General features: G+C 41.1%; 49 protein-coding genes, 6 tRNA genes, 3 rRNA genes and 15 pseudogenes (2 of these 73 running past the window's edge). 35 read left to right on the top strand and 38 right to left on the bottom strand.

Annotated features, from left to right (window positions below; translation table 11 throughout):
- The 4 genes from AC4MDD_RS03520 to AC4MDD_RS03505 all read left to right on the top strand — a co-directional run.
- Positions 1–708, top strand: the 3' portion of a protein-coding gene (locus AC4MDD_RS03520) for an AraC family transcriptional regulator (protein WP_004695134.1). 303 nt of this gene lie to the left of the window's left edge; only the last 708 of its 1011 coding nucleotides appear in the window; the start codon falls outside the window, past its left edge; the stop codon is at positions 706–708.
- Between the two features lie 190 nt (positions 709–898).
- The gene (locus tag AC4MDD_RS03515) at positions 899–2104 is read left to right on the top strand and encodes an acetyl-CoA C-acetyltransferase (RefSeq protein WP_126037860.1); all 1206 of its coding nucleotides are present in this window, start codon (positions 899–901) and stop codon (positions 2102–2104) included.
- 283 nt (positions 2105–2387) lie between these two features.
- Positions 2388–4520: a 3-hydroxyacyl-CoA dehydrogenase NAD-binding domain-containing protein gene (locus AC4MDD_RS03510; RefSeq protein WP_491882284.1), complete on the top strand. Its 2133-nt coding sequence runs from the start codon at positions 2388–2390 to the stop codon at positions 4518–4520.
- A 188-nt stretch (positions 4521–4708) separates the two neighbouring features.
- Positions 4709–5050: a hypothetical protein gene (locus tag AC4MDD_RS03505; protein ID WP_491882283.1), complete on the top strand. Its 342-nt coding sequence runs from the start codon at positions 4709–4711 to the stop codon at positions 5048–5050.
- Positions 5051–5082: 32 nt separating this feature from the next.
- On the opposite strand, the gene AC4MDD_RS03500 is transcribed toward AC4MDD_RS03505, so the two are convergent.
- Together AC4MDD_RS03500 and AC4MDD_RS03495 are read right to left on the bottom strand one after the other, a co-directional pair.
- Complete coding sequence (locus AC4MDD_RS03500; protein WP_201952393.1) at positions 5083–5517, bottom strand: GNAT family N-acetyltransferase; 435 nt, start codon at positions 5515–5517, stop codon at positions 5083–5085.
- A 59-nt stretch (positions 5518–5576) separates the two neighbouring features.
- Positions 5577–6791 (bottom strand): class I SAM-dependent methyltransferase, encoded by a 1215-nt coding sequence (locus tag AC4MDD_RS03495; RefSeq protein WP_201952395.1) that lies wholly within the window; start codon positions 6789–6791, stop codon positions 5577–5579.
- A 106-nt stretch (positions 6792–6897) separates the two neighbouring features.
- On the opposite strand from AC4MDD_RS03495, the gene trhA reads away from it, so the two are divergent.
- Together trhA and AC4MDD_RS03485 are read left to right on the top strand one after the other, a co-directional pair.
- A complete protein-coding gene (trhA, locus tag AC4MDD_RS03490) occupies positions 6898–7539 on the top strand; it encodes a PAQR family membrane homeostasis protein TrhA (protein WP_004695126.1) in 642 nt (213 codons plus the stop codon).
- Between the two features lie 143 nt (positions 7540–7682).
- A pseudogene (locus AC4MDD_RS03485) lies at positions 7683–8468 on the top strand (MFS transporter); the annotation flags it as partial.
- Between the two features lie 63 nt (positions 8469–8531).
- Here AC4MDD_RS03485 and AC4MDD_RS03480 read toward each other — a convergent pair.
- Positions 8532–9676, bottom strand: a protein-coding gene (locus tag AC4MDD_RS03480; protein ID WP_126624276.1) for an IS3 family transposase whose coding sequence is annotated in 2 segments (ribosomal slippage) — positions 8532–9412 and positions 9412–9676 — 1146 coding nt in all. Because the reading frame shifts where the segments join, the coding sequence is not laid out codon by codon here.
- 74 nt (positions 9677–9750) lie between these two features.
- Here AC4MDD_RS03480 and AC4MDD_RS03475 point away from each other — a divergent pair.
- Both AC4MDD_RS03475 and AC4MDD_RS03470 read left to right on the top strand, forming a co-directional pair.
- A pseudogene (locus tag AC4MDD_RS03475) lies at positions 9751–10284 on the top strand (MFS transporter); the annotation flags it as partial.
- A 142-nt stretch (positions 10285–10426) separates the two neighbouring features.
- Positions 10427–10849, top strand: a complete 423-nt coding sequence (locus tag AC4MDD_RS03470) for a hypothetical protein (RefSeq protein WP_114837564.1) — start codon at positions 10427–10429, stop codon at positions 10847–10849.
- A gap of 7 nt (positions 10850–10856) precedes the next feature.
- Here the strand turns inward: AC4MDD_RS03470 and AC4MDD_RS03465 are convergent, their stop codons facing one another.
- Entirely contained in the window at positions 10857–11867 is a 1011-nt protein-coding gene (locus tag AC4MDD_RS03465) for a metallophosphoesterase (protein WP_114837563.1), read from the bottom strand.
- A 101-nt stretch (positions 11868–11968) separates the two neighbouring features.
- On the opposite strand from AC4MDD_RS03465, the gene AC4MDD_RS03460 reads away from it, so the two are divergent.
- A complete protein-coding gene (locus AC4MDD_RS03460) occupies positions 11969–13597 on the top strand; it encodes a phospholipase D family protein (RefSeq protein ID WP_080543909.1) in 1629 nt (542 codons plus the stop codon).
- 4 nt (positions 13598–13601) lie between these two features.
- Here the strand turns inward: AC4MDD_RS03460 and AC4MDD_RS03455 are convergent, their stop codons facing one another.
- Positions 13602–14426 carry a lysophospholipid acyltransferase family protein gene (locus AC4MDD_RS03455; RefSeq protein ID WP_026056514.1) on the bottom strand — a complete coding sequence of 275 codons (825 nt, stop codon included), beginning with the start codon at positions 14424–14426 and terminating at the stop codon, positions 13602–13604.
- A gap of 387 nt (positions 14427–14813) precedes the next feature.
- Here AC4MDD_RS03455 and hflX point away from each other — a divergent pair, with 387 nt between their 5' ends.
- From hflX to AC4MDD_RS03430, 5 genes are all read left to right on the top strand, one after another.
- Positions 14814–16145, top strand: coding sequence for a ribosome rescue GTPase HflX (gene hflX / locus AC4MDD_RS03450; protein WP_114837562.1), 1332 nt, complete (start codon positions 14814–14816; stop codon positions 16143–16145).
- A 43-nt stretch (positions 16146–16188) separates the two neighbouring features.
- Positions 16189–16560, top strand: coding sequence for a hypothetical protein (locus AC4MDD_RS03445; protein ID WP_004695106.1), 372 nt, complete (start codon positions 16189–16191; stop codon positions 16558–16560).
- A gap of 10 nt (positions 16561–16570) precedes the next feature.
- A complete protein-coding gene (locus AC4MDD_RS03440; protein WP_114837561.1) occupies positions 16571–17245 on the top strand; it encodes an LrgB family protein in 675 nt (224 codons plus the stop codon).
- Positions 17246–17332: 87 nt separating this feature from the next.
- Positions 17333–17776: a DUF2147 domain-containing protein gene (locus AC4MDD_RS03435; protein WP_114837560.1), complete on the top strand. Its 444-nt coding sequence runs from the start codon at positions 17333–17335 to the stop codon at positions 17774–17776.
- 277 nt (positions 17777–18053) lie between these two features.
- On the top strand, positions 18054–18503 hold the full coding sequence (locus tag AC4MDD_RS03430) for a DUF2147 domain-containing protein (RefSeq protein WP_004695101.1): 450 nt from the start codon (positions 18054–18056) through the stop codon (positions 18501–18503).
- Between the two features lie 43 nt (positions 18504–18546).
- On the opposite strand, the gene AC4MDD_RS03425 is transcribed toward AC4MDD_RS03430, so the two are convergent.
- The 4 genes and pseudogenes from AC4MDD_RS03425 to AC4MDD_RS03410 form a co-directional block, all read right to left on the bottom strand.
- Positions 18547–19395: a symmetrical bis(5'-nucleosyl)-tetraphosphatase gene (locus AC4MDD_RS03425; RefSeq protein ID WP_114837559.1), complete on the bottom strand. Its 849-nt coding sequence runs from the start codon at positions 19393–19395 to the stop codon at positions 18547–18549.
- Position 19396: 1 nt separating this feature from the next.
- Positions 19397–20209, bottom strand: coding sequence for a 16S rRNA (adenine(1518)-N(6)/adenine(1519)-N(6))-dimethyltransferase RsmA (gene rsmA, locus AC4MDD_RS03420; RefSeq protein WP_114837558.1), 813 nt, complete (start codon positions 20207–20209; stop codon positions 19397–19399).
- A 32-nt stretch (positions 20210–20241) separates the two neighbouring features.
- A pseudogene (locus AC4MDD_RS03415) lies at positions 20242–20460 on the bottom strand (4-hydroxythreonine-4-phosphate dehydrogenase PdxA); the annotation flags it as partial.
- A 108-nt stretch (positions 20461–20568) separates the two neighbouring features.
- On the bottom strand, positions 20569–21102 hold the full coding sequence (locus AC4MDD_RS03410; RefSeq protein ID WP_114837557.1) for a hypothetical protein: 534 nt from the start codon (positions 21100–21102) through the stop codon (positions 20569–20571).
- A 160-nt stretch (positions 21103–21262) separates the two neighbouring features.
- Between AC4MDD_RS03410 and AC4MDD_RS03405 the strand changes: the two are divergent.
- From AC4MDD_RS03405 to AC4MDD_RS03385, 5 genes and pseudogenes are all read left to right on the top strand, one after another.
- Positions 21263–21502: pseudogene (locus AC4MDD_RS03405) on the top strand (helix-turn-helix domain-containing protein); the annotation flags it as partial.
- Between the two features lie 33 nt (positions 21503–21535).
- On the top strand, positions 21536–21841 hold the full coding sequence (locus AC4MDD_RS03400) for an IS630 transposase-related protein (RefSeq protein ID WP_000122230.1): 306 nt from the start codon (positions 21536–21538) through the stop codon (positions 21839–21841).
- 47 nt (positions 21842–21888) lie between these two features.
- Positions 21889–22338 carry an IS630 family transposase gene (locus AC4MDD_RS03395; RefSeq protein WP_491882282.1) on the top strand — a complete coding sequence of 150 codons (450 nt, stop codon included), beginning with the start codon at positions 21889–21891 and terminating at the stop codon, positions 22336–22338.
- A 38-nt stretch (positions 22339–22376) separates the two neighbouring features.
- Positions 22377–23467 (top strand): IS4-like element ISAba33 family transposase gene (locus AC4MDD_RS03390; RefSeq protein WP_326942947.1). Its coding sequence is split into 2 segments (ribosomal slippage): positions 22377–22917 and positions 22917–23467, totalling 1092 coding nucleotides; the frame shifts between segments, so codons are not numbered across the junction.
- Between the two features lie 100 nt (positions 23468–23567).
- Positions 23568–24302: pseudogene (locus tag AC4MDD_RS03385) on the top strand (IS30-like element IS18 family transposase); the annotation flags it as partial.
- Here the strand turns inward: AC4MDD_RS03385 and AC4MDD_RS03380 are convergent.
- The 8 genes and pseudogenes from AC4MDD_RS03380 to pdxA form a co-directional block, all read right to left on the bottom strand.
- Positions 24278–24571, bottom strand: coding sequence for a hypothetical protein (locus AC4MDD_RS03380; RefSeq protein ID WP_491882281.1), 294 nt, complete (start codon positions 24569–24571; stop codon positions 24278–24280). The pseudogene AC4MDD_RS03385 and the gene AC4MDD_RS03380 overlap by 25 nt on opposite strands.
- A gap of 167 nt (positions 24572–24738) precedes the next feature.
- Positions 24739–25215 (bottom strand): annotated as a pseudogene (locus AC4MDD_RS03375) (IS3 family transposase); the annotation flags it as partial.
- A gap of 64 nt (positions 25216–25279) precedes the next feature.
- A pseudogene (ltrA, locus tag AC4MDD_RS03370) lies at positions 25280–26522 on the bottom strand (group II intron reverse transcriptase/maturase).
- A gap of 513 nt (positions 26523–27035) precedes the next feature.
- Positions 27036–27703, bottom strand: a pseudogene (locus tag AC4MDD_RS03365) (IS3-like element ISAcsp5 family transposase); the annotation flags it as partial.
- A gap of 74 nt (positions 27704–27777) precedes the next feature.
- Positions 27778–28870: pseudogene (locus AC4MDD_RS03360) on the bottom strand (transposase).
- Between the two features lie 43 nt (positions 28871–28913).
- Positions 28914–29306 (bottom strand): annotated as a pseudogene (locus tag AC4MDD_RS03355) (transposase family protein); the annotation flags it as partial.
- 37 nt (positions 29307–29343) lie between these two features.
- On the bottom strand, positions 29344–29667 hold the full coding sequence (locus AC4MDD_RS03350) for a helix-turn-helix domain-containing protein (RefSeq protein WP_326942925.1): 324 nt from the start codon (positions 29665–29667) through the stop codon (positions 29344–29346).
- Between the two features lie 231 nt (positions 29668–29898).
- Complete coding sequence (gene pdxA, locus AC4MDD_RS03345; protein WP_114837877.1) at positions 29899–30867, bottom strand: 4-hydroxythreonine-4-phosphate dehydrogenase PdxA; 969 nt, start codon at positions 30865–30867, stop codon at positions 29899–29901.
- Between the two features lie 490 nt (positions 30868–31357).
- On the opposite strand from pdxA, the gene rplM reads away from it, so the two are divergent.
- Complete coding sequence (gene rplM / locus AC4MDD_RS03340) at positions 31358–31786, top strand: 50S ribosomal protein L13 (RefSeq protein ID WP_004695096.1); 429 nt, start codon at positions 31358–31360, stop codon at positions 31784–31786.
- A 12-nt stretch (positions 31787–31798) separates the two neighbouring features.
- Complete coding sequence (gene rpsI / locus AC4MDD_RS03335) at positions 31799–32185, top strand: 30S ribosomal protein S9 (protein ID WP_004695095.1); 387 nt, start codon at positions 31799–31801, stop codon at positions 32183–32185.
- Between the two features lie 220 nt (positions 32186–32405).
- Here the strand turns inward: rpsI and AC4MDD_RS03330 are convergent.
- Positions 32406–32756: pseudogene (locus AC4MDD_RS03330) on the bottom strand (hypothetical protein).
- A 102-nt stretch (positions 32757–32858) separates the two neighbouring features.
- On the opposite strand from AC4MDD_RS03330, the gene AC4MDD_RS03325 reads away from it, so the two are divergent.
- The 3 genes from AC4MDD_RS03325 to AC4MDD_RS03315 are packed head-to-tail and all read left to right on the top strand — an operon-like array spanning position 32859 to position 34629.
- Positions 32859–33512: a glutathione S-transferase N-terminal domain-containing protein gene (locus AC4MDD_RS03325; protein ID WP_114837878.1), complete on the top strand. Its 654-nt coding sequence runs from the start codon at positions 32859–32861 to the stop codon at positions 33510–33512.
- An 8-nt stretch (positions 33513–33520) separates the two neighbouring features.
- On the top strand, positions 33521–33952 hold the full coding sequence (locus AC4MDD_RS03320; protein ID WP_114837879.1) for a ClpXP protease specificity-enhancing factor: 432 nt from the start codon (positions 33521–33523) through the stop codon (positions 33950–33952).
- 17 nt (positions 33953–33969) lie between these two features.
- On the top strand, positions 33970–34629 hold the full coding sequence (locus AC4MDD_RS03315) for a hypothetical protein (protein WP_114837880.1): 660 nt from the start codon (positions 33970–33972) through the stop codon (positions 34627–34629).
- Positions 34630–34987: 358 nt separating this feature from the next.
- Here the strand turns inward: AC4MDD_RS03315 and AC4MDD_RS03310 are convergent, their stop codons facing one another.
- The 7 genes from AC4MDD_RS03310 to AC4MDD_RS03280 all read right to left on the bottom strand — a co-directional run bounded on the left by AC4MDD_RS03310 (position 34988) and on the right by AC4MDD_RS03280 (position 41410).
- Positions 34988–35482 (bottom strand): IS630 family transposase, encoded by a 495-nt coding sequence (locus AC4MDD_RS03310; RefSeq protein ID WP_490792200.1) that lies wholly within the window; start codon positions 35480–35482, stop codon positions 34988–34990.
- A 47-nt stretch (positions 35483–35529) separates the two neighbouring features.
- Positions 35530–35835, bottom strand: a complete 306-nt coding sequence (locus AC4MDD_RS03305) for an IS630 transposase-related protein (RefSeq protein ID WP_000122230.1) — start codon at positions 35833–35835, stop codon at positions 35530–35532.
- A gap of 137 nt (positions 35836–35972) precedes the next feature.
- A 5S ribosomal RNA gene (rrf, locus tag AC4MDD_RS03300) occupies positions 35973–36087 on the bottom strand.
- Positions 36088–36262: 175 nt separating this feature from the next.
- Positions 36263–39156: ribosomal RNA gene (locus tag AC4MDD_RS03295) — 23S ribosomal RNA — on the bottom strand.
- A 435-nt stretch (positions 39157–39591) separates the two neighbouring features.
- Positions 39592–39667, bottom strand: a tRNA-Ala gene (locus AC4MDD_RS03290).
- A 67-nt stretch (positions 39668–39734) separates the two neighbouring features.
- Positions 39735–39811 (bottom strand) — tRNA-Ile (locus AC4MDD_RS03285).
- Positions 39812–39872: 61 nt separating this feature from the next.
- Positions 39873–41410: ribosomal RNA gene (locus AC4MDD_RS03280) — 16S ribosomal RNA — on the bottom strand.
- The 16S, 23S and 5S rRNA genes sit together here with 2 tRNA genes alongside, the layout of an rRNA operon.
- Before the next feature lie 507 nt (positions 41411–41917).
- Here AC4MDD_RS03280 and yfiR point away from each other — a divergent pair.
- From yfiR to AC4MDD_RS03245, 7 genes and pseudogenes are all read left to right on the top strand, one after another.
- Positions 41918–42415, top strand: a complete 498-nt coding sequence (gene yfiR / locus AC4MDD_RS03275; protein WP_114837936.1) for a regulatory sequestration protein YfiR — start codon at positions 41918–41920, stop codon at positions 42413–42415.
- Between the two features lie 4 nt (positions 42416–42419).
- Positions 42420–43286, top strand: coding sequence for a CHASE sensor domain-containing protein (locus AC4MDD_RS03270; protein ID WP_228254641.1), 867 nt, complete (start codon positions 42420–42422; stop codon positions 43284–43286).
- Between the two features lie 39 nt (positions 43287–43325).
- A complete protein-coding gene (locus AC4MDD_RS03265) occupies positions 43326–44354 on the top strand; it encodes an IS701 family transposase (protein ID WP_491881663.1) in 1029 nt (342 codons plus the stop codon).
- A 20-nt stretch (positions 44355–44374) separates the two neighbouring features.
- Positions 44375–44764 (top strand): annotated as a pseudogene (locus AC4MDD_RS03260) (GGDEF domain-containing protein); the annotation flags it as partial.
- Positions 44765–44969: 205 nt separating this feature from the next.
- Positions 44970–45363: pseudogene (locus AC4MDD_RS03255) on the top strand (IS630 transposase-related protein).
- A gap of 17 nt (positions 45364–45380) precedes the next feature.
- Positions 45381–45854, top strand: a pseudogene (locus AC4MDD_RS03250) (IS630 family transposase); the annotation flags it as partial.
- 46 nt (positions 45855–45900) lie between these two features.
- Positions 45901–46158, top strand: a pseudogene (locus tag AC4MDD_RS03245) (OmpA family protein); the annotation flags it as partial.
- Positions 46159–46212: 54 nt separating this feature from the next.
- On the opposite strand, the gene tnpC reads toward AC4MDD_RS03245, so the two are convergent.
- Positions 46213–47817, bottom strand: coding sequence for an IS66 family transposase (tnpC, locus tag AC4MDD_RS03240; RefSeq protein ID WP_205667426.1), 1605 nt, complete (start codon positions 47815–47817; stop codon positions 46213–46215).
- Between the two features lie 89 nt (positions 47818–47906).
- Between tnpC and AC4MDD_RS03235 the strand changes: the two genes are divergently transcribed.
- Positions 47907–48212 carry an IS630 transposase-related protein gene (locus AC4MDD_RS03235; protein ID WP_000122230.1) on the top strand — a complete coding sequence of 102 codons (306 nt, stop codon included), beginning with the start codon at positions 47907–47909 and terminating at the stop codon, positions 48210–48212.
- Positions 48213–48259: 47 nt separating this feature from the next.
- Positions 48260–48754, top strand: a complete 495-nt coding sequence (locus tag AC4MDD_RS03230) for an IS630 family transposase (RefSeq protein WP_005402037.1) — start codon at positions 48260–48262, stop codon at positions 48752–48754.
- Positions 48755–48779: 25 nt separating this feature from the next.
- Here the strand turns inward: AC4MDD_RS03230 and tnpB are convergent, their stop codons facing one another.
- From tnpB to argJ, 8 genes are all read right to left on the bottom strand, one after another.
- Positions 48780–49115: an IS66 family insertion sequence element accessory protein TnpB gene (gene tnpB, locus AC4MDD_RS03225; RefSeq protein ID WP_004642106.1), complete on the bottom strand. Its 336-nt coding sequence runs from the start codon at positions 49113–49115 to the stop codon at positions 48780–48782.
- Positions 49112–49495, bottom strand: a complete 384-nt coding sequence (locus AC4MDD_RS03220; RefSeq protein WP_490738207.1) for a transposase — start codon at positions 49493–49495, stop codon at positions 49112–49114. Before AC4MDD_RS03220 ends, tnpB begins: the two co-directional genes overlap by 4 nt.
- A 186-nt stretch (positions 49496–49681) precedes the next feature.
- Positions 49682–49758, bottom strand: a tRNA-Pro gene (locus AC4MDD_RS03215).
- Positions 49759–49776: 18 nt separating this feature from the next.
- Positions 49777–49852, bottom strand: a tRNA-His gene (locus tag AC4MDD_RS03210).
- Positions 49853–49887: 35 nt separating this feature from the next.
- Positions 49888–49964: transfer RNA gene (locus AC4MDD_RS03205), tRNA-Arg, on the bottom strand.
- A gap of 46 nt (positions 49965–50010) precedes the next feature.
- Positions 50011–50087: transfer RNA gene (locus AC4MDD_RS03200), tRNA-Pro, on the bottom strand.
- A 153-nt stretch (positions 50088–50240) separates the two neighbouring features.
- On the bottom strand, positions 50241–51308 hold the full coding sequence (gene nadA, locus AC4MDD_RS03195) for a quinolinate synthase NadA (protein WP_114837920.1): 1068 nt from the start codon (positions 51306–51308) through the stop codon (positions 50241–50243).
- A 145-nt stretch (positions 51309–51453) separates the two neighbouring features.
- Positions 51454–52674 (bottom strand): bifunctional glutamate N-acetyltransferase/amino-acid acetyltransferase ArgJ, encoded by a 1221-nt coding sequence (gene argJ, locus AC4MDD_RS03190; RefSeq protein WP_114837919.1) that lies wholly within the window; start codon positions 52672–52674, stop codon positions 51454–51456.
- A gap of 256 nt (positions 52675–52930) precedes the next feature.
- On the opposite strand from argJ, the gene AC4MDD_RS03185 reads away from it, so the two are divergent.
- Positions 52931–54205: a transposase gene (locus AC4MDD_RS03185; protein ID WP_491882280.1), complete on the top strand. Its 1275-nt coding sequence runs from the start codon at positions 52931–52933 to the stop codon at positions 54203–54205.
- Here AC4MDD_RS03185 and AC4MDD_RS03180 read toward each other — a convergent pair.
- Positions 54179–55237, bottom strand: coding sequence for an RNA-guided endonuclease InsQ/TnpB family protein (locus tag AC4MDD_RS03180; RefSeq protein WP_058951462.1), 1059 nt, complete (start codon positions 55235–55237; stop codon positions 54179–54181). The two genes, AC4MDD_RS03185 and AC4MDD_RS03180, sit on opposite strands and share 27 nt — an antisense overlap.
- A gap of 20 nt (positions 55238–55257) precedes the next feature.
- Here AC4MDD_RS03180 and tnpA point away from each other — a divergent pair, with 20 nt between their 5' ends.
- Positions 55258–55671 (top strand): IS200/IS605 family transposase, encoded by a 414-nt coding sequence (gene tnpA, locus AC4MDD_RS03175; protein WP_005402021.1) that lies wholly within the window; start codon positions 55258–55260, stop codon positions 55669–55671.
- Between the two features lie 130 nt (positions 55672–55801).
- Here the strand turns inward: tnpA and AC4MDD_RS03170 are convergent, their stop codons facing one another.
- The 3 genes from AC4MDD_RS03170 to secA form a co-directional block, all read right to left on the bottom strand.
- Entirely contained in the window at positions 55802–56866 is a 1065-nt protein-coding gene (locus AC4MDD_RS03170; RefSeq protein WP_490747410.1) for a transposase, read from the bottom strand.
- Positions 56867–57062: 196 nt separating this feature from the next.
- A complete protein-coding gene (locus tag AC4MDD_RS03165) occupies positions 57063–57410 on the bottom strand; it encodes a hypothetical protein (RefSeq protein WP_114837871.1) in 348 nt (115 codons plus the stop codon).
- Positions 57411–57602: 192 nt separating this feature from the next.
- Positions 57603–57671: the 3' portion of a preprotein translocase subunit SecA gene (gene secA / locus AC4MDD_RS03160; protein WP_114837870.1), read on the bottom strand. 2655 nt of this gene lie beyond the right edge of the window; 69 of the gene's 2724 nt are visible here — the last part of the coding sequence; the start codon falls outside the window, past its right edge; it ends in the stop codon at positions 57603–57605.

Raw genomic sequence — 57671 nt, 5'->3', positions numbered from 1 at the left:
TTTTATAAATTGTTTGGTGATGAGTGGTCGGTGACATTAGAGCGCGACAAGCATGAAGCTCGTCTTGTTCCTCAGATTCCGAAATCGATGGACCCAGATCACTTCATTACCGAAAGTATGCTGATGATTTGGCATGGTCTCGCGTCTTGGTTGATTGAACGTCGTTTACCGCTGGAACGTGTGCACTTTGGTTATGAACGTCCGACTCATGCAGATGAGTACGATGCCCTGTTCTTCGCACCTGTGATGCAGTTCGACATGCCGCGTACCGAAATCACTTTTGCGGCAGATTATTTGGACTTACCAATTCGTCAGAATGAAGAAACATTAGAAGAGTTCTTAAAAGCCGCGCCTGCACAGTTGTTGGTGAAATTTAAAAACACCAACTCACTCACTTCACGTATTCGTGATGTATTGAAGAGCCAAATTGGTGAGGAAATGCCAACTCTGAATGATGTGGCTTCTATGCTGTATTTATCTCCACAAACGTTGCGTCGCCGCTTAGCCGCTGAAGGTAAAAGTTACCAAGGCGTGAAAGATGCATTACGTCGTGATGCCGCGATCCACCTACTATTGAACCCAGGTTTGACTTTAGAAGATGTGGCACAACAAGTGGGCTTTAGTGAAACCAGTACCTTCCACCGTGCATTTAAAAAGTGGACTGGGGTCACACCCGGTTTATATCGCCAACTACACGGCTATCACTAATTTTCTAGTTTAACGACGGTTCGGCACATTGCTAAACCCAAGATTTCGATCTTGGGTTTTTTTATGCTCAACTCTTCAGTCTATTGGCAAAAAGACTCATCTGACCTGACCCGTTCTAGTCATTGCAACACAGCCATTAATTTGTACACTCAAATGCATAACAACTTAAAAGTCATAAAAAGGAACAGCTATGAGCGAGGCTTATATCATTGACGCCATTCGCACACCACGCGGAAAAGGAAAGAAAGATGGTTCACTGCATGAAGTGAAACCGATTACGCTATTGACCACATTGTTGAATGAATTGAAAGATCGTCACCATTTAGATACTTCTAAAGTAGATGATATTGTCTTGGGTTGTGTCACGCCTATTGCAGACCAAGGTGGTGATATTGCTAAAACTGCGGCAATCGCAGCGGGTTGGGACAACGATGTTGCCGGTGTGCAAATCAACCGTTTCTGTGCTTCAGGTCTTGAAGCTGTCAATATGGCTGCACAAAAAGTACGTTCAGGTTGGGAAGATGTGGTTGTTGCAGGTGGTGTCGAGTCGATGTCACGTATTGCAATGGGTTCAGATGGTGGGCCATGGGCATTAGACCCTGAAACAAATTTAAAATCACACTTTGTTCCGCAAGGGATTGGCGCAGATTTAATTGCAACATTGGATGGTTATACACGTTCAGATGTCGACGCATTTGCAGCAAATTCGCAACGCAAAGCAGCAGCTGCACAAGCTGCGGGTTATTTCAATCAATCAGTGGTTGCTATTAAAGACAAAGCCGGCGTGACCATTTTAGATCAAGATGAATTTATCAAACCGTCAACAACAGCAGATGGTTTAGCAAAACTCAATCCAAGTTTTGAAATGATGGGTGCAATGGGTTTTGATGCGATTGCATTACAACAATATCCAGAAGCACAAAAAATTAACCATGTACATCATGCCGGAAACTCATCGGGTATTGTCGATGGTGCAGCACTTGTATTACTTGCTTCCGAGAAAGCGGTCAAAGAACAAGGTTTAAAACCGCGTGCCAAAGTATTGGCGACCGCTTTGGTGGGTTCAGATCCAACCATTATGCTGACAGGGCCTGCACCTGCTGCTCGTAAAGCATTGGCAAAAGCTGGTTTAACGATTGACGATATTGATCTATTTGAAGTCAATGAGGCTTTTGCATCTGTGGTGATGCGTTTTATGACGGAATTAAAAGTACCTGCTGAGAAAGTTAATGTAAATGGTGGTGCAATTGCGATGGGACATCCATTGGGTGCGACGGGTGCAATGATTCTTGGAACATTACTGGATGAATTAGAGCGTCAAGGCAAAAAGCGTGGTTTGGCAACATTATGTGTGGGTGGTGGCATGGGTATTGCGACCATTATTGAGTTGGTATAACCACCTAAATTTTATTGAGCATTTGATACACAAATCAGTCATACGCAACCTACCCATTTTTTGAATCTAATGTTTTTGCAATCCTTTCGATAGGAATAGTAATTAAAACAGGTTTTGCGTATGACAATGGTTTTGCCTACTTTTGCCGAAACAAAAGTAGGTCGAACCGAAGGTTAAACCCGAAATTAAAATAAATTTGGAATGACTCTGCGATGCTGAAAATTCATACAACTATGCAGAAGTATACATTTCAAGTTCAAAAAATCATTTGGATAAAAACTTTATGAGCGCAATTCAATATTTAAAAAATGACGATGGCATTATTATTCTAACTTTAGATTCTCCAAACCAATCTGCAAATACTATGAATGCAGATTTCCGTGTAGCTTTGGAAAATATTGTTTCTAAACTGAAATCTGAAACTTCTATTACAGGGATTATTTTTCGTTCAGCGAAAAAAACTTTCTTTGCAGGCGGCGATTTAGATGAGTTAATTCAAGCACGTTTGGAAGATGCCACGCCATTTTTTGAAATGATTCAGAAAATGAAAGCAGAGTTTCGCTATATCGAAACTCTAGGTGTTCCTGTCGTTGCAGCATTGAATGGTACAGCTTTAGGTGGTGGTTGGGAAATCGCTTTAGGTTGTCATGCACGTATTGCATTGAATGATCCTAAAACGAAGTTTGGCTTGCCAGAAGTGACTTTAGGTCTGCTGCCGGGTGGTGGTGGTATCGTGCGTATAGTACGGCTTTTAGGATTACAAAATGCTTTTCCATTCTTAATGGAAGGTAAGCAGTTTGGTGTAGATAAAGCAAAATCTCTTGGTTTAATTCAAGATACTGCGGAAACACCTGAAGAGTTGATGGACAAAGCGATTGCTTGGGTAAAAGCTAATCCGAAATCACAACAACCTTTTGATGTTAAAGGCTATAGAATCCCAGACGGCGATCCGAAAACACCTGCGGTTGCACAAATGCTGGCGATTGCTCCAGCGATGCTCCGTGATAAAACCAAAGGTTGCTATCCTGCTCCTGAAGCGATCATGGCGGCTGCGGTTGAAGGTGCGCAAGTCGATGTGGATACGGCACTGACTATTGAATCTCGTTATTTTACTTATCTTGCGACAGGTCAAATTTCAAAAAATATGATCGGTACTTTTTGGCATGGATTAAATGCCATTAAAGCAGGTGCAAGCCGTCCTAAAGATGTTACAAAATGGCAATCAAGCAAAGTCGGTGTACTTGGTGCAGGGATGATGGGTGCTGGTATTGCTTACTCTACAGCAATCAAAGGAGTTCCCGTTATACTGAAAGATGTTTCTGTAGAAAATGCAGAAAAAGGTAAAGCCTATAGCCAAAAGCTACTGGATAAAAAGGTCTCTCAAGGTCGTATGACGGCTGAAAAACGTGATCAGGTTTTAAGTTTAATTACAGCAACAGCATCTGCGGAAGATTTAAAAGGCTGTGATTTAATTATCGAAGCTGTATTTGAAAATCAAGAACTCAAAGCGAAAGTCACTCAAGAAGCCGAAGTATTCCTTGTAGAAGGTGGTGTGATGGCTTCAAATACTTCGACATTACCGATTACTGGTTTGGCAAATGCATCGAAAGATCAAGCAAATTTCATTGGTCTGCATTTCTTTAGTCCAGTCGATAAAATGCAATTGGTTGAAATTATTAAAGGTAAAAACACTTCTGCTGAAACTTTGGCAAAAGCATATGACTATGTACAGCAAATTGGCAAAATTCCGATTGTTGTGAATGATAGCCGTGGTTTCTTCACCAGTCGTGTATTTGGTACTTTTGTTCAGGAAGGTCTGCGTTTACTGCATGAAGGTGTACATCCAGCTCGTATTGAAATGGCAGCACTCAAAGCAGGCATGCCAGTTGGCCCATTAGCCATTCAAGATGAAGTTGCATTGACACTTTCTGAACATGTTGCCAATGAAACCCGTAAGGCGCTTCAAGCTGAAGGTAAAGATTTACCTCGTTCAGGTGCAGATGATGTGATTCAAACCATGATTCATACTTTTGACCGTAAAGGTAAAGCTGCTGGTGCAGGTTTCTATGATTACCCGGAAGGTGGGAAAAAGCATCTTTGGGAGGGTTTGAACCATTGGAAGCAAGACGTAGATATTTCTGAACAAGAAATGATAGACCGCTTCCTGTTTGTACAATCACTAGATACTTTACGTTGTTATGAAGAAAATGTTCTTGAATCTGTGATTGACGCCAATATCGGTTCGATCTTTGGGATTGGTTTTGCGCCGTGGACAGGTGGTGCAATTCAGTTTTTAAATCAATATGGTTTAGACCAAGCTGTACAACGTGCCAATGAACTTGAAGCGAAATACGGTGAGCGTTTCAAAGCACCGCAACGTCTGGTTGAGTCGGTATCATCGGATCAGATTCGCTAAAACTTCCACCTTAAAAAAGGGATCGGCAGATCCCTTTTTTATGTTCTCAGCACACAACAAAATTAACCTGCTGATTCAGCATCTAATTTTGACTTATTTTAGTGTATTCTTTTCAAGCTCGACGTAGTTTTTTGTGTTATAAAGTTACATAGTTTTAGATTTATTTTTATTCAATTGGGCTGTTGCACATGACTGACAATACTTCTCCTGAAAAATCACCATGGGGTTGGAAAGCACTGATTATTGCTTTCATTTTAAGTGGGATTTTCTTAGGTATCTTCTACCTTGCGATTACCAATGAGCCTGACTATATGCCAAGTCAGCAAACGCAGCAAAACTCTCAGCAACATGCCTTTAAAAATGCGCCTGCGATGTCTGAAGAAGCCATGGCCAAAGCACAAGCGGATAAAGAAGCGCGTGAAGCAAGAGCTCAAGCAGCTTCTGAAGATACCACAGAACATGCAAACGCTGATGAGCACAGTATGAATGCCGATGAACACGCGAAAATGTCGTCTGAACATGGTCACTAATATGCTGTGACTAATAAAAAAGCCCTGAAAGATCAGGGCTTTTTTATGGATGATAAACGCATATGGATATGCGGAATACCACAATCCAAATACTCCTCACCCTCTTGCATAAAGCCCAAAGCCTGATAAAACGCTTGCGCATGTACTTGAGAGGATAAGACTAAAAATGGACGCTGTTGCTGTTGAGCATATGCAATCACCGCCTGCATCAGAACTTTGCCTACGCCCAAACCACGATGTGACTTCAAAACTGCAACACGACCAATACTATGATTTTGCAAAAGTCGTGCGGTGGCGATGGCTTGATCTTGTTCATAGACCACAAAATGAACTGCGATTTCATCTTGCTCATCCCATTCATCTTCAGCAGCAATGTTTTGCTCTTGAATAAAGACCTGCTCACGAATCATTTTCGCAGCATGTTGCAACTCTTCCCATGTTCCGTGTGTAATTCTCAAGCTCGGCATTTTCATTTCCCTATAAATCATCTCTGTATTAGTCATTGCACTAAAAGGTGATGTTCAAATCAGCATTTACAGCCTACATCTTGCTGATCCCATTGATCATTCAACAGCAATTCCAGTGAGTGCTTTTGAATACCATACATCTCTTTCAAGGCTTGAATTTGTGCCAAGACAGCAACATCGGGCGCTTGATAGTCCTTACGCTTGGTTGCCAAAATCATTTTGTTCTTGCTGGTATGCTCAAGTGCTACAAACTCAAACACTTTGGTTTCATAGCCATAGGCTTTGAGTAATAAGGCACGAATAGTATCCGTCAGCATTTCAGCTTGCTGTCCCGCATGAATGCCAAACTGCAACATCGGTTGTAACACGAGCGGAGCTTTCAGCTGTGGGCGTAATTCTTTATGACAACACGGCGCGCACATGATCATTTCAGCATTTAAACGAATACCCGTATGGATCGCAAAGTCAGTCGCGACATCGCACGCATGCAGCGCAATCATCACATCGAGGCGTTCAGGTTGGTACGTCCGAACATCGCCCTGAAAAAAATCAAGTTGCTGAAACTCCGACTTGTTCGCAACCTCCTGACAGAATTCTACCATCTTGCTGTTTAGCTCAACCCCAGTCACAAAAGGATTCAGATCTTGCTTTAGCAAATAATCATACAAAGCAAAGGTTAAGTAGCCCTTTCCTGAGCCAAAATCGACCACGCGCAGTTGTTCAGGCAGCTGAATATGACTTAATGCCCCTGAGAAAATTTCGACAAACTTATTAATCTGCTTCCACTTACGCGCCATACTGGGAATGATGTGCGATTTTGCATCGGTAATGCCTAGAGGCTGTAAGAAATAACTGTCTTGATCGACAAAACGCTGTTTGACACGGTCATGACCTTGCTGCTCAAAAGCTTTGGCTGCCGTTTTATTTTTACTTTGCGTCAGCATGGCTTTCTTCTTGTTCTTCTTCAGTTGCCACTCTTGTTCAGTCGTCATCAAATTGGCTTGTTTACACCGCGCCAACAGTGCAGCTACCGTTTCAAGTGCTATGTCTAATGAATAATTTTTGGTGACATCTTGGGTTTTATGGCGATATAAACAGCTCAATACAGGCTGTCCTTGCAACATGACGACTCGAAAAGTCATCTTCTCGAGTTGCTCTAGTTCACCCTGATATTGACTCAGAATCATCCGATCAAAACTTTGAGATTCAAGCGCTTGCTGAAAGGCCTGAAGGAATTGCTGCTCTTGTGCAAAGGACGATACCGAAACGGTCATAATAGAAACCAAAAAAAGAATTGCGATTAAATTTTAAAGCGTCTTACGCTAAATGCAAATTTGAATTACGATACAGTTGTATATTTTATAAAAATGCACATGACTTATGAGCGCTCGCCCTGTTGTAAACTACGATCCAGTTGAAGAAAAAATCAACTTTATTAGCCATGCTATTGGTGCAGGTCTTGCACTCATAGCGGGTATTTTATTGATTATCAAAGGATCTTACTTAGAAACAGCGCAGTGGATCGGGCTGTGGGTCTATGCTTTGAGCCTATTTTTATTATTTGCCGCATCAAGCTTGTATCATTTTGCCGAATCTCCAGAGCGTCGCGGCTGGTATAAAAAATTAGATCACACTGCCATTTATTATCTGATTGCGGGCACCTACACTCCATTTTTGTCTATTGCACTGCCCACACAAAAAGCCCATTACCTACTCATTGCACTTTGGGTGATTGCAATCATTGGTACACTATTCAAGTTAGTTTTCATTCATCGCTTTGAAAAAATTTCACTGATTGCTTATCTGCTCATGGGATGGCTGGCTGTGCTGGTAATGGATGATATGCAACGCTTTTTATCTAAACCTGCTTTGACTTTTTTAATCATTGGTGGACTTTCCTATACCATCGGTGCATTGTTTTATGCGCTAAAAAAGGTAAGATATACGCACGCTATCTGGCATATTTTTGTATTGATTGGTGCAGGATCACATTTCCTGTCCATCTATCTTTACGTGATATAACCCGCGCACACTACATTTTTTAGTAACCCTAATTCCGCAGTCTGCCCGAGGAACATTCGTATTTTTTTAAAAAATTACGCCTTTTTTAAAAAGATGACGCTTTTAAAACTCAGTTCGACTATTTTTTAAGTGTAAGGTCTACCATGGCGTCATTAAATACTGCTGTTGCTGAAAAACAGCAGCCTGTAAACTCAAAATTTCGCGTACTTACAGCCAGTCTCGTAGGTACCACAATCGAATTCTTCGATTTTTATATTTATGCGACTGCTGCAGTCATCATTTTTCCGTATTTGTTCTTTCCAGCAAGTACCGACCCGATGACCGCTACAATTCAGTCATTAGCAACCTTTGCGATTGCCTTTATTGCACGCCCGATTGGTGCTGCACTGTTTGGACATTTAGGTGATCGTATCGGCCGAAAGGCGACCTTGGTTGCAGCTTTGCTGACCATGGGACTTTCAACCGTGTGTATCGGCTTATTACCCACCTATGCACAAATTGGAATTGCCGCGCCATTACTGCTTGCGCTGTGTCGTTTAGGTCAAGGACTCGGCTTAGGTGGTGAATGGTCGGGTGCTGTATTGCTTGCCACGGAAAATGCACCTGAAGGTAAACGTGCTTGGTATGGCATGTTTCCCCAACTGGGCGCGCCGATTGGCTTTATCTTAGCAACTGGTTCATTCTTAACGCTGGGTCATTTTATGACTGAAGAGGCGTTCATGACTTGGGGCTGGCGTATTCCCTTTATCTCAAGTGCTTTACTGGTGATTGTAGGTCTGTGGATTCGTTTACAACTCCATGAAACCCCCGCGTTCCAGAAAGTTTTAGACAAGCAAAAAGAAGTTAACATTCCATTTAAAGAAGTGATCACCAAGCACTGGGGCATGTTGATTTTAGGTACCATTGCAGCCATCTGCACTTTTGTGGTGTTAGAGGTGGTCCCACATGTTTGAACAACTAAAAGCTTATTTATAAGTGATACTCTGCTCTAGTTAAGCTACCTTATTTTGTTGTGGTAGCTGGTCATAGTAAAACTCATCTGGAGTCATTTTGTCCAGACTCGAATGAGGTCGTTTCAAATTATAAAATTCAAAATATGCGTTTAATTGCTTCTTCGCATCCAAAACATTGCTGTAGGCTTTGAGATACACCTCTTCATATTTAACGCTCCGCCATAATCGTTCAACCATCACATTATCAACCCATCGACCTTTACCATCCATACTGATTTGAATGCCATTTGATTTCAATACATCAATAAATGCATCACTGGTAAACTGACTGCCTTGGTCTGTATTAAATATTTCAGGTCGACCATATTTTTCAATAGCTTCATTTAATGTTTCTATGCAAAATGTAACCTCCATACTAATCGATACTCTATGCGCAAGTACCTTGCGGCTATGCCAATCAATCACAGCACATAAATAAACAAAGCCTTTTGCCATAGGGATATACGTTATATCCGTAGACCACACTTGATTACTGCGCTGAATAGCCAATCCTTTGAGCAGATATGGATATTTGCGGTGAGCTTGATTAGCCTGGCTTAAATTTGGTTTGCAATATAACGCATTAATGCCCATTTTCTTCATTAAAGTACGTGTATGACGTCGTCCTATATGATGTCCTTGACGATTCAACAAATCACGCATCATACGGCTACCTGCAAAAGGGTATTGCATATGTAACTCATCCATACACCGCATCAGCTTCAGATCTGATGTACTCACAGGTTTTGGGCGATAGTAATAACAACCACGGGAGACTTTCAGCAGCTGAGCTTGCTTAGATACTGAAATCTGAAGTGAGTCATCGATTAACTTTTGTGGTTGAAGCGGCCCAGTTTCTTCAACACACCTTCTAAAAAATCAATTTCTAATGCCTGCTCACCGATTTTTGCATGTAGTTTTTTTAGATCGATGGGTGGTTCTGTTGGAGCTTTTGATTGATCGAAAGCTTGCGAGGAAGCTGAAATCAGTTGATTTTTCCAGTCGATAATTTGGTTTTGATGAACATCAAATTCAGCACTCAATTCAGCAAGTGTTTTTTCTGCTTTAATCGCAGCAAGTGCTACCTTAGCTTTAAAATCATTTGAATGATTTCTTCTTGGTCTACGTGCCATAAAATACTCCATATATTGATGTTTATAACATCATTTGGGGAGCAAAATATCACTTATAAGTGTTGTTCAAATTTCCTGATCCACCTCTGTTCTACCTCACAACCGTATTCGCTTTACAATGGGGTACCAAACAGCTCGGTTACACCCGTGAACAGTTCTTACAACTTCAACTGGTCGCAACCCTCTGCTTTGCTGCATTCATCCCCTTGTCGGCGGTTTTTGCGGAAAAATTTGGTCGTAAAACCACCTCTATTGCAGTCTGTATTGCTGCGGCATTATTTGGTTTAGTATTCTCAAGCATGTTGGAATCAGGCAATACCCTTGTTGTGTTCTTGTTCCTGTGTATTGGTTTATCCATCATGGGTTTAACCTATGGACCAATTGGTACTGTGCTCTCTGAAATTTTTCCAATATCCGTTCGTTATACAGGTTCAGCACTAACCTTTAACCTTGCGGGGATCTTTGGGGCTTCATTTGCACCTCTCATTGCCACCAAGCTTGCAACCACCTATGGTTTACACGCAGTAGGTTACTACCTCACAGCGGCATCGCTTCTGTCTTTATGTGCGTTCTTAATGATTCGTGAAACTAAAAATGATGATGTAAATAATCAAATTTAACCCTGAATTTGATGTCTAAAAACCAGCACAGTGATGCTGGTTTTTTTATACCAATGCTTTAACAAACGCTACAAAAACCATATTTAAAATCTGTCGTTTTACTTCATAAATAGAGAGAGATACAGATGAATAGGATCGAAAAATGGATGAAAAAATACAACAACTCACCAATGAACAACTCCTTGATGTCATCGTATTAGTTGAAGAAAATAAAATTATTCAAGCCATTCAATACATCGCCACACATACCGCTTTTCAATACGATGATGCACAAGAGATCGTGACTGAACTCACGAAGCGGCATGATGCTGCACTAAAAAGCATGTATCGCCATAAACGACACCAACAACAACGCATATCAACCGCTGAATTAAGACACCACAGCTCCCTTGTGTCTGAAGGACGGAGCTTTACACAACAACAGCCACAAAGCCCGCATAGCCCAGCAGTGAATAACCTCGATACTATGCAAGACCTACAAGAGCTCCATACAAAAAACCACAACCTTTGGATTATCTTGGCTGTGGTCATTTTGGTTTTAAGCTTTATTTTTTATTGGTTCTAAGCCCAACTTAAATCAGTTCAATAATATCGATGGTCGGTGGTACACGAAAACGAAACGGCACACCCACCATGCCTGTTCCAACCGTGACAAACACATCCGCATGTTCATGTCGGTACAAACCTTTTTTGTGTCCTAATATAGACACCTTCTTCATCACATAATCTGTAAGCCATGGCAGCTCAACTTGACCACCATGCGTATGACCTGAAAGCATTAAAGGACGACTGGGTAAAGCAGGTACCATATCGACCGTGTCAGGATTATGCGACAAAATCACCCAAGGTTTGTCTCGCGGTAAATGCGGCATAAAACGCATATCTGCCTTACCTGCCCACAAATCCCCAACACCCATCAGACGAAATTCTTCGAATTCCACAATCTGACCTTCAATATCAATGACATTGTTGACCTTCAAAGCATGTCTTAATAAATTTTGAATTGGTGGTCCAGGATATTGTTCGTCATGGTTACCATTCACTGAATAGACAGGTGCATTGATTTGCTTTAACACCTCTAACTCTTTTGCCAGTTTATTTTCGGGTTCATAAGTCCAATCCCCTGCAACCACCACCAAATCAGGCTTTTGCTCATTGACTCGTTTGACAATGGTTTTCAGCTGCCGCTCATGCCCTGAAAATAGACCAATATGTAAATCGGCAATTAAGGCGATACGGACGGGTTTGAGTAATTTATAATCTTTTTGAATTTGATATTGAGTGGTTTTGACATGCACAAAATGTGGTTCAATGAAACGTGCATAGCACAATATACCACTGACCAAAAATACAAAAATAGCTTCATGCCATGAATAATAGCCCTGAAAACCTGCGTATATGCTAAAGAAAAACAAAGGAATGAGTAAATACGAAAGATAAAAAGCCAATAAATGCACAAAGGCTTTAAACGGATGAATCGTCTCCGTATTGGTTTGACTGATCCATGCCTGATACACCGCCCACCCTGCAAGCAAGGCCATCGCAATATAAAAATAGAACACGACGGAGTGTGTATTGATCATAGACTTTTACTCACAATTTGTTCATCAAGAACACATAATCTTCTGTTTATCTTTTCACAGCTCAGAATTATACTCAAACCAAATTTATAGACTTTATGATGATGGAAAAACCTCACGGCTTAGCAAAACAAACTTCATTCCGTTCATCTTCGACTCAGCAAAATGCCAAATTGTTGTTGCTGAGCTGTATGGTTTTGACTGTTCCCGCGTGTAATACCTTACCTAAACAGATACCGCAGACGCCCGTCTATGCCTTTGATTTGCCAACCGATCAAACCAGTTTAGGCAAAATCGTACTGCCTTTACGTGAACAAAATCCAGGCCTTACAGGTTTCCATGTTCTCTATAATCCACTCGAAGCATTGGCCGCACGTATCCATCTCATTGATAAGGCAGAAAAGACCTTAGATCTACAATACTATATTTGGGACAACGATCGTATTGGTTCTTTAGCGCTTTATTCTATTTTGAAAGCCGCTGATCGCGGGGTGAAAGTTCGTTTACTAATCGATGATAACAATGCCAAGAAAATGGAAGGCATTTATTTGGCGCTCGATCAACACGCCAATATCGACATCAAACTGTATAACCCCTACCGCTTCCGTCACTATCGTGCGATGGATATGGTCTTAAATCTAAAACGCATCAACCGTCGTATGCACAACAAAAGCTTCATTGCCGATAATCAAATTTCGTTGATTGGTGGGCGCAACATGAGCAATCAATATTATAACGTCAGCGACAGTTATCAGTTTTCCGATGTTGATGTAATGTTGGTCGGCTCTGCCTCAGATGAAATTGTGCATTCTTTCGATGAATACTGGAATGACGATTATGCCTTTCCAGTGCGTCAAATTGTCAACGCCAACCATTACAGCTTACGTTATGAAGGTTTAAAAACCCAGTTAGCGCAGCACTATCAGGAAGTGACCGTCCAAAATTATCTCGATCTAGCCAATCGTTCGCAAGCCTTTGAACACTGGTTAAATGATAGTATCCAATTCGATTGGGTCAAAGCCGAAGTGGTCAAAGACTCACCGAGTAAAATCAAATCACGGGCAAAAAAAGAAGAACATTTAAACTTCCAGTTGCAAACCCATTTAGAAAAGCCACTAGAAAGCATCGACATTATTTCAGCCTATTTTGTACCTGAGCGTAAAGGCAAAAAACATCTGGCCAACCTAGCACAGAGTGACATTCAAGTTCGCGTACTGACCAACTCATTTAAAGCCAATGATGTGCCGCTGGTGCATGCTTTCTATGGAAAATATCGTGAAGACTTGCTGGAAAGCGGTGTTCAACTCTATGAGTTTTTAGCCACGCCTGCGGCCGAAGCCCTAAACGAAAACAATGAAGAAATTTCGAAAAAAGCCAAAGTCAGCATCAAAGGATTAAGCCGCTCGAGTCTGCATGCCAAACTCATGGCCATTGATGAGAAACAGGTTTTTATTGGTTCATTTAATTTTGATCCCCGCTCTGCCAACTTAAATACAGAAATTGGGGTTTTACTGAACAGTCCACCGCTGGCCAAAGCGGTACACTACACCATGGACCAAAACCTCAGTAAATATGCCTATAAGCTGGTCCTAGATGCAAACAAAAACATTAACTGGCAAATCAAACAAGCTGATGGCTCTACCAAAACCTATACCACTGAACCCAAAATGAATTGGTTCAAACGTGCTGGTCTCAAAGTCGTCTCTTGGCTCCCGATTGAAGGCTTTATGTAAGCCTTCAAGCTTGTTGCATGTTGGGCTGGGACTTCAAAACTTTCTGATGTAAATCAGCCAAACCTTGCACCATTTTTTGTTGGACCAATGCCGTTAAACTCTCAACCGTATGTCCTGCGGTACAAATGGCCGGGAGCGCAACTAAATGTGCCGTGACTTGTGGCATTTCTAGTACTTTTTTAACATGCTCGGCAAAACTAATGTTACCGATAAACGGAGAGACTTGGTCAAGTCCGCCTTGTTGATTCACATAGCAAATCAAACAAATTTGCACATCACGCTGGGCCTCAATTGCTGCGCCTAATATACGTCCATGAACTTTTTTCACTTTAGAACCATCGGTCGTGGTCGCTTCAGGGAAAAACAACACAGGAATATCTTGTTTTAAAAACGCTGTAATTTGCTCTCGAATTTTGATGGAATCGCCTGAACCACGTTGAATAAACAAGGTTCCACCACTTTTTGCCAATTTGCCAAACACAGGCCATTTTTCAATTTCAGCCTTGGCCAAAAAGAAAACTCGTGCGCCTGAGCCTAAAACCGCGACATCTAACCATGAAATATGATTGCTGACCCAAAGGGCAGGCTTACGTGGAATATCCCCGTGGACATGAACATCAATGTTAAAAACCTTGCACAGTCGACGACAGAAATACTGCACGTAACGGGTATTTTGTGGATTGTTAATGTCTTTATACAAGCCATGTCGATAGACCAAATAAAACCCTTCGGACACGGCGCCAAGCCCTGAAGCCAGCTTTTTACCATACAGAAAAAGCTTAGAGACACCTTTTATTGATGTTGTTTTTATTTCAGTATTCGATTGCATAGACGGTTCACTTGGCACAGCTTCATTCAACATTTAATCATTGATTTCGGCTCATTCTATACTGATCTTAACTAACTTGCATTGATCATAAAAACCGAAGGACCAGATGATTATTTTCAATTTTAATCGTTTAAACAAATTAATTAAAATAAATCAATCGAAATAACAAAACATGGTGCGCACATGAACGATCAAATGAATCCTCCAGCTCCGCCGTTAAATCCTGTTCAGGCACTGAAATTTATTATAGGGCTCAGTATTTTATACTTTGGCACCTTGCTGCTTTTGGTTCACTTATTTCGCTCAATGTAAGGCAACAGCATAACTATTTCGCTCAATCTCAACAAATTCATCTACACTAGAGTTTTCAATGTGAGATCGAATTTAGTGGAATATTTTGAGCAGAAGCAAGGTGGCGAAAAAACCATTTTAGTCAGTGTTGCCATCCATATTCTGGAAGACCTTGATGCAGAAGAATTTCGCTTGCTTGCTAAGTCGGCAGGTGCAGAAATTCTGGAGCATGTTCACGCTCAAAGATTCAAACCCGATGCTAAATATTTCATTGGTTCAGGCAAAGCAGAAGAAATTGCTGCTCGTGTTGAGGAGCTTGAAGCCACACTGGTGATTATTGACCATGCCCTAACCCCTAGTCAGGAACGTAATCTGAGTCGCATTATCAAGTGCCGCGTCATTGACCGTACACGCCTTATTCTAGATATCTTTGCACAACGTGCCCGTACCCATGAAGGGAAACTTCAAGTCGAATTGGCTCAATTGGATCACTTGTCTTCTCGACTGGTCGGTACAGGCATTAGCCTCGATAGCCAAAAAGGCGGGATTGGACTCCGTGGTCCAGGTGAAACGCAACTCGAAACTGACCGTCGTTTACTTCGTGTCCGTGTTGGACAACTTAAAGATAAATTAGAAAAAGTCCGTCAGACCCGTATCCAAGGGCGTGCTGCACGTCAAAAAGCCGCGATTCCAACCGTTTCTTTGGTTGGTTATACCAATGCGGGCAAATCGACCCTGTTTAACACCCTTGCCAAATCTGATGTTTATGCCGCAGATCAATTATTTGCAACCTTAGATCCAACCTTAAGACGTTTGGAATGGGACGGTATTGGCCCGCTTGTCCTAGCAGACACGGTTGGTTTTGTGCGTAATCTTGCGCATGCTTTAGTGGAATCGTTTAAAGCGACGCTAGAGGAAACATTAGAAGCCAGTTTGCTGTTGCATGTGATTGATTCGAGCAGTCCAGACCATATGGAACAAATTGAAGCTGTTGAAAAAGTGCTCAAAGAAATTGGCGCAGATATTCCAATCCTACGGGTGTATAACAAGATCGATCAAAGTGGCGAACAAGCCAAAATCATTTACGCTAAACCCAATGTACCTGAGCGTGTCTATGTCTCAGCACATACAGGCGAAGGATTTGATCTACTACGCCAAGCGGTCCAAGAGTGCTTGATGGGCCAAATTCAAAATTTTGATGTCCTGCTCAAACCTGCCTATGGAAAATTGCGTAATCAACTGTACGCCCTAAATGTGATTCAATCTGAAAATTATGATGATGAGGGCAACCTACACCTACAAGTGTATATTGCACCACATAAACTTGAACAATTGATTAAACAAGCACATTTACCGATTAATGAAATTTTAGGTTTGAAAGCAAAACAATTTCATCGTGAACTCGAAGAATTTGAAATCAAAAGCTAAATCGGTTAAAACGTGATAAGTAAAATGTTAATGACAGAACAAAATGGAATGGATAAAAACTGTTGATTGGAAAGCATGGATCGGCACGGTTGCCCTGATCATCATCTTTCGTGAAGCGGCTGTGTGGATCACTGGACGTTTTGGACATCCTGAACTGGGCAATTTAATTGGACTGATTAGTTTATTAATCGTCCTTTTGGGTTGGAGAAAATTTCATAAAATTCCAGCACGTTTGGTGGATACCAACAATAAAATCATGAAAGAAAGTGCCTTTGCTTTTCTACCTATCAGTGCAGGCTCCCTGCTGATGATGACCCATTTAGGCAGTGAAATCCCAATGTTTTTGGTGGTGCTATTTGTCAGCACACTAATTCCACTGTGGGTTTACGCAAAAATGTCTAAGAAATGGCTTTAGGAGTGTGCACATGATTCCCATTATTTTCGGTTTTTTCCTAACCCTCGTTGCCTACTTACTGGCAAAGCCACTCAACAAAAAACTGCCACAAATTCCCGTGATTGTTTTTGGCATGTGCTTTGTGATTGCCCTGCTGTTGTTTTTAAACATTCCGTATGAGCAATATATGGCACAGGTAAATCCAGTGTTTAACCATCTGCTCGGTTATGTGACGGTCGCATTAGCTATTCCATTGGCTGCTATGCGCTATGATGACCTCCCCCTCAAAGCAGTGGTGGGCATCTTAGTCTTTGCCAGTATCAGTGCGGTCGGACTGCCGATGGGACTGGCTTATCTATTACATTTGTCTGACCCTACCATTATGGCATTTGCCACGCGCGCAGTCACAACACCAATTGCGATTAACATTGCAACACTGCTGCAAGCCCCTGTGAGTCTGGCAATTTTAATCGTGATTTTATCCGGTGTGATTGGTGCTGCATTTTCGCCAGTGATCCTCAAACACATTAATGACGAACGAGCATCGGGCTTAGCGCTAGGTCTTGCAGCTCATGCCATCGGTACAGCTCAAGCATGGCAACGGGGAAGTATTGCTGGACGTTATGCAGCCTTTGGAATGGCTGTCAATGCGGTATTTACAGCAATCTGGTTACCGTTGTTTATTCTATACTTGCAAAAAATGTGATACGTTCCTCACATAAACAATTGTATTGTTTAAAAAATCGACTTAAGATGAGTTTGTCGTTGATTAAATGATAAAAGGATTTTGTTCATGAGCAAATTGACACTTGCAATCGCATTCGCTACAACCGTTATGGGTAGTACAGCTTTCGCTGAAGATATTAGCGGCACTTGGAAAAATATTGATGACAAAACTGGGGCGTCAAAAGCCATCCTTGAGATTCGCCAAGAATCAAATGGGACCTATACCGCTAAGATCGTTAAAGTGACGCCTCGTCCGGGTTACACACCAAAAGAAACGTGTATTAATTGCCCTGCGCCGTATACCAATAAGCCTATTTTAGGCATGGATGTGATGAAAGGTTTGAAACACAGCGGTGATACCAATTACACGGGTGGAAAAATCATTGATCCACTGTCTGGTAATATTTATAGCTGTAAAGCAAAACTCAGTTCGAATGGCAAACGCTTAACCTTGCGAGGATACGTGGGCATATCGGCTCTAGGTCGTAGTCAAACGTGGATTCGAGAATAATCTAAGTTCTATTACTGAACAGGCTTGGTCTACGCAATCATTTGATCGATTCATTTTAGATTTTGTAGACCACCTGAGTCACTCATACATTGCATCAAACTTAGTCTGATTGTTTCAAATTCAATGAATAAAAGAGTTTCAGCTAAACATGTATGATTTTTCAATTTTTAAAGGCAACTGTCTAACTCATATCTAAACACAAAACAGTTTGCCTTGTGCAAACTGTTTATTTTTTTGTGTCTTGGATATCTTTTTGTGAAACTATAGAGAACCTTATATGAAAAGTAAGTTTTTTATCGCGGGATTAACATTGTCCATGCTTTGCGGGGGAGCATTTGCACAGGACTTAACAGGGACATGGCAACAAATTGATGATAAGTCAGGCTCGCCAAAAGCCATTATCGAAATTCGTAAAGAATCGAATAATACTTATACTGGAAAAATTGTAAAAATTACACCACGCCCAGGTTATACCCCAAAAGAAACTTGTGTGAATTGCCCTACGCCATATACCAATAAACCAATTTTAGGTATGGACATTATTAAAGGCTTAAAGCATGTCGACGGCACCAATAATTATGAAAAAGGTCGTGTGATTGATCCTTTGTCTGGCAAACTTTATGATGCGAAAATGAAACTGAATGCCACAGGAAAGCGTCTTTCTCTACGTGCATACATCGGTGTTTCTGCTTTAGGTCGTAACCAAACCTGGTTAAGAATCGACTAAGAATAAAAAAGCCACGAAGTTCGTGGCTTTTTTAATGCATGTGCTATTGAACTGGATTATCAACTGCAAATAAGGCCTCATCTTCTAAACGGTAAGCCATTAATTGATGCCCCCAAACACAACCGCCATCTACATTTTGAATCGAATCCGAAATGGTTTTACCTTGTAAAGCTGCCCAGTGACCAAACACAACTTTATGGGTTTGCGCTGCTTGTGAAGCAAATTCAAACCATGGTTTGAAGCCTTCTGGCATTGGGTCACTGAGTGAGTCTTTAAAACTAAACTCCAAACGCCCTGTACTATCGGTTAAACGCATACGGGTCAAATAATTCACGATACAACGTAAACGTGCGTGTCCCGTTAGTTCATCCGACCACAACGTGGGCTCTTTACCATACATTTCTTTTAAAAAGGCATCCACAACATCAAAATCATCCGCTGCAATGACCGCCTCAACTTCTGCGGCTAAAGCAGCAGTTTGTTCCGCTGTCCAATTGGTTGGAATGCCCGCATGCGTCAGAACCGTGGTTGCATTTGGAAACACACACAGGGGTTGTTTCCGTAGCCAATCAATCAAATCATCACTATCAATCGCATCAATTACATCACGAATGTTATCTTTGTCTTTAATTGCTTTAATGCCACGTGCAGCCGCCAGCAAAGTTAAATCATGATTGCCTAAAACTATTGCAGCCGCATTACGCTCTACTAATTTTTTAATAAAGCGTAAAGCACCCAATGAGTTTTCACCACGGGCAACCAAATCCCCAGCAAACCAAATAAAATCTTGGTCAGGATCAAACTGAATAGTCTTTAGCAAGGCTTTTAGTGCTTCAAAACAACCCTGCACATCACCAATGACATAATTGTATCGAATCTCTGCACCTGTCACCTTAAGTCACCATTTGATCTGCTAATGCCACAAATTGAGCCAGTGTTAAAGTCTCTGGACGTGCCATCGGATCAACACCCGCTTGTTCAAAACCATCTTCAACCAACATGCCTTTTAAGCTATTACGCAAAGTTTTACGACGCTGGGTAAAGACGTGCGAGACCAAACGTGCCAAGGCTTTTTCATTTTTTGCCACAATAGGCTTAACAGCATACGGCTCTAGACGGAACACCGCAGAAGTCACTTTTGGTGGCGGGTTAAATGAACCCGGTGGTACTTCAAACAAGAACGTAGGTTTACAGAAATACTGAATCATCACCGACAAACGACCATATTCTTTGCTATTTGGAGAAGCCGTAATACGGTCAACCACTTCTTTTTGTAGCATAAAGTGCATGTCTTTAACTTTGTCACCAAACTCCAAGAGGTGAAACAAAAGTGGCGTCGAAATGTTATACGGCAAATTACCCACAACCCGTAAAGGACGACCATCTTCAAATAAATTGGTGAAGTCGTACTTCAGTGCATCAGTTTCAATAATGGTTAAACGTTCAGGATGTGGCACACGCCCTGGCAAACCTGCCGCCAAATCACGGTCTAATTCGACCACCGTGAGTGCGTCACACTCGCCAATCAACGGAGAGGTTAAGGCTGCCAAACCCGGCCCAATTTCCACAATGTTATCACCTGAACGTGGTGCAACTGAACGTACAATCTTGGCAATCACACGTTGGTCATGTAAGAAGTTTTGCCCAAAACGCTTCCGCGTATGGTGCCCTTCATCTTTAGGGTTTAAGGCATTAATTTGATACATAAAATTTTCCAACGTGAGTTAATCACTGAACATTAGTGACGAGCTAATTCTAACGCTAAATCAACAGCGACCTGTAAGCTTGAGCTTTTCGCAAGACCAGTGCCTGCGAGGGAGAGAGCTGTGCGATGATCGACTGAGGTACGAATAAACGGTAAGCCCAAAGTAATATTAATGGCTTCACCAAACCCTTGCGATTTTAACACAGGTAAGCCCTGATCGTGATACATCGCCAAAACAGCGTCTGTATGTTTTCATTTTTTAGACCTTAAATGAATCTTTTAAAAATACTTGAAGTAAAATCTAAGACCTTCGCCCCAATCATTTTCAACCTAGATATCAATTTAGCAAATCTATACACGCTATTGTCGAGTTCTTTCTAATCGATTCAATTTGATAAACATGTCATCAGAGATTTTTGCATTTTCTCTTGCTGCTTGATATGTACTCTCTAAAGGCTCACGTTTTTGCAGTAAATTAAATGCTTTCGATTCTAAAATTATCTGAATATCTTCTTGAATTGAAAGCAGGCCTTCACGCATTTTTGCATCATTGACACGCTTAACACCCAATTCAGCATTACCATTAAGCTGTGCCTGAAGATAAGTATTGAATACATCAAAATCAGCTAAAAAATCTTCCATACTGTCTGAAGAAAACTCATTAATTTCAGATAAACTATTGATTGAACGTAATATTCTTTCAGCTATGAAAACTTGATTTTTTGCGATGATCACTTGATCTGAAGGATAATTTTGGCGTGCCATCATATCGGTCAATAAATTATATTCAGCCTGAATACCTGGAATCTTTTCAAAAACAACGAGTTTGTAATCATATAAACTATTCAAATGACGTTGGTTATTCGCAATAATATCAATGTTCTTATTGATCATTTGACCATCCTTAAGCAGATTAGCTAAAGCGCTATCATTCGGTTCATTTTTTTGTACGCAGATTCAAATCCCAAGTGCAACACATTTGTAGTTAGTTGAAAAAGTTAGGTATATTCATAGAATCATTAGACTTTTTCAACTCGTAATTGGAAAGCACACAATGAAGAAATACACCCAACTTTCTCAAGATGAAAGATACGAAATTTATGCTACTTTGAAAAGTAAAAGTTCAATCGCTACCCTTGCTCGGGAATTAGGACGTTCACGATCAACCATCTACCGTGAATTAAAAAGAAATACTGGGCAACGTGGATATAGAGCTCAACAGGCAGCTAAATTTGCAAGTCAAAGACGGTACCGTCCTTCATCATCAATGACAGCATTTGCCTTCGCTTATATAGTCAAATCATTATAAAACCAATACAATGGTGCAATGAGTTATTCAGAACATTTTAGACGTAAAATTTTAGCTAAGCTTGAGGAAGGTTATTCTATTCGAGCGGTAGCTGCACAATTTGAAATTAATAAAAATACCATTGTTGAATGGAAGAAACGTATAGAGATTAAAAAAACTCGTGTACGTAAACCTTCTAAAATTAACGATGATGCTTTACGTGAAGATGTTGAAAAGTATCCTGATGCTTATCAATATGAACGTGCTGCACGTTTTAATTGTGGTGTTTCATCTATTGGTGCTGCATTAAAGCGCTTAAATATTACAGTTAAAAAAAGACGTTAAGCCATCCTAAAGCAGATACAAAGCTTAGGGATAAATTTATTCTGCAAGTGAATGAATTAGAAAAAAACCATCCGATTATTTATCTGGATGAAAGTGGTTTTAAGTCACATGATTATAGACCTCATGGCTACTCACGAAAAGGAGTACCCTGTTTATGGCAATATAATTGGCAATTAAAGAATCAGACCAATGCCATTGGAGCAATCCATGAGGGTAAGTTATTTTCAGTCGGTTTATTTGACTGCAAAATCAATTCAGATGTTTTTCATTTTTGGATTGAGCAATTCCTCATACCAGCATTACCAGAAAATAGTGTAGTGGTTATGGATAATGCAGCATTTCATAAAAGAGCAGATATTCAGGAGTTATTGGAACAACAAGGGCATAAAATTCTTTGGCTTCCTGCATACAGCCCTGATTTAAATCCTATAGAACACATGTGGGCATGGGTTAAACGTAAGCGTCTTTGTACACGACAAAAAAAGATAACTCATTGAAATAATGGCATAATACTTGTTTTCTGACGACGAATATGATGACACATTTCAATGAGTTACATCTCATCTTAAACAAATATCTAAAGTGGAACAAGTCACATGTAAAATGTTTTACACTGATTATGCTTGCATTAATTGTAAAACAGACATGTAATCTTTCTTCTGCATCTAAAGCCTTACCCATCAAGTGCTTACCACAATCATTTTATCGACGTATACAACGCTTCTTTGCAGATCAGTATTTCGATTATCGTCAAATTTCTCAGTTAATTTTCAATATATTTTCATTCGATAAAGTCCAATTAACTTTGGATAGAACTAATTGGAAATGGGGAAAACGAGATATCAATATCTTGATGTTAGCCATCGTCTATCGTGGAATAGCGATACCTATTGTTTGGACATTGCTCAATAAACGTGGAAATTCAGATACAAAAGAGCGTATTGCTTTGATTCAACGCTTTATCTCCATTTTTGGTAAAGATCGTATTGTGAATGTGTTTGCAGACAGAGAATTTATCGGTGAGAAATGGTTTACATGGTTAATTGAAAATGACATTAACTTCTGTATACGTGTTAAAAAAACTTTATTGTGACCAATCACTTAGCCAAGAATCATAAAATTAGTGATTTATTTCGTCATCTTCAAGTTGGTCAAACTGAATGTCGTAAACGACGTATTTGGGTTGGTCGAGTGAAACTGTATATTAGTGCGCTACGATTAGAAGATGGAGAACTTTTACTTGTTGTTTCTCCTATGTTTAATGCTTCTGCTATTCGTGATTATGCATTACGCTGGGAAATCGAAACGTTATTTAGTTGTCTCAAAGGACGTGGATTCAATCTTGAAAATACTCGTTTAACAGACCCTAGACGAGTCAAGAAATTGATAGCAGTGCTAGCTATCGGTTTCTGTTGGTGCTATTTAACAGGTGAATGGCAACATGATCGGAAAAAAGCGATAAAAATAAAGAAGCATGGACGACTTTCAGTAAGTTTATTTCGCTACGGTTTGGACTATGTTCAAATGGCTATTCTACGTTTGATTGGTTTTGGAAAAAAAGAAGAATTTAAGAAAGTGCTCGCAATTTTAAGAAAGAATAAGCCTGATAGGACAAGGGCCCTGTGAAATTTGTCGTGTACAGAGCGTAAGCGTAAAGAATGGTTGATCGACTCAGTCGATGAGTTATTTCGAGTTTTTTTCGAATCTTGTATGAATAATAAAGTAGTTTGACTATATTGATTATTTGATTGGTTTGGACTGGTCACCCGAACAAATTTCAGGTGCTTTAACACAACGCGGTTGGCTGGATGTACCTTCACATGAGTGGATTTACCAGTACATTTATCAAGATAAATCAAAAGGCGGTAAACTTCATCTACATTTAAGGCATCAGAAGAAATATCGAAAACGCGGTTACAAAAACACGGATCGTAGGGGTCAAATCATTGATAAAACAAGTATTCACTGCCGACACCAGGTCATTGATCAACGACAACGTTTAGGAGATTTCGAAGGTGACACGGTGATTGGTAAACATCATAAAGGTGCTTTATTGACTCTCGTTGATCGAAAGAGCCTGTATGTACATATTGTTCATTTAGGGCCAACAAGAGCATCCTCTCAAACGATTACTTGTGCATTAGATCGTTTACAAATGAGCCATGCTTATAGTGTGACATTTGATAATGGCAAAGAATTTTCCGAACACAAAAGAATTACTGATGCTGGCATAGAGACGTATTTTGCTGATCCTTACAAGTCTATTCAGCGAGCTAGAAATGAAAATACGAATGGTTTAATCCGTCAATATCTGCCAAAATCATCATCGTTTGATGGCGTGTCAAACGAACAAATAGAGCAGATAGAATTTGCACTCAACCATCGTCCTAGAAAAACACTAGGTTGGTATACACCGAGTGAAGTTATGGCTGGTTTTTATACTGTTGCACTTGCCGCTTGAATCCGCCGTACTAAAGCCATCGTTTGATTTAATTTTTCTTGGCTCTGCTTTAAGGCACGTATTGATTCCATATAACCCGATTGAACAGCTTCTTCAGACTGCCTCGGAATTAACAGTGATAAGACTTTTAATTCACAAAGACTTTTGTCTGTAGCCATACTCGTACAAGCCGATAAAATACTTGTCATACACACAACAGATACAATGCTTATGTTCCTCATCACCGATGGCGTTTTTATCTGCTGCTTCTTGTGAAGAAGCATCGACATGATAAACCTCTTATTGATATAAAATTTATTAAAATAGGACTTACGCACTGTTATTTATAGACTCTCTGTGGTAGCAGATGATTTTTATCGAGAATAATAATGTGGTTCCGTTAATTAGACCACTCAATTCAGTTTTATAAGTGATAAATCCGCTCTAAATATTTAAATTATGCTGCCATTACTTTTAGTAAATGTTGATCATAAAATTCATCCGGTGTTGCCTTATTCAAACTTGAATGAGGACGTATCATGTTATAAAAATCCAAATATTCAGCAATTGATTGTTTCGCTTGTTTAACCGTATCGTAAGCCTTCAAATAGACTTCCTCATGCTTCACGCTGCGCCATAAACGCTCAATCATCACATTATCCATCCATCGTCCTTTCCCATCCATACTGATACGGATATTTCGCAATTTTAACTCATTCAAAAATGCCTCGCTTGTGAATTGACTGCCTTGGTCTGTATTAAACACCTCTGGACAACCATATTTCACAATTGCTTCTTGCAACGCATCTATGCAAAAGTCTGTTTCCATACTGATCGATACACGATGAGCCAGTACTTTACGACTATGCCAATCTATAATTGCACACAGATAGACAAAGCCTTTAGCCATAGGAATGTACGGGTGAGTAGACCAAGGGAATTTCACCCTTAGCCCCTCGCAGAACCGGACATGAACCTCTCAGCTCATCCGGCTCCCATTATCCAACCGATGGTAAACATCCCATTTTCCAGTGCACAAAGGCATTTGGAAAATCACGCGCAAGTCGCCCTAAGGCATATCTAGCCCGTCTTTTATGACGGGCCAAGTTTTTATACTTACGCCTCATCCAGCGTATAAGATAAGCATTCATGTGTTGCCAGATCGCTGACATTGCTGAACCATGGAATCGACCATAGTACTGCTGCCAACCTTGAAGAATTGGATTAAATATTGCAGATAAATCACTTAATTCGCGATTACACATCAGATGTAGATGCCATTTCCGAATAGTCTGTCGCATTGTTTTAAGTGCATCACGACTGACTGCAGGAGAGAAATTTACATAAACTCTTTTATACTTGTCCACAGCCTTACGGGGCCTAAACGTGTATCCGAGAAAAGTAAATTGAACATCTGGATATGCTTGGCGACGATTCACATCTTGGCAATAAACAATCTTTGTCTTATCTGGATGCAATTCGAGTCCACATTCACGAAATCGTGCACCAATCTTTTGTAAAACAAGTTTGGCTTGAGATAAACTTCGGCAATGAATTACTCCATCATCCGCATAGCGGCAGAATCTTACACTCACAAGATTCTTGGTAATCCACATGTCAAAAGCATAATGCATAAATAAATTAGCCAATAGAGGACTGATAACTCCACCTTGCGGTGTGCCGTGATTCCTTTCTAAAACTTGACCATCTACATTTTGCATAGGTGCTTTTAACCAGCGTTCTACATAGAGAAGAATCCATGGAATTTCGCAGTGTTTCTTAAGTGCACGCATGAGTAGATTATGGTCAATGTTATCAAATAGACCTTTGATATCAAATTCCACAACCCAGTCATACTCCCAACTTCGTCGTCTCACCACAGCTATCGCATCATGGGCAGAACGCCCTGGACGATATCCATAAGAGTTTGGATGAAAATAGAGGATCAATCTGTGGCTCCAATATAAGCTTGACAGCTGTTTGTGCTACTCGATCCGCTACTGTTGGAATGCCTAACATACGTACCCCACCTGATTTCTTTGGAATCGGAACACCTTTGACTGGCGGTGGAAAATAACTGCCTGAACAAAGTCGATTCCATAGTTTATACAGGTTGCCTTTTAAGTGGTGTTCGAATTGCTCAATAGATTCATGATCGATGCCTGCAGCACCGCCATTCTCTTTGACTTTCTTGAATGCCTCCCAAATTAACGCTTTAGGAATGTTAAATGGTTTGGTCATAAAGCCTTGTTCCTCCTGCTTGTGCAGTTGACAAGACCGCAGACCTGGATAATGCAGCCCCTTCGCTCCATTACCATTACAGTAACTTCAACACTACTACGAGCTGCTCCGCCCCTTGGTGACGCATTGCTATTATCGGCCTTGCCTTTTGAGCTTGTACCTTTCGCTTGACATCGCAACCGAAGGTTCCCGCAGTTCAACGTAAAAGCCTGAATTAGGATCGCGCTGCCTCTACGCCGGACACCGAATGGCCCGTAAGCAGGTAACGGCCAAACTGATCGCGGGGCAACATCCATCCCCGGTTTTGATGTCATTTGAGTACTTTCGACACTTGAACGGCAGTTCACTGGTGTTCGCCTTCCTAATTCTTACCTGACGCCTTTACAACGCCTTTTCCATAACGCTCAAGACCGGGACTTTTGATCCAAGCCGCTTATGGTGGTTTGCTACCTGCTCCTGCAAGCCGATAGCGAGGGGCCATACCCTCATCTCTTACGCCGCTTGCTGCGGCACACTTATATCTGTACACCAGACTTGATTAGAGTGATCGATGACCATGTTTTTCAACAGATATGGGAAAATACGGTGTGCAAGATTAGGCTTACTGGTATTGGGTTTTGGATACAAGGCATGTATTCCCATCAAGCGCATTAAACGTCGGACTTTACGCCGACCTATTTGATGTCCTTGACGCTGTAGCATATCTCGTATCATTCGACTGCCCATAAATGGGTAGTCGAGATGAATTTCATCGATTAGACGCATCCAACTCAAATCAGTTGATGAAATCTCTTTGGGCTTGTAATACAACGTACTGCGATTGATTTGAATCAATTGCGATTGTTGTCGTACCGAAAGTTGATGGGTCTTATCGATCATTTTTTGCCGCTCAGCTGCCCTATTTTTCTGAGCGCACCTTCTAAAAAATCAATTTGCAATGCCTGATGTCCTATCTTGGCATGTAGAGCTTTGAGGTCAATCTCTGGTTCTTGTTGTGCTGTTGGTCGTGAAAAAATATTGACTGATTGCTCAAGCAGTTGATTTTTCCAATCGATGATTTGGTTTTGATGTAAGTCGAATTGAGTAGAAAGTTCAGCGAGTGTGTGGTCGCCTTTAATTGCTGCGAGAGCAACTTTAACTTTAAACTCTGCTGAATGATTACGACGTTTTCTTCGTGTCATGGTTGACTCCAAAAACAAGCATTTCCCATGCTTATTGGGGAGTAGATTATCACTTATAGGCGTGGTCTAAAATCCTAGAACCACATTATAAAGTCATCAATGAAGTTTTTGATCATTGGTCTAAATAATTTCTTCTGCCAATAATATACATTTTCAAAGATCCGCTCAAACTGGTTCTTTTGTATCTCAACGTAGGCCATCAAGGCTGAAAAAATATGATTCGAAATCAGTTTAGATCGTCTTACTTGAAACTTTTCAATATGACAAACCTGTTTAATCACTCGGTGATATTGTTCTATTTTCCAATGACTTGAATGTAATTCATGAAAACCCTCAAAGGACAATAAATCATCTTCATCTTGATGCACAATATAAAACCTCTGCTGTTCTTTTAACTGAGTCTTAAATAATTGTACAAAGCCAAAATCTTTGAGCCAGACCACTTGACCCTGATGGAAATTCGGCAATAAACGCAGTTGAAACCATTGTCCTTTTTCAAGGGAAACCTTACGGTTACAGTCGATATAGTCAAATCATTATAAAACTAATACAAATAAGTCGATGAATTATTTCGAGTTTTTTTCGAATCCTGTATGGATAATAAAGTAGTTTGACTATACCAAACATAAATCGAATACCATGTTTTCTTATGGTTTTTAGATTTGCAATCGATGAATACCAACTATCACCTGTAATGAATTGAATCTTTGCACCCCAACTGAGTACTTCACTTAACATATCCATAAAGTAATCATTCTTGGTTTTACTTTCAGATTTGTCATAAATTCGGAAATTAATTGGAATATTTTGACCATTTTGATCTGTCGCATACAAGGTAATGAGATTAATACCCTTGACGGATCGGTGGTGTTTGCCTGACCAAAAATAGCTAACTAAGTCCATATGCTGACTATATGGTTTATCTAAAACAGTATCATCAATACTGACTATAAGTTTATTATTATCAATATGTTGAATTGCTTCTTGATATAGGTCGTGAGGTGTGTAGTCTTCACGCTCTAGAAAGCGATTTACACTATCATGCGAGATGTTATAAGTCTCGGCAAGTTGTGTGCAGCTAATAGAGTTCGGTTCTGTCATGAGAAAGCCCATATAAATGGGTAGTGTACAAGTTGCTGTAGAAGCATTTTTAATTCGTCTGATCACAGATACTTTATAAAGTAGACTTCCTTCATAAATCATTTTTCAATCAATTTAATTGTTTATCTTTCACCCAATCTAAATTGTATATGCCAGCAAGTAAATTAAACCGCAGGTTTAATCTTTTACGACGATTTCTATATACACAAGATAAAATCTTAAAACATTTCATCCTTCCAAATACATGCTCTACTTGAATTCGTCTACGACCAATCTCTCTATTTAACTTTTTTAATTCAGAATCTAGTTTTTCAGTTTTCTTTGCTTTAGATGGCATGAGGCATCCAAAACCCAATTTCTTTATCCCTAAATACCCCTTATCAACGATAAAAAAGGGCTTAAATTTTAATTTCCTCATGCTTTTTTTAAATATTTTAAAATCATGCATGCTTCCATGACTTCCACATACACTCAGTATTTCACCTGTTGTATAGTGCATAGATAGCTGAAATTTAAAGGTATGTCGCTTTTTTTTACCGCTATACCATTTCTTCTGTTTTTTTTGGACGTTGAACTAATATTTCAGTGGCATCAATCACAACAACTTCCCAATCCACTTCATCTCGATTAGGAAGTTGTTTTGGCAAGTTAAATTTTCCAGAACCGATTAAGGTATCTTCAATAACACGTGTGATACGAATTGCACTCGTTTCAGATACACCGTAACTCATACCAAGATGGAAAAATGTTCGATATTCTCTCCAATATTCTATACATAAGAGCAAACGATCTTCCAACGGTAATTTATGCGGTCGTCCTTTACCAATATGACCAGGTAAATGCTTATTTAGCTCGGCCAACATGAGGTTAAATGTAGCCCAACTAACACCGGTAAGCCTACGAAAATTAACGTCTGATAATTTTTGAATATCTTTGAATTTCATCCAAGGATTATCCATTGAATTAAATAATTTTACTGATTAATTTAAGATCAAACAAATTGTACATTTTTTGATTTATGACGGAAGTCTAGTATTTTAATACTTTTTTGAATCCGTCAATGCGTAAGTCCTATAAAATTATGATTGTGCTATTTAATGACGAGCTAATTCTAATGCTAAATCAACAGCGACCTGTAAGCTTGAGCTTTTCGCAAGACCTGTGCCTGCGAGGGACAGAGCTGTGCCATGATCAACTGAGGTACGAATAAACGGTAAGCCCAAAGTAATATTAATAGCTTCACCAAACCCTTGCGATTTTAACACAGGTAAGCCCTGATCGTGATACATCGCCAAAACAGCATCGGCATCTTTTAAGTTTTCTGGGGTAAATAAGGTGTCGGCAGGTAGGCTCAGGCTGATATTTATGCCTTGAGTACGGTAGCTTTCCAGCACAGGGTTAATCACCTCAATTTCTTCCATACCCAAATAACCATCCTCCCCTGCATGTGGGTTTAAGCCACACACTAAAATGTGGGGATGCTCTTTTTTGAATTTGCTTTTTAAGTCCTGAATTAAAATATCAATCACTTGATGCAATCGTTTTTTGGTAATCGCATCAGGTACAGCTCTTAATGGCAAATGTGTAGTAGCCAGCGCGACACGCAACGTCTTGGTTGCGAGCATCATCACCACACGTTCAACTCCAGCAAACTCTTGGTAGTATTCGGTGTGTCCACTAAAGTGAATCCCAGCATCATTGATAACTGACTTTTGTACAGGTGCAGTTGCAACACCTACACTTTTACCTGCCATGGCATAATCGGCCGAACGTCGTAGCTGCTCTAAGACATAAGGCGCATTTTGAGAATTGAGCTTACCCATTACAACAGCTTCGCTTAACGGTACATGCTCAACATAAAGTTGCCCCTGAGTTGATGATGCTTCTTGCCCTGAATATTCAATCAGTTCAATGTCTAATCCCAAACATGCTGCACGTGTACGTAGCAAGTTCATATCACCAAGGACCACGATCGGACGCTCATCTATACGAGCAGCAAGGCTTAAACAAATATCTGGACCAATCCCAGCAGGTTCACCACTGGTGACATATAAAGGCAGCATAATCAACTCAAGTAAAATGCGTTTTGACTATTATACAACGTCTCACCCAGTATCTCCGCATTCACCGTACTCAACTTGAACCTATTCTTTTATATTTAAATCCTCACTTATCCTGTTTTCACATTCCACCGACTTTCAAAGAAAAAATAAAGCCTTAAACATATAAAACATGAGCAAAGAAATTGCGAGTCGTAACTCCTGTATTATCCGTTATTTTAAAATGGTTCTATGCTGATGATCCCGCATTTCATTCAGTGAAGTCATCAAGTTCAATATCGCTGTTTCCTCATTTTAAAATTTGAACTCTTTTGTGTTTTTTTTAAAAAGAATAAACTTTGATCTCTTCCTTTATACTGGGAAATATCTTAAAATACTGCTCTTGAAATTTTATATTTTCATTTGTGATTCTGAGCAACTTCGTTTAGAATCGCGTCTCCTTTTGTTTGGACAGATTCCATAGTCCAAACCAACTATAATAGGTAGTGGTTTAATGAAAACTCTCAGCGCTAAGCCTGCTGAAGTTCAACACGACTGGTACGTTGTTGATGCTTCTGGCAAAACTTTAGGTCGCCTTGCGACTGAAATCGCTCGTCGTCTACGTGGTAAGCACAAGACTTCTTATACTCCTCACGTTGACACTGGCGATTATATCGTTGTAATCAATGCTGAAGAAATTCAAGTGACTGGTAAAAAAGCGCTTGATAAAAAATACTATCGCCACACTGGCTTCCCTGGTGGTATCCGTGAGACTAACTTTGAAAAGTTAATCGCTCACAAACCTGAAGCAGTTTTAGAAAAAGCTGTTAAAGGTATGTTACCAAAAGGTCCTCTTGGTTATGCAATGATCAAGAAAATGAAAGTGTATGCAGGTACAGAGCATCCACACGCTGCTCAACAGCCACAAGTTTTGGACATCTAAGGGATACAGCACATGGCTACTAATTATGGTACAGGTCGCCGTAAGACCGCAACTGCACGTGTTTTCTTGTCAGCTGGTACAGGCAAGCTCGTAATTAACAACCGTACTCTTGAGCAATACTTCGGTCGTGAAACTGCTCGTATGGTTGTTCGTCAACCTTTAGAGCTTCTTGAAGTTACTGAAAAGTATGACCTTTACATCACTGTTGCTGGTGGTGGTATCGGTGGTCAAGCTGGCGCTATCCGTCACGGTATTACTCGTGCGTTGATCGCTTCTGACGAAACACTTAAACCTGCTCTTCGTCAAGCTGGTTTCGTTACTCGTGATGCTCGTGAAGTTGAACGTAAGAAACTTGGTTTGCGTAAAGCTCGTAAACGTCCTCAATTCTCTAAACGTTAATTCGTTTACCGAATCGGACAAAAAAGCCTTGGTTTATCCAAGGCTTTTTTTATGCGTCATTTTCAAGTTTTAAGTATAAGTTTCCTGCTCTATTCTTACTATAGTCAAACTACTTTATTATCCATACAGGATTCGAAAAAAACTCGAAATAATTCATCGACTTATTTGTATTAGTTTTATAATGATTTGACTATACATGCCTCTAGTTGCATATTCCAGCTTATTTTGATAATTGATGATCTTTGGGAAGTGGTGCATTACACGGCTCGTCGGTTTTCTCATCGACCATTTTCACAGGCCCATCATTATAAACAGTGACCTTACAGCCTTTTACTGTATATTGTTGCTGAATGCCGCCATACATCTAATCCTCAGATACAGAAGTAGCAACATCACAGGCTTCATCGGCAATACAAGCTGCATATTCAGCATTCTGCTGCGCTACATCTACTTGTTCGGCTGCATCTTGATTTTGAGCATAACTACTTGAAATGGAAGTCATTAGTATAATAACTGCGATCGACTGGGTGGTTCTGAGCCAAAGCTGCATGGTTCTATCCTTCTTTTTCATTTATTCCAAGTTGTTCTATTGTATAAGCATATTAAAGTTAAGATGATTTTATTGGCTATTTTTAGTATTCTAACCGATTCACTTCACCTAGTTTCTTGAAATATGTCTGTCGAAACTACTCCGCTTCAAGGAATTACGCTGTATAGCCATGCAGATGATTTTCGCTCCCATTGGATTCGTTATGTACTTGCAGAGAAGCAAATCAAATACCATTTGGTTTTAAGTGATGCAGATGATGAAGATCTCGCCAGCTTAAACCCTTATAATCAGCTACCGACGTTGATTGAAAATGATTTAAAACTATTTAATGCCAATATCATCTCTGAGTATTTAGACGATCGTTATCGTCAAAACAAGCTCTATGCCGATGCACCTATGCCTCGTGCGGAACAGCGGCAGTATATTTGGCGCTTTGAACAAGATTGGTTAAAGCTTGCCGATATGATGCTGCGACATCCAGATACACTCGATGAACAAGCAAAACTGAAAGCACAAAAAAAACTGAAAGATACGCTCATTTCCTTAACACCATTGTTCCAGCATTTCCCCTATTTCATGTCGGAAAGCTTTAGTATTTTAGATTGCATGCTTGCGCCTATCTTTCTACGCTTAAACAGCATGGGCGTGCATTTACCGAAACAGCAATGCCGCCCAATCTATTTATATTGTCAACGTATTTTTAGTCGTCCTGCATTTTTAAAGTCTTTAACTTTGCAGGAGAAAAACCATTATCAATCTGAATTTAAACAGCCGTAGAGAACATTATGTCTGATCAAGAATTAAACCTTACGCCGACTCGTCCATATTTAGCTCGCGCCATTTATGAATGGATTTGTGATAACCAATTAACACCGCATTTATTGGTCGATGCAACCCAGCCCAATACTCTCGTTCCTGAACAGTTTATTCAAGATGGCCAAATTGTCTTAAACATTGTCCCTCATGCCGTACATGCGCTACATATGAGCAACGATGCGATTACATTCTCAGCACGTTTTGGTGGCGTATCTCGTGATATTTATGTCCCACTTAATGCTGTGATAGGCATTTATGCCCGTGAAAATGGACAGGGCTTATTCTTCGATCCAAGTGAGTATGACAATCATACCCAAAGTGAGCAAAATGCTTTAAAATCAGACAATCAAGAAAAAACTGAACCCGCTAAGAAAAAACCAAGTTTAAGATTATTAGATTAATAAAATGGAGTAATTATATGGCTTTTGATTTAGTACAATATTTTGCAGAGCAGATTAAAATTCAAAAGCCTGAGCTTCTGATTCAATATTCAGACGAGGAGCGACTTCAATATATTTCTGAGGCCAACACTCTCTCGCTTGGAAAACTCATCACCTTGATGCGTCAAGATGGCACCAAGCTCTATCATGAGATTCAAACCCAAGATCATCTCTATATTCAAGAACTTGCAAGACACCTCACCACGTCTCCGCAAAATCAATCACTGTTAGCGAAGCCAGACTTAGAGCATAGCCTGACCACCATGTTAGATCTTCAGCTTGCTGAACTCAAACAACTTGATGTCACGGGGAACTTTGGTGAACATGGAATTCGTGAGCTGCTTGTCGGTCAAATTGAGCACCTCTCAGGTCTGGCTGATGACTGGGTTTGGACAACAAGTGAGCTAACAGAACTGATTGGCTCTAAACCAAAGCCTGAAGAAGAGCTATCATTAGAAGAGACGATGAAGGAGTTTAATCAAATGGTTAATCAACACACAACAGACCACTCAGATCAGCTACACACACAGGTAGTAGAGCAAAATCCAACGCCAACATGGGCAAAACTGATTGAGCCTGCTGTGGCTATTGTTATTTTATGGGGACTTTATTGCGCAGCAAGTCAAATGTTTTTCTAATTCCCAAGGGATGCACTCATTTTGCGCATCCCTTTATTTTTTAATGAAAAATAATTATATATTTCATCGTTATAAATCAAAAAAATCAATTTATTTTTTGCTTTTATTTGTCCAAATGGTAAAATTTACATTTCGTTACAATAGTAAATAAATTAAACACTTTTTCAAATAACAATGAACTTTATCACACTCCTTTTAAAATACACAAAATTAATCACATAATCTGTAGCGAAAACTGACTAAAAGCCTCGGATTCAGTCGTACATTTATTCATCTTTTTTTGTTACATTTATTTATATTGATAATTTTTTGACGACGTCCATATAATTAAACCCACTTGTTAAACAACAAGTTATAGTCAAACTACTTTATTATTCATACAGGATTCGAAAAAAAATCGAAATAACTCATCGACTGAGTCGATTAACCATTCTTTACGCTTACGTTTAACCCATGCCCACATGTGTTCTATAGGATTTAAATCAGGGCTGTATGCAGGAAGCCAAAGAATTTTATGCCCTTGTTGTTCCAATAACTCCTGAATATCTGCTCTTTTATGAAATGCTGCATTATCCATAACCACTACACTATTTTCTGGTAATGCTGGTATGAGGAATTGCTCAATCCAAAAATGAAAAACATCTGAATTGATTTTGCAGTCAAATAAACCGACTGAAAATAACTTACCCTCATGGATTGCTCCAATGGCATTGGTCTGATTCTTTAATTGCCAATTATATTGCCATAAACAGGGTACTCCTTTTCGTGAGTAGCCATGAGGTCTATAATCATGTGACTTAAAACCACTTTCATCCAGATAAATAATCGGATGGTTTTTTTCTAATTCATTCACTTGCAGAATAAATTTATCCCTAAGCTTTGTATCTGCTTTAGGATGGCTTAACGTCTTTTTTTAACTGTAATATTTAAGCGCTTTAATGCAGCACCAATAGATGAAACACCACAATTAAAACGTGCAGCACGTTCATATTGATAAGCATCAGGATACTTTTCAACATCTTCACGTAAAGCATCATCGTTAATTTTAGAAGGTTTACGTACACGAGTTTTTTTAATCTCTATACGTTTCTTCCATTCAACAATGGTATTTTTATTAATTTCAAATTGTGCAGCTACCGCTCGAATAGAATAACCTTCCTCAAGCTTAGCTAAAATTTTACGTCTAAAATGTTCTGAATAACTCATTGCACCATTGTATTGGTTTTATAATGATTTGACTATATATCTCAATTAGACGATTGATTCGTTTATTTTTTATTATTTACCATTCCTTGCATAAAAAAATCCCCCTAACTATTAAGTTAGGGGGATTTGAATTAATGAGCTGGCGATGACTTACTCTCACATGGATAACTCCACACTACCATCAGCGCTAAGAGGTTTCACTTCTGAGTTCGGGAAGGGATCAGGTGGTTCACTCTTGCTATTGTCGCCAGCACAACTGTTTATGACTATTCGTTGGGTCTAACCTCAGAGCAGTGCTCTTCGTGCCTAACTTTCATCAAATGAGTTATTAACAGGTATATTTGAGTTGGATATTTTATCTAGCTTTATAACTAAATCAAGTTGTTTGCAGTGATTTGAACCACAACACCAACTGTTTGGGTGTTGTATAGTCAAGCCTCACGAGCAATTAGTATTGGTCAGCTTCACATATCACTATGCTTCCACATCCAACCTATCAACGTCGTAGTCTTCAACGGCTCTTTAGAGGACATAAAGTCCTAGGGAAATCTTATCTTGAGGTAGGCTTCCCGCTTAGATGCTTTCAGCGGTTATCCCTTCCGAACATAGCTACCCGGCGATGCGACTGGCGTCACAACCGGTACACCAGAGGTTCGTCCACTCTGGTCCTCTCGTACTAGGAGCAGATCCTCTCAAATTTCCAACGCCCACGGTAGATAGGGACCGAACTGTCTCACGACGTTCTAAACCCAGCTCGCGTACCTCTTTAAATGGCGAACAGCCATACCCTTGGGACCTGCTTCAGCCCCAGGATGAGATGAGCCGACATCGAGGTGCCAAACACCGCCGTCGATATGAACTCTTGGGCGGTATCAGCCTGTTATCCCCAGAGTACCTTTTATCCGTTGAGCGATGGCCCTTCCATACAGAACCACCGGATCACTAAGACCTACTTTCGTACCTGCTCGACTTGTGGGTCTCGCAGTTAAGCGCGCTTTTGCCTTTATACTCTACGCGTGATTTCCGACCACGCTGAGCGCACCTTCGTACTCCTCCGTTACTCTTTAGGAGGAGACCGCCCCAGTCAAACTACCCACCAGACATGGTCCTCGTCCCGGATAACGGGACAGAGTTAGAACCTCAATATTACCAGGGTGGTATTTCAAGATTGGCTCCACCGAAACTAGCGTCTCGGTTTCAAAGCCTCCCACCTATCCTACACAAGTAAGATCAAAGTTCAATGTCAAGCTGCAGTAAAGGTTCACGGGGTCTTTCCGTCTAGCCGCGGGTACACCGCATCTTCACGGCGAATTCGATTTCACTGAGTCTCTGCTGGAGACAGCGCCCCCATCATTATGCCATTCGTGCAGGTCGGAACTTACCCGACAAGGAATTTCGCTACCTTAGGACCGTTATAGTTACGGCCGCCGTTTACTGGGGCTTCGATCAAGAGCTTCGCTTACGCTAACCCCATCAATTAACCTTCCAGCACCGGGCAGGCATCACACCCTATACGTCCACTTTCGTGTTTGCAGAGTGCTATGTTTTTAATAAACAGTTGCAGGGGCCTGGTTTCTGTGGCTGCCAATAGCTCAAGGAGTAAATCCTATCACCGTCGGCAGCGTACCTTCTCCCGAAGTTACGGTACCATTTTGCCTAGTTCCTTCAGCAGAGTTCTCTCAAGCGCTTTGGTCTACTCGACCTGACCACCTGTGTCGGTTTCGGGTACGATTCCTATGTAACTGAAGCTTAGAGACTTTTCCTGGAAGCATGGTATCAGCCACTTCACTGTACAAGTACAGCTTGCTATCAGTTCTCAGCATACAGTACCCCGGATTTGCCTAAGATACATGCCTACAACCTTCCACCTGGACAACCAACGCCAGGCTGACTTAACCTTCTCCGTCCTCTCATCGCATTACATAGAAGTATTGGAATATTAACCAATTTCCCATCGACTACGCCTCTCGGCCTCGCCTTAGGGGTCGACTCACCCAGCCCCGATTAACGTTGGACTGGAACCCTTGGTCTTTCAGCGTGCGAGTTTTTCACTCGCATTGTCGTTACTCACGTCAGCATTCGCACTTCTGATACCTCCAGCATACTTCTCAATACACCTTCATCGGCTTACAGAACGCTCCCCTACCACTTGCAATAAATTGCAAATCCGCAGCTTCGGCATATAGTTTTAGCCCCGTTACATCTTCCGCGCAGGCCGACTCGACTAGTGAGCTATTACGCTTTCTTTAAAGGGTGGCTGCTTCTAAGCCAACCTCCTAGCTGTCTATGCCTTCCCACATCGTTTCCCACTTAACTATAATTTTGGGGCCTTAGCTGGCGGTCTGGATTGTTTTCCTCTTGACTACGGACGTTAGCACCCGCAGTCTGTCTCCCGGATAGTACTCATTGGTATTCGGAGTTTGCATCGGTTTGGTAAGTCGGGATGACCCCCTAGCCGAAACAGTGCTCTACCCCCAATGGTATTCGTCCGAGGCGCTACCTAAATAGCTTTCGGGGAGAACCAGCTATCACCGAGTTTGATTAGCCTTTCACCCCTATCCACAAGTCATCCCCTGGCTTTTCAACGACAGTGGGTTCGGTCCTCCAGTTAGTGTTACCCAACCTTCAACCTGCTCATGGATAGATCACCCGGTTTCGGGTCTACACCCAGCAACTAAACGCCCTATTAAGACTCGATTTCTCTACGGCTCCCCTATGCGGTTAACCTCGCTACTGAATGTAAGTCGCTGACCCATTATACAAAAGGTACGCAGTCACCGAACATGTCGGCTCCCACTGCTTGTATGCATGCGGTTTCAGGATCTATTTCACTCCCCTCACAGGGGTTCTTTTCGCCTTTCCCTCACGGTACTGGTTCACTATCGGTCAGTCAGGAGTATTTAGCCTTGGAGGATGGTCCCCCCATATTCAGACAAGGTTTCACGTGCCCCGCCCTACTCGACATCATCATATCAGCCCTTTCGTGTACAGGACTATCACCCACTATGGTTGCACTTCCCAGAGCATTCCACTAAAACTGATATGACTTAATGGGCTTTTCCCCGTTCGCTCGCCGCTACTGAGGGAATCTCAATTGATTTCTTTTCCTAAGGGTACTGAGATGTTTCACTTCCCCTCGTTCGCCTCGTATGACTATGTATTCATCATACGATACCTGCCTTATGACAGGTGGGTTTCCCCATTCAGAAATCTCCGGATCACAGGATATTTGCCGCCTCCCCGGAGCTTATCGCAGGCTATTACGTCTTTCATCGCCTCTGACTGCCAAGGCATCCACCACATGCACTTAATTACTTGACTATACAACCCCAAACAGTCGTTAATCCCTACAAGTAGGATTAAGACAGTCTATGATGATTTCTCATCACTTCCTTACAGTTTGTTGTTCTGTGTACTTAAACACTGTACAGCTTCAATTCAATTCACATACCAAAACGCTTGATTCAGTTAATTTCGCTAGTAACTCATTTCTTCAATCTTCATCAATCAGTAATAAATCACTGTTAATGTCGATCTTAAAAACGAGTATGAACAAATTATTTCAACTCAAATATATTCTGTTAATGATTTTTCCAGCCTTCGTCAGGTCAGGAAACTGTGATAAATCACAGAAGTTAATAAGTTATCTACTTACTAATTTCTGTAATCCAACCTATCTGCGCGAAGCATAGCTTCTTGCTTAAATTTCAAGGAAAAGCCTTAAAGCAGTGCTTTAAGTTTTCTATTCTTAAAATTTGGTGGAGACTAGGAGAGTCGAACTCCTGACCTCCTGCGTGCAAAGCAGGCGCTCTACCAACTAAGCTAAGTCCCCAGCTTATCAATAAGTCAATGTTTCTGTTTTCTGTATTCAGCATTTAACAATGCTTGTTAGTCAGATTTGGTGGGTCTGACAAGACTTGAACTTGTGACCCCACGCTTATCAAGCGTGTGCTCTAACCAACTGAGCTACAGACCCTCAGATACATCGTCATGAAGAACAACTTGTTGTGGATTCTTACCAATCGTCAATCTTTCGTTAAGGAGGTGATCCAGCCGCAGGTTCCCCTACGGCTACCTTGTTACGACTTCACCCCAGTCATCGGCCACACCGTGGTAAGCGTCCTCCTTGCGGTTAGACTACCTACTTCTGGTGCAACAAATTCCCATGGTGTGACGGGCGGTGTGTACAAGGCCCGGGAACGTATTCACCGCGGCATTCTGATCCGCGATTACTAGCGATTCCGACTTCATGGAGTCGAGTTGCAGACTCCAATCCGGACTACGATCGGCTTTTTGAGATTAGCATCCTATCGCTAGGTAGCAACCCTTTGTACCGACCATTGTAGCACGTGTGTAGCCCTGGTCGTAAGGGCCATGATGACTTGACGTCGTCCCCGCCTTCCTCCAGTTTGTCACTGGCAGTATCCTTAAAGTTCCCGGCTTAACCCGCTGGCAAATAAGGAAAAGGGTTGCGCTCGTTGCGGGACTTAACCCAACATCTCACGACACGAGCTGACGACAGCCATGCAGCACCTGTATGTAAGTTCCCGAAGGCACCAATCCATCTCTGGAAAGTTCTTACTATGTCAAGACCAGGTAAGGTTCTTCGCGTTGCATCGAATTAAACCACATGCTCCACCGCTTGTGCGGGCCCCCGTCAATTCATTTGAGTTTTAGTCTTGCGACCGTACTCCCCAGGCGGTCTACTTATCGCGTTAGCTGCGCCACTAAAGCCTCAAAGGCCCCAACGGCTAGTAGACATCGTTTACGGCATGGACTACCAGGGTATCTAATCCTGTTTGCTCCCCATGCTTTCGTACCTCAGCGTCAGTATTAGGCCAGATGGCTGCCTTCGCCATCGGTATTCCTCCAGATCTCTACGCATTTCACCGCTACACCTGGAATTCTACCATCCTCTCCCATACTCTAGCTTCCCAGTATCGAATGCAATTCCTAAGTTAAGCTCAGGGATTTCACATCCGACTTAAAAAGCCGCCTACGCACGCTTTACGCCCAGTAAATCCGATTAACGCTCGCACCCTCTGTATTACCGCGGCTGCTGGCACAGAGTTAGCCGGTGCTTATTCTGCGAGTAACGTCCACTATCTCAGAGTATTAATCCAAGTAGCCTCCTCCTCGCTTAAAGTGCTTTACAACCAAAAGGCCTTCTTCACACACGCGGCATGGCTGGATCAGGCTTGCGCCCATTGTCCAATATTCCCCACTGCTGCCTCCCGTAGGAGTCTGGGCCGTGTCTCAGTCCCAGTGTGGCGGATCATCCTCTCAGACCCGCTACAGATCGTCGCCTTGGTAGGCCTTTACCCCACCAACTAGCTAATCTGACTTAGGCTCATCTATTAGCGCAAGGTCCGAAGATCCCCTGCTTTCCCCCGTAGGGCGTATGCGGTATTAGCATTCCTTTCGGAATGTTGTCCCCCACTAATAGGCAGATTCCTAAGCATTACTCACCCGTCCGCCGCTAGGAAATGTAGCAAGCTACATCTCCCCGCTCGACTTGCATGTGTTAAGCCTGCCGCCAGCGTTCAATCTGAGCCATGATCAAACTCTTCAGTTAAAAATCATTAGTAGCTTATGGCTACAAATCTTGGCTCATCAATTTTCTGACAAATATTTCTCAAATAAACTTCGAGTAATTTCTACCATCAATCAATGAAATATTTTCGATCGATCAATTAGTAAAAATCCACACAAGTTGTTCTTCATAATCTCTTAATGATCTTCTTGCTGATTCGTCATCAGCAAGCTAGGTCGGCTATACTACTCTCTTTCAAGAAGAAGTCAACTGGTTTTGTTAATTATTTTTAAACTTATTCAAGACTTCCAGATTCTACCACTTGGGCTAAATCCTTGTTTCTTAACAAGTTTTAATCAACATCACCGCCGATGGATGTGCATTCTACAGCATTTCTAATCCCTTGCAACAACTTTTTCTATTATTTTATTTCAAGCGCATATTTTTTGGTCAAAAATGTGATTTTTGTCGATTATTAAAGCAATTTTAACCATCACTGTTTATTTTTCGTTAAAATAAGCTCACTTTCGCTGCCAAGCAAAATGAATAATGACAGCTTTTAAATACAAAATTTATTTAACCCTCTTGTCCTGCTTAATGATTTCTCAGGTGCAGGCACAACCACAATTAAATCTCCCTGCAACCACATTGACGATTTTGAGCTATGTACGTTGGAATACCCCCAATCCCATTTCTTTATGCATTTTAAATAACAACCAATTATCCAATCAGTTCATTCAAGTGAATCAGCAACTCGAAAGTGCGTATCAAATTCAAGCGGTCAGTTTGTCTGAATTGAATAAGGTTATGTGTAATGCTGTTTTTTTCTCAACCTACACGCCACGTCAAGAGCAAAATATTATAAATAGCTTAAAAGATGCTCCACTGACTTTCAGCTCCAACAATACTGAATGCGAATTAGGCAGCGCATTTTGCTTATATCAAAACAAAACACGAACTTCCTTTAAGGTAAACTTGGCCAACCTGTCCCAATCCCAAGCGCGTGTAGATCCACGTGTCTTATTAGCAAAATCTACGGAGCCTTAAGTCAGTGTTTCGTAAAAGCTCTAATACCTCCCTACAAAAAATTTTTAGTCAGTCTCAATTGCTGATTTTTGCTCTTACTCTTGGAATTTGTAGTTTAATTTTCGTGGTAATTTCCATCTACACCATCAATACCTATGCCAAACAAAGCCTCAATATTTTTAGCGCAACCTTAAGTGAGCAAATTCAACCTGCTGTCATTTTCAATGATCGTATTACGCTACAGCAAACACTGAACAATCATATTCAGCAATATCCAATTCGCGTTATTAAAGTTATCAACCTACAAGGGAAACCACTGGCCGAAGCATACAAACCAACACCTGAGTTTGCCTGGATGGAAAATCTGTTTGATAAGGTCTTCTTTAAACACCCTGTGACACGCACCATTAAACATCAAAACAACCAGTACGGGACATTGATCATTTACGGAAGTGCTACCCAACTCATGAGCTTTTTCTTTCAGCTTTTGATTTGTCTCTCCGTTGGAATTTTTGTCATCCTGTTGATTATGTTGTGGTTGGTACATTCAACCTATCAAAAACTGATGCACTCGATTCAACCCATGGTCAATACCGTTGAAAGCCTTAATCTTGATACTCAATATCAAGCACGTCTTCCATCATCTCCCATTTATGAATTTCGCGTCATCAGTGGTGCATTTAATAATTTATTAGATAAAGTGCAGCGTACCAATGAAAAACTACAAAGCGAAAACTCTCAGTTATCACATCAAGCGTTGCATGATCAGTTAACTAAACTCCCGAATCGTCATTATTTTTACAATATTTTGTTCAATCAATTTGAGCACCCCGAGAAAAACCAGACAGCTCTCTTTTTTATCGACAACAATAACTTAGGACTTACGCATTGACGGATTCAAAAAAGTATTAAAATACTTTATAAAGTATCTGTGATCAGACGAATTAAACATGCTTCTACAGCAACTTGTACACTACCCATTTATATGGGCTTTCTCATGACAGAACCGAACTCTATTAGCTGCACACAACTTGCCGAGACTTATAACATCTCGCATGATAGTGTAAATCGCTTTCTAGAGCGTGAAGACTACACACCTCACGACCTATATCAAGAAGCAATTCAACATATTGATAATAATAAACTTATAGTCAGTATTGATGATACTGTTTTAGATAAACCATATAGTCAGCATATGGACTTAGTTAGCTATTTTTGGTCAGGCAAACACCACCGATCCGTCAAGGGTATTAATCTCATTACCTTGTATGCGACAGATCAAAATGGTCAAAATATTCCAATTAATTTCCGAATTTATGACAAATCTGAAGGTAAAACCAAGAATGATTACTTTATGGATATGTTAAGTGAAGTACTCAGTTGGGGTGCAAAGATTCAATTTATTACAGGTGATAGTTGGTATTCATCGACTGCAAATCTAAAAACCATAAGAAAATATGGTATTCGATTTATGTTTGGTATCGACTGTAACCGTAAGGTTTCCCCAGAAAAAGGACAATGGTTTCAACTGCGTTTATTGCCAAATTTCCATCAGGGTCAAGTGGTCTGGCTCAAAGATTTTGGCTTTGTACAATTATTTAAGACTCAGTTAAAAGAACAGCAGAGGTTTTATATTGTGCATCAAGATGAAGATGATTTATTGTCCTTTGAGGGTTTTCATGAATTACATTCAAGTCATTGGAAAATAGAACAATATCACCGAGTGATTAAACAGGTTTGTCATATTGAAAAGTTTCAAGTAAGACGATCTAAACTGATTTCGAATCATATTTTTTCAGCCTTGATGGCCTACGTGGAGATACAAAAGAACCAGTTTGAGCAGATCTTTGAAAATGTATATTGTTGGCAGAAGAAATTATTTAGACCAATGATCAAAAACTTCATTGATGACTTTATTCTCGATAAAAATCATCTGCTACCACAGAGAATCTATAAATAATACTGCGTAAGTCCTATAACTTTAAAAACATTAATGATGTTTATGGGCACTTAGCAGGTGATGCCGTGCTCAAAGAAATGGCTCAACGCTTAAAAAAGAATGTCAGAAGCCACGATGTGGTAGCACGATTAGGTGGTGATGAGTTTGCAATTCTGCTTCGTAATATCAAACACTATGATCATTTAGAACTAATTTGCAAGCATTTAATCGAATGCAGTAAAGCCCCGTTGTCTTTTGATCAACAACAGATTCATTTTAGTTTCAGTATTGGCGTTGCTTTCTCAAAATGTGCAACAACGCCTGAAGATTTGATTGCTGAAGCAGACAATGCCATGTATAAAGCCAAAAACTTAGCTCAAGGGTGGTATATCACACCTTGCATAAATCCTGATCAGGAACCCTCATGTTAAAACATGTTTGCAAATTTATGCTTATCACTGCTTTATCTGACTGCCTGAGTTTAGGGTACCTCAACTATAAGCAAACACGCATGCTGAAGAAACAAGGCTTTACCCTGAACGAAGAAGGCTGGACGCTGAGACTGCCTGAAAATTATTGTTTGGATTTGAGCAATCCGATATAGTCCGCACGCCAAAAAACCAATACAATACTGATATGAGTTATCCAATACATTTTAGAAAGAAAATATTAGCCAAGCTTGAAGAAGGTCAATCTATCCGAGCGGTTGCTCAGCACTTCGAAATTAATAAGGCTCTAGACTAGCAGAATAGATATGTTAGTCTAGAGCCTTAATAAAAATACAATTGTCGAATGGAAAAAGCGAATCGAAATAAAAAGAACTCGACCAAGAAAACCATCTAAAGTTGATGATGATGCCTTACGTGCAGATGTTGAGCAATATCCCGATGATTATCAATATGAACGCGCTGCTCGTTTTGGTTGTGCTACTTCTACAATTGGAGATGCGCTCAAGCGTCTAAATATTACAGTTAAAAAAAGACCTTACGGCACCCGAAAGCAAAAACAGAACTCAGAGAGCAGTATTTAAAAGATTTAAACCGATTAAGGTATCAACACCCGATCATCTATCTTGATGAAAGTGGATTTAAATCTCATGAACATAGACCTCATGGTTATTCAAAACAGGGAACTCCTTGTTATGGAACATATAATTGGCAATTAAAAAATCAAACCAATGCAATAGGAGCAATCCATGAGGGTAAGTTATTTGCAGTGGGTTTATTTGATAGCAAAGTAAATTCGGATGTATTTTATTTTTGGGTAGATCAGTTTTTATTACCAGAACTACCCTCGAATAGTGTAATTGTCATGGACAATGCAGCCTTCCATAAACGACCAGATATACAAGATCTATTAAGCCAACATGGGCATCAAATACTTTGGTTACCACCTTATAGTCCTGACCTTAATCCTATTGAAAAAATGTGGGCATGGGTGAAAGCAAAAAGGAAAAAATGGTTGGTTAACTCAATAGATAAGCTTTTTAGTCGTTTCTTTAACGAGTGTATGGGTAAATAAGCGGTTTGACTATATTCAAGCCTCTCAAAAATCCGCACTCGAAGCGCTTTCTAAACAGCTACAGCAATACAATTTAAATAAAATTAAAGTGGTTGGACATACAGACAATATTGGTGACCCAAGCTACAACCAAATACTCTCGAAGAAACGCGCATCAACAGTTAGCCAGATTTTTATCGAAACAGGGTTTAAAACTCAAAATATTCAGAGCATGGGTCGCGGTGCATCACAACCTCTGGTAGAAAATAGCAGCAAGGAAAATCGAGCGCTGAATCGTCGTGTGAATATTATTATTATTCCTTAAGCATTTATGTTTTATCTTTAGCCGTAAGCGTCCGCTGAACCCCATGTCTATTTTTTAATTTGAGTTGGATTTCCAGCGGTGTGGTAGCAATTCTTCTATTTGGGTCACTTTATGGGTCGGCAATCTTTTCAGCACATCACTTAAATAGGCATACGGATCCAACCCATTCAGCTTTGCTGACTGGATTAAAGTCATGATGTTTGCCGCTCGCTGACCACTACGCAGCGAACCTGCAAATAACCAGTTCTTACGTCCCAACGCCCAAGGCCGCACCTGGTTTTCCACCCAATTATTGCAAATCGGTAGATTGCCATCATCCAGATAGCGGCTTAAAGCTGGCCAACGCTTCAGAGTGTAATTGATGGCCTTGGCGGTTGGAGAACTCGATGGCACCGTCAGTTGATGCTGGTTGAGCCATTCATACAGTTGTTGCATCACCGGTTGACTATGCTGTTGTCGGTATTCGCGGCGCTGTTCTGCTGTACCATCGGTCTTTCTCCTGAGTTCTGCTTCTATGGCATACAGTTTCTGAATCAGCACTAAGGCCTGTTCAGCGACCTGACTTTTCTTGGTCACATGCAGTTCATGGAATTTACGACGAGCATGCGCCATGCAGCCCACCTCAATGACTTGGCCTGATTTAAAGCGTGCTTTATAACCACTGTAATCATCACAGACCAGATGGCCCTGCCAGTCTTTCAGGAACGCTTCAGCATGCTGGCCTGAACGACTATCCTGAAAGTCATAAATCACGGCTTGAATTGGATTATATTGGGTTGTTGCATAGGCCCAGACATAACCTTTCTTCGGTTTTTTCTCATCATCACTCATCCGCATGATGGTGACCGGCGTTTCATCGGCATGGATCACCCGCTGTTGCAGCACCACCTCTTTTAAAGCATTGGCCAGAGGTTCCAGTTCTACACCGCAGCGACCTATCCAGTCAGATAAAGTTGATCTAGAAAGCTCGATTCCCGCCCGCTGATAGATCAGACGTTGACGGTACAGCGGTAAATGATCTGCGTATTTCGAGACCAACACATGGCTAAGCAGTTCAGGACTGGCAATGCCTTTATCAATCACATAGGCGGGCATCGCTTGCTGAGTCAGTGTGTCACACTGATCACAGACCCATTTGCCACGCACATGCTGTTCCTTATAGAACTGTGCCGGTCTGAAATGTAGTTTTTCACTGATATCTTCGCCGATACGACGCAAGGTGCAGCCACAAGCACATTGGGTTGATGTTGGTTCATGCTCGATACGGATGGTGTGTAGATGATCGGGCAGCAGTCGACGTTTAGGTTTGTTGACTGTGGCTTTGTGTGTCGCTGCATCAGTTTTATCTGCATTCAGCCGTTCCAGTTCCAGATCAACAGCGGCAATATCTTCTTCGACCGCTTCATCCCACAGATGGATTTGTTTTGCGGTGAGATGTTCGTTTTTACTGCCAAATTTGTGCTGTTTAAATAGTGCGAGCTCATGCTCGTATTTTTGCGTGAGAATGGAAAGATGTTGAACTTTGGCATCCAATTGCTGGTTTGATTTTTCTAATTCTTGATTTGATTGTGCCAAAGACTGATGCTGCATTGCCAACTGCCGGGTAAATTCCAGCAGTTGTTCATGGGTCAGTTGGCTTAAATCAGGCAGCGTATTCATGACCGCAGTATGCCTGAGGTCATGACGCAGAGGAAATAGAACGTTTGGAGAATATAGTCAAATCATTATAAAACCAATACAATGGTGCAATGAGTTATTCAGAACATTTTAGACGTAAAATTTTAGCTAAGCTTGAGGAAGGTTATTCTATTCGAGCGGTAGCTGCACAATTTGAAATTAATAAAAATACCATTGTTGAATGGAAGAAACGTATAGAGATTAAAAAAACTCGTGTACGTAAACCTTCTAAAATTAACGATGATGCTTTACGTGAAGATGTTGAAAAGTATCCTGATGCTTATCAATATGAACGTGCTGCACGTTTTAATTGTGGTGTTTCATCTATTGGTGCTGCATTAAAGCGCTTAAATATTACAGTTAAAAAAAGACGTTAAGCCATCCTAAAGCAGATACAAAGCTTAGGGATAAATTTATTCTGCAAGTGAATGAATTAGAAAAAAACCATCCGATTATTTATCTGGATGAAAGTGGTTTTAAGTCACATGATTATAGACCTCATGGCTACTCACGAAAAGGAGTACCCTGTTTATGGCAATATAATTGGCAATTAAAGAATCAGACCAATGCCATTGGAGCAATCCATGAGGGTAAGTTATTTTCAGTCGGTTTATTTGACTGCAAAATCAATTCAGATGTTTTTCATTTTTGGATTGAGCAATTCCTCATACCAGCATTACCAGAAAATAGTGTAGTGGTTATGGATAATGCAGCATTTCATAAAAGAGCAGATATTCAGGAGTTATTGGAACAACAAGGGCATAAAATTCTTTGGCTTCCTGCATACAGCCCTGATTTAAATCCTATAGAACACATGTGGGCATGGGTTAAACGTAAGCGTAAAGAATGGTTGATCGACTCAGTCGATGAGTTATTTCGAGTTTTTTTCGAATCTTGTATGAATAATAAAGTAGTTTGACTATAGCAGAATGGACCAAGCTAGTTTAGAGCATCGTCACCACCTGCTGTCGTCCAATGCGCTGCCAAGGCAAACCCTGGATCAGTGCCTGTAACTGTTCTGGGCTGAGGGCTACACTTTCACCCTGGTGAACTTTAGCCCAGTGAAATTTTCCCTGTTCCAACCGCCGGGCACACAGCCAGATGCCCAGTCCATCATGTACCAGCACTTTCATGCGATGGCCACGTTTATTACAGAACAGGTAAGCACAATGCGGTTTGATGTAGCCAAAGGCTCTCACCACCTGAGCCATGGCCGTATCCATACCTGCACGCATGTCCATGGGCTGGGTAGACAACCAGATTTCATCGATACGGATCATGTTGTAAGTGCCTTGAGTAATTCTGCTAAAGCAGATATTTCTGATACTTGCCATTTCAAGCCAATTTCTGCTTTTGAGTGGGGTAAAGTAATTTGAACCGTTAACATGCCAGTAGAAATAGGATCTAATGGTGCAGAGCAAGATAAGGCAATAAATGCAGGTTTATTCGGTAGTAGTGAGCGATCATTCCCTGGCTTAGCATCAATTAAGCGAATCCATTTGGATACAAGATGTGTATTCAATCCATGTTGCAAAGCGACCGAAGCAATTGAAACCTCCGATGCTTTACACGCCTGAACGATCTGCTGTTTAAATTCAGCACTATATGTTCTTCGTTTTATCGTAAGAGATGCGATGGATGTCTGGTTATTTGTAGTCATAAATTTAAGTTCCCACTTGTTTTTAAGTGAGGACTAAATTAAGGCTTATAGGACGAATTCATAAGGTGTGTTCAGCGGACGCTTACCTTTAGCCTTCGTCACGAAGGCTTTTTTATGCACTTTACTAAATTTCAGGCATAAAAAAACCGCTCAACGCGGCATCTTTATCTTGACCATTTCAAGAAATGGTCGGAGCAGTAGGATTCGAACCTACGACCCCCTGGTCCCAAACCAGGTGCACTACCAGGCTGTGCTATGCTCCGATTTCAACTTTTTAAAGTTGGGGTGAATGACGGGATTCGAACCCGCGACAACTGGAATCACAATCCAGGGCTCTACCAACTGAGCTACATCCACCATAACGTGTCGGTTCTTAATACCAAGCTACCTAATGGCGCGCCTGACAGGATTCGAACCTGTGACCATCCGCTTAGAAGGCGGATGCTCTATCCAACTGAGCTACAGGCGCATGACCAATAATACGAGGTATTATGGATAACCTTGCCTTGAAGAATTGGTCGGAGCAGTAGGATTCGAACCTACGACCCCCTGGTCCCAAACCAGGTGCACTACCAGGCTGTGCTATGCTCCGATTCATCTCAGCTTTTGTATCGAACATCTCGTTCGGTACGGTGTGCATTCTAGGCGTGACGCTTGATAACGTCAACACCTATATTTAAAAAAAATAAAAAAATCACGTCAAATGTATATTAATCAAGCGTTTCAGGCATTTTTTATACAAATTTTAACGTTTTAGCGATGCACTAAAATCCAACATGCGATCTAAAGGTAATTTCGCACGCTCAGCAAGTGCAGGATCTACGAATATTTCCTGATCGCCACGCTGTAATACCTCTAAAATACCATCCAGCTCATTCATTGCCATCCACGGGCAGTGTGCACAAGAACGACAGGTTGCACCCTCTCCGGCTGTTGGTGCTTCAACCAAAATTTTGTTGGGCACCGCTTGTTGCATTTTGTAGAAAATACCCCGATCGGTTGCCACAATCAGTCGCTCATTGGGTAAGGCTTGTGCAGCTTTAATCAGCTGTGAAGTACTTCCAACAGCATCAGCAACATCCACCACTGACTCAGGCGACTCAGGATGTACCAGTACCGCAGCATCAGGATACAGCGCCTTCATTTGCGCGATGCCACGTGCACGGAATTCTTCATGCACAATACATGCACCATCCCAAAGCAACATGTCAGCGCCTGTTTTCTTTTGGATATAACGGCCTAAATGCTGATCAGGTGCCCAAATAATTTTTTCACCCAAACTGTCTAAATGCTCAATAATTTCGACTGCACAGCTTGAGGTCACCACCCAATCGGCACGGGCTTTAACGGCTGCTGAAGTGTTGGCATAGACCACTACTGTATGGTCTGGATGGGCATCACAAAACTGACTAAATTCTTCAACAGGGCAACCCAAATCTAAAGAACATGTAGCCTCTAAAGTGGGCATCAGAATGGTTTTATTCGGTGATAAAATTTTTGAGGTTTCCCCCATAAATTTAACGCCCGCCACCACCAAGGTCGATGCTGGATGATCACGACCAAAACGGGCCATTTCCAATGAATCAGAAACACAGCCACCACTTAACTCGGCCAATTCCTGCACTTCAGGATCGCAATAGTAGTGCGCTACCAATACTGCATCACGCTTTTTCAACTCGGCTAAAATTAAAGCAAATTTTTCTTGCTTCACTTCTTCACTGAGCTTGGAGTCTTTGGTTTCACCCAAACGGTCCAAATGCGCCTGTACAATTGATTTTGCGTCATTGGCAATTAAATTGGTCGCATTGTTCATCATTCATTCATCCCTTCATGCTTGTCGGCAAGCAAGTCCCGCACTTAATTTATTGGTCAAATGGCTTCTCGGCTTTTGACCAATCATTCAAAAGTTCTTATGCTAAAAAAGCCTCCAAAGGAGGCTTTTTTTAAACTCGTTAAGATTAAGAGCGATAATCCGCATTAATCTTCACATAGTCATAAGATAAGTCACAGGTATACACTGTGTCTTTCGCTGCCCCGCGTCCTAGATCTACACGAATGGTCATTTCAGCTTGTGACATTACACGAGCACCTTCCGCTTCCGTGTAATCGGCAGCCGCACCACCATCCTTACAGATTTGCACATCATCTAACCAAACTTGAATTTTTTCAACATCTAAATTCTTAACCCCAGCATAACCAATCGCAGCCAAGATACGTCCCCAGTTCGGATCTGACGCAAAAATCGCAGTTTTAACCAAAGGTGAATGTGCAATACTATAAGCAATATCACAGCATTCTTGCGTGTCATACCCACCTTCAACAGCAACCGTAATAAACTTAGTTGCACCTTCACCATCACGTACAATCAGTTGTGCAAGACGTTTCATCATACGCGTGAGTACATCTAGCACTACGGTATAGCGTGGATCTTGGGTTGAGCTAATTTCAACACCACCCGCTTGACCCGTAGCTGCAAAGATACAGGAGTCATTGGTTGAAGTATCACCATCAATGGTAATTCGGTTGAAAGAAACATTGACCGTTTCGCTCAACAGTTGCTGAACCAACTCGTGGCTGATAGGTGCATCGGTTGCTACATAGCCCAACATCGTTGCCATATTGGGACGAATCATGCCTGCACCCTTAGAAATACCCGTCATGGTATACGTGATGCCATCCAATTCGAATTGCTCAGATGCACCTTTTGGTGTGGTGTCTGTGGTCATAATCCCAGTAGCAGCAGCACCCCAAGCATCAGCACGCAAACTATTTAATGCAGGCTGTAAACCATTTAACAAACGCTCCAACGGCAATTGTTCACCAATCACCCCTGTTGAAAACGGTAACACTTCCGTTGCTTGCACACCGGCAAGCTCAGCCAATTTTGCACAAGTACGCTCAGCATTCAGCATGCCTGTCTTGCCTGTACCTGCATTGGCATTGCCAGTGTTAATAATGAGGTAGCGCGGATTCGCCACTTGTAAGTGCGCTTTAGACACATGCACGGGCGCTGCACAGAACGCATTTTGAGTGAAAACACCCGCAACATTCGTTCCTTCAGCAAATTCGAAAATGACAAGATCACGTCGGTTCTGATAGCGCACATAAGCTTCAGCCGTTCCGATTCTTACCCCTTTCACCACGTGCATTTGTGGCATTGATACGTCACCTACTGGCATTTTAAACGTCCAATTCATTTGTTAGAAAAAACACAGCTTATTAGAATTTTCAGAAAAAATCGAGCAGAAGACTTTGTTTGCTTTAACTTTTCAATGCACACTCATTTTTGACTTGACATCCTCCGCGACCTAAAGGCATAGGTATCTACACAATTTCCGAGCTTTGCGTTAAATTGAAGAGCATGCTCTTCAATTTAACATCTCTGGTCTGGATCAGCGTCTTGTCAAACGTTATAACAGCCTTGTAAAACTCAATATGAATCCTCTTGCTTCACTTGCTCCCGCAATCAAAGACCTGGCCTCTACCCAAAAGTCGAGTTTCTCAACTACACAGGCTGTTTGGCGATTCCTGAATAATAATAAAATCTCTTTTAGTCAATTAAACCAGCCGATTAAGCTTCTTGCATGCGAACAGATCAAGACATCACCGCATCAGTATGCATTAATCGTTCATGACTGGTCTCAACTGCAGTATGTGAAGCACAGTCATAAGGTTCGGCGTCTTCAAAGAACAGAGGCGAATTCAGGCTATGAATTGCAAAGCAGTTTACTTGTCGATGCGTCATCAGGGCTCCCAATTGCGCCATTAGCTCAGACGCTAACAGATGCATCCGGCTGTTATTCCACATTCAGTGAACAATACAGCGAGCGCAAGTCCCATTTGGACTCACTCGCAGAACAAATCAAAACGATTGAACAGTATCCGATTGAGAAAACAAAAGTCCATATCATTGACCGTGAAGGAGACTCGATTGCCCACTTGAGGGAAATCAGCAGCCATGGTTTCAAATGGTTGATTCGGGCCAAAGAAAGCCATCGGATTGAGCATCAAGGGGAAACCTACAAAGTTGCAGAAGTCGCAGAAAAAGTAGTAACTCAGCAAGTTAAGCCGATTGCTTATAAAGGAAACAGGCATATGCTGCATGTTGGAGAAACCGATATTCGGATAACGCGTGCAGCAAAACCGAAGAGAAAAGATGATTTAGGCCAACGGGTTGCTCCCCAGCCAGGCAAGGCAGTTACAGCCAGATTAATTGTTGCTGTGGTGAAAGATGCTCAAGGTAAAACAGTCGCGAGATGGTCGCTGATCAGCAATGTTTCTTCAGAGATTGATGCGGTAGAATTAACCACCTGGTATTACTGGCGCTGGACAATTGAGTGCTATTTCAAGCTTCTGAAGCAGGCAGGCCATGACGTTGAATCATGGCTTCAGACCACACCTGCAGCGATTTTAAGACGGCTCCTGATCAGCAGTATGGCGTGTGTACTGACTTGGCGAATACAGCGTTCTGAAGATGAACAAAATCAGAAAATTCGTATATTTCTGGCCCGTCTTTCAGGCCGACAGCAGAAGAGAGGTAAGTTGGAAAGTGCACCTGCAATATTGGCAGGACTTTCGATTTTACTGAACACTCTTCAACTGCTCTCAGAATATTCAATAGATGAACTGAATGAAATCGCAACAATTGCATTAGGTACATCAAGATGTGTAGATACCTATGACCTAAAGGACGGGGATTCCTACTGCTAGACGCTCATGTCCGAGCGCAAGAATATTCAGTGCGGAATTTATATCCCTATCATGGAATGTACCGCATTCCATGCACTGCCATTCTCTTATTCCAAGTCCCGTTCTACCTTTCGGACTACTACAGCGTGAGCCACAGCTCGAACAAGTTTGGGTGGTATAGGCTTCATTGACTTCTTTATACCATACACTTGCGTTCTCGCATTTATACTTGAGCATGGTTCTAAGTGTTGTCCAACTTGCATCTAATACAGACTTCGCTAGTTTAGTCCGTGCTAATGCCTTTGCATTCACATTACCAACGAAGATGGCTGCATGTTTATTCACCAATTTATGACTGAATTGATGTAGCGTATTTTGACGTATGTTTCTAATCTTGGCATGAATCGCTTTAACACGCTTTTTATTTCTAGCACGTTGAGCAATGCCAAGTTTTTGTTCGTATTGCCGATAGATTTGAGGGGCTTTGAGCTTTACGCCATCTGAACAGGTTGCAAGGTCTTTTAAGCCCAAATCTATACCGATTGAGGTATTACCCTTTGATTTAACTTGTTTTGTCTTATCAACAACTAAACAAACATACCAACGTCCACGACTGTCTTCTACAAATGAGCCTGTTTTGACGTTGTATTTTGATAGTCCATAGCTATCCCATAGCTTGAATTGATGCTTGCCATACTGCACGTAGCCATCAGCATATTTGATTGCAACCTTTTTGAAGGGTATCCAACCCAAAGAACGTCTTGCAGACTTCTTATTACTCACCCGCCATTTTAGCTTTGCTTTTTTAAACTGCTTTCTTCGAGTAACCAATTCTTCTGTTATCGCTTGAACAGTTTGACTATGCAGATTGCATTCTTTAGATGTGCCTTTCGTGTATTTAGCAATATCGTAAGCTGAAAGAAATTCACCTTTTCTTTTTAGATGTTTAAATCCTAAATCATTCACATAATTCCAAACAAAATTTACTTCCAATGCGAGTTGGTCTAGTACCTTGTAATGTTTGTCTTTTATGCGTAATTTAAGTGTTTTCATGATTAAAATATATTTGGTCTATGAGCAATAGTCAAGAGATTAGAACAGGTCGCCACTGTGTTTTTAATATGCATGTACATTTAGTCTTTGTGGCTAAATACCGTAGAGATGTTTTTACCAAAGCAATGCTTGAAACAATGCGTGAAGTGTTTGAGCGTATCTGCTTAGACTTTGAAGCCGAGTTGGTAGAGTTTGATGGTGAACACGATCATGTTCATTTGCTTGTGAATTATCCACCTAAAATAGCAATTTCTAGCTTAGTGAATAGTTTAAAGGGTGCTTCAAGTCGCATTGTAAGAACCAAACACCCTGAAATTAAAAACAAGCTATGGGGCAGTGCTTTGTGGTCGCCTAGTTACTTCGCTGCTTCATGTGGCGGTGCGCCAATTGGAATTGTTAAACAATATATTCAACAACAGCAAACACCGCATTAATGGCTTACGCCACTCGCTTATATCCTCGGGCTAAACCCATAGGTATCTACACATCTTGATGTACCTAATGCAATTGTTGCGATTTCATTCAGTTCATCTATTGAATATTCTGAGAGCAGTTGAAGAGTGTTCAGTAAAATCGAAAGTCCTGCCAATATTGCAGGTGCACTTTCCAACTTACCTCTCTTCTGCTGTCGGCCTGAAAGAGGAGCCGTCTTAAAATCGCTGCAGGTGTGGTCTGAAGCCATGATTCAACGTCATGGCCTGCCTGCTTCAGAAGCTTGAAATAGCACTCAATTGTCCAGCGCCAGTAATACCAGGTGGTTAATTCTACCGCATCAATCTCTGAAGAAACATTGCTGATCAGCGACCATCTCGCGACTGTTTTACCTTGAGCATCTTTCACCACAGCAACAATTAATCTGGCTGTAACTGCCTTGCCTGGCTGGGGAGCAACCCGTTGGCCTAAATCATCTTTTCTCTTCGGTTTTGCTGCACGCGTTATCCGAATATCGGTTTCTCCAACATGCAGCATATGCCTGTTTCCTTTATAAGCAATCGGCTTAACTTGCTGAGTTACTACTTTTTCTGCGACTTCTGCAACTTTGTAGGTTTCCCCTTGATGCTCAATCCGATGGCTTTCTTTGGCCCGAATCAACCATTTGAAACCATGGCTGCTGATTTCCCTCAAGTGGGCAATCGAGTCTCCTTCACGGTCAATGATATGGACTTTTGTTTTCTCAATCGGATACTGTTCAATCGTTTTGATTTGTTCTGCGAGTGAGTCCAAATGGGACTTGCGCTCGCTGTATTGTTCACTGAATGTGGAATAACAGCCGGATGCATCTGTTAGCGTCTGAGCTAATGGCGCAATTGGGAGCCCTGATGACGCATCGACAAGTAAACTGCTTTGCAATTCATAGCCTGAATTCGCCTCTGTTCTTTGAAGACGCCGAACCTTATGACTGTGCTTCACATACTGCAGTTGAGACCAGTCATGAACGATTAATGCATACTGATGCGGTGATGTCTTGATCTGTTCGCATGCAAGAAGCTTAATCGGCTGGTTTAATTGACTAAAAGAGATTTTATTATTATTCAGGAATCGCCAAACAGCCTGTGTAGTTGAGAAACTCGACTTTTGGGTAGAGGCCAGGTCTTTGATTGCGGGAGCAAGTGAAGCAAGAGGATTCATATTGAGTTTTACAAGGCTGTTATAACGTTTGACAAGACGCTGATCCAGACCAGAGATGTTAAATTGAAGAGCATGCTCTTCAATTTAACGCAAAGCTCGGAAATTGTGTAGATACCTATGGGCTAAACCCCGAGGTTTTACGCTCCAATGGATAAAAAAACCAATCCGAAGATTGGTTTTATGCAGCAGCATTTGATTAATTTGAAGCAAGCTGTGCTGAGCTAGACAAAAGCGCTTGTTTAGCATTTTCTTGACTTACAGGAGAAAGCGCTGGGTTTGAAGCCACAATACGGTTCACCGTTGCTGCATTTACAGGAGCAATAGCAGCCGTTTGCAGAACCACTGGGCGTTGATTTGGATTGGCAAAGGTATAGCGAATACCTGTACGCGGACTTTGTACCGTAATATTACCATTGGCTTGTGCCGCAGGTGCTGTGGTTGCACCGCGTGCTTGTTGAACTTTAGCTGCGGTAGTGGTATCTGCAAATGCAAAAGTTGGAAGCGCTAAAGCTGCAATCATGATTGGTTTTAATACTTTTTTCATTGTCTTTCCACTTTAGAGGTTTAGATGATGAGCAACTAAATAGCATTTAATGCCTAACACTGCAAATGCTATTCACATTATGCAACGCTTTAACTGTAATCAGAATCGTATTTGGACTGATCTTAACGTCAATTTTTTAGTCATATCAATAAAAAGCAGAACCGAAGTTCTGCTTTTTCACTCGTTCACAGTTTAGATTTTACCGTGGCACTGTTTATATTTTAGACCTGAACCACATGGGCAAGGCGCGTTACGACTCGC

The organism is Acinetobacter sp. CAU_H_29a_1, assembly GCF_058599505.1.
Note: the sequence above shows the minus strand (reverse complement) of the source record. Positions and strands in the feature narration are given on the sequence as shown.

Coding starts and splice junctions, on each gene's coding strand:
- AC4MDD_RS03510 (WP_491882284.1), top strand. CDS start 2,388: ATGAGCGCAATTCAATATTTAAAAAATGACGATGGCATTATTATTCTA.
- rpsI (WP_004695095.1), top strand. CDS start 31,799: ATGGCTACTAATTATGGTACAGGTCGCCGTAAGACCGCAACTGCACGT.
- AC4MDD_RS03430 (WP_004695101.1), top strand. CDS start 18,054: ATGAAAAGTAAGTTTTTTATCGCGGGATTAACATTGTCCATGCTTTGC.
- AC4MDD_RS03500 (WP_201952393.1), bottom strand. CDS start 5,517: ATGCCGAGCTTGAGAATTACACACGGAACATGGGAAGAGTTGCAACAT.
- AC4MDD_RS03470 (WP_114837564.1), top strand. CDS start 10,427: ATGGATGAAAAAATACAACAACTCACCAATGAACAACTCCTTGATGTC.
- AC4MDD_RS03515 (WP_126037860.1), top strand. CDS start 899: ATGAGCGAGGCTTATATCATTGACGCCATTCGCACACCACGCGGAAAA.
- AC4MDD_RS03465 (WP_114837563.1), bottom strand. CDS start 11,867: ATGATCAATACACACTCCGTCGTGTTCTATTTTTATATTGCGATGGCC.
- AC4MDD_RS03305 (WP_000122230.1), bottom strand. CDS start 35,835: ATGAGTTATTCAGAACATTTTAGACGTAAAATTTTAGCTAAGCTTGAG.
- AC4MDD_RS03495 (WP_201952395.1), bottom strand. CDS start 6,791: ATGACCGTTTCGGTATCGTCCTTTGCACAAGAGCAGCAATTCCTTCAG.
- AC4MDD_RS03315 (WP_114837880.1), top strand. CDS start 33,970: ATGGCTTTTGATTTAGTACAATATTTTGCAGAGCAGATTAAAATTCAA.
- AC4MDD_RS03455 (WP_026056514.1), bottom strand. CDS start 14,426: ATGCAATCGAATACTGAAATAAAAACAACATCAATAAAAGGTGTCTCT.
- AC4MDD_RS03435 (WP_114837560.1), top strand. CDS start 17,333: ATGAGCAAATTGACACTTGCAATCGCATTCGCTACAACCGTTATGGGT.
- AC4MDD_RS03380 (WP_491882281.1), bottom strand. CDS start 24,571: ATGTCGATGCTTCTTCACAAGAAGCAGCAGATAAAAACGCCATCGGTG.
- rsmA (WP_114837558.1), bottom strand. CDS start 20,209: ATGTATCAAATTAATGCCTTAAACCCTAAAGATGAAGGGCACCATACG.
- trhA (WP_004695126.1), top strand. CDS start 6,898: ATGAGCGCTCGCCCTGTTGTAAACTACGATCCAGTTGAAGAAAAAATC.
- tnpB (WP_004642106.1), bottom strand. CDS start 49,115: ATGATCCGTATCGATGAAATCTGGTTGTCTACCCAGCCCATGGACATG.
- AC4MDD_RS03460 (WP_080543909.1), top strand. CDS start 11,969: ATGGAAAAACCTCACGGCTTAGCAAAACAAACTTCATTCCGTTCATCT.
- AC4MDD_RS03440 (WP_114837561.1), top strand. CDS start 16,571: ATGATTCCCATTATTTTCGGTTTTTTCCTAACCCTCGTTGCCTACTTA.
- AC4MDD_RS03410 (WP_114837557.1), bottom strand. CDS start 21,102: ATGATCAATAAGAACATTGATATTATTGCGAATAACCAACGTCATTTG.
- AC4MDD_RS03320 (WP_114837879.1), top strand. CDS start 33,521: ATGTCTGATCAAGAATTAAACCTTACGCCGACTCGTCCATATTTAGCT.
- AC4MDD_RS03165 (WP_114837871.1), bottom strand. CDS start 57,410: ATGAAAAAAGTATTAAAACCAATCATGATTGCAGCTTTAGCGCTTCCA.
- AC4MDD_RS03505 (WP_491882283.1), top strand. CDS start 4,709: ATGACTGACAATACTTCTCCTGAAAAATCACCATGGGGTTGGAAAGCA.
- tnpA (WP_005402021.1), top strand. CDS start 55,258: ATGAGCAATAGTCAAGAGATTAGAACAGGTCGCCACTGTGTTTTTAAT.
- tnpC (WP_205667426.1), bottom strand. CDS start 47,817: ATGAATACGCTGCCTGATTTAAGCCAACTGACCCATGAACAACTGCTG.
- rplM (WP_004695096.1), top strand. CDS start 31,358: ATGAAAACTCTCAGCGCTAAGCCTGCTGAAGTTCAACACGACTGGTAC.
- AC4MDD_RS03325 (WP_114837878.1), top strand. CDS start 32,859: ATGTCTGTCGAAACTACTCCGCTTCAAGGAATTACGCTGTATAGCCAT.
- AC4MDD_RS03445 (WP_004695106.1), top strand. CDS start 16,189: ATGGAATGGATAAAAACTGTTGATTGGAAAGCATGGATCGGCACGGTT.
- AC4MDD_RS03235 (WP_000122230.1), top strand. CDS start 47,907: ATGAGTTATTCAGAACATTTTAGACGTAAAATTTTAGCTAAGCTTGAG.
- AC4MDD_RS03170 (WP_490747410.1), bottom strand. CDS start 56,866: ATGAATCCTCTTGCTTCACTTGCTCCCGCAATCAAAGACCTGGCCTCT.
- yfiR (WP_114837936.1), top strand. CDS start 41,918: ATGACAGCTTTTAAATACAAAATTTATTTAACCCTCTTGTCCTGCTTA.
- argJ (WP_114837919.1), bottom strand. CDS start 52,674: ATGCCAGTAGGTGACGTATCAATGCCACAAATGCACGTGGTGAAAGGG.
- AC4MDD_RS03400 (WP_000122230.1), top strand. CDS start 21,536: ATGAGTTATTCAGAACATTTTAGACGTAAAATTTTAGCTAAGCTTGAG.
- AC4MDD_RS03220 (WP_490738207.1), bottom strand. CDS start 49,495: ATGACTACAAATAACCAGACATCCATCGCATCTCTTACGATAAAACGA.
- nadA (WP_114837920.1), bottom strand. CDS start 51,308: ATGAACAATGCGACCAATTTAATTGCCAATGACGCAAAATCAATTGTA.
- AC4MDD_RS03185 (WP_491882280.1), top strand. CDS start 52,931: ATGAATCCTCTTGCTTCACTTGCTCCCGCAATCAAAGACCTGGCCTCT.
- AC4MDD_RS03180 (WP_058951462.1), bottom strand. CDS start 55,237: ATGAAAACACTTAAATTACGCATAAAAGACAAACATTACAAGGTACTA.
- pdxA (WP_114837877.1), bottom strand. CDS start 30,867: ATGCTGCCTTTATATGTCACCAGTGGTGAACCTGCTGGGATTGGTCCA.
- AC4MDD_RS03350 (WP_326942925.1), bottom strand. CDS start 29,667: ATGTTGGCCGAGCTAAATAAGCATTTACCTGGTCATATTGGTAAAGGA.